Here is a 54415-nt window from a genome sequence, read left to right as displayed (position 1 = left end):
CTCCCGGTACTCCTCCCACCAGCCGCGCGTGCGGTCGGCGGTCATGTTGCACAGGGCCCTGATGACCCCCTGGTCCACGTAGGCGTAGTGGTCGGCCAGTGCCCGGACCCGGTCGGGGCTCACGCCGACCCGTCCGGCTTCCATGTTGCTGATCTGGTTCTGCTTCACGCCCAGGAGTGCACCGGCCTGCGTCGCGGTCAGACCGGCGCGTTCACGGAGCTTGCGCAGTTCGCTGCCGAGGCGGAGTTGACGACCTGTCGGGCGGGTTCTCACGTGTTGATTCGCCTCCCCGAACGCCTCGTCACCCACACGAGTGGAAGTTCACTCATTACTCGCCTTTCGGCTAATTCATTAGTCAAACCTGGCTACCGTGGGACTCAGGCCACCTGCCCGGAAGTACCCCGCTCGACGGAGCGGCCTCGTCACCGGGTCATGCGACACGCACATCCCCACTCTGCTCCGCGAACGGAGACTTCCATGACCCCCGCCACCGTATCGCCGCCCTGGGCGTACACCCTCCAACTTCCGCAGGATCCCCGTGGGCCCGGTATCGCGCGCGCGACGCTGCGCACCGTGCTCGTGGTCCACGGGATGGGGGATCTGGTCGAGACCGCCGAACTGCTGGCGAGCGAACTGGTCACCAACGCCTACCGGCATTCCACCGGGCCCTACTCGCTCCGCCTGCGCGGGGCGGGGAGGAACCGGGTCCGCGTCGGGGTGTGGGACAGCAACCCGGAGATCCCGGCACCGTTCCGCGGCGGGGAGACACGCGAGCCCGGCGCCTTGGAGGAACGGGGGCGCGGGCTGCGGCTCGTACGGCAGTGCGCGGACAACTGGGGTGCGTACCCGGTCCGGGGCGGGTTGCCGGGCCAGGGCGGCAAGGTCCTCTGGGTCGAGTGCACGGGGAAACCGGACTGCCGGTGGGGTGATCTGCCGGAGTGACGACGCCCCCGGGCGGGCGGCGGTGCGCGTCGGGACCCCCGCCTCGACCCGTGCCGGACGCTCCACCGGCTCATATGCGCAGTTCCGGAGGGAATCCGGTCCAGCGCAGTTCCTCCGGGAGGTGCCCCATGTCGTTGACCATGACCAGGGCGGCGGGCCTGCCGGGGGTGTACCGGATCACCGTCAGCGCGGCGTTGGAGTGGTTGAGCCCCAGCCAGCGCCAGGCGGGGGCGTCGAGGGCGTCGCACACCAGCCAGGCGGCCAGGAACGCGTGCGTGACGACGAGTTCGTGGCGCGGCTCGTCACCCGCCGCACACCCGGTGAACCTCGTCAGCGCGGCGCGGGCCAGCTCCGGGCCACGGGTGCGCTCCTCCTCCGGAACCTGTGCCACGAACGCGAGCAGGCGGTCCGCCGACTCCGCGGGAAGCTCCTCGCGTCGAGGGACGTACGGGACGTAGTCCCCGGCCGGCTCCGCGACCCGCAGAGGAACGTCACCCCGGAGCCGCTCGTGGACCAGCCGGGCCGTCTGCGCGGCGCGCGGCAGCGGGCCGTGGTGGACGGCGGCGAACGGCACGTCCCGGAGCCGTTCGCCCAGCAGCAGCGCCTGACGCCTGCCGTTCTCCGTCAGCTCGGTCTCGTCGGCGGACGCCTCGCCGTGCCGGGCGACATAGAGGTAACGGGTGGCAGCGCTGGTCATGGGTGCCCTTTCGGCCGGTCATGCGGACGCCGAGGGGGACGGCGTGAGCCCCGGGCCCGGTTCCGGGTCGCGCGTTCGGGTGATGTCGATATTGAGCGGTCCTTGCGGGGCCGGGGATCCGGTCGCACCGCGTCGGAGCGCTCGGCGTGTCGGGTACGCCGGGTTTGGCACAGTGCCGCTCCATGATCCGGAAGCGGGGAGCGGCATGGCTGCGGTGGAGAGTCTGAGCGAACTGGCGGGGCCGAGGGGTGAGGGCGAGCCCGGCGGTGTCCTGAAACACAGCGACGGGCCGTGGCTGCGAGCCGCCCGGGGAGCGGACGAACTCGTAAGCCATCTGGGGCCGGTGCACAGCGAACTGGCGACCGCGCACGAGGGGCTGACGGACGGCGCCGGCCAGTTGTCGGCCCTCGCGGAGCTGGCGGCGGTACGCGAGTCCTGGGAGCGCCGGATCCAGGCGGCGCGGGGCGAGTGCGGCAGCCTGGCGGGCAAGCTGCGATCCGTCGCGCAGGCCCAGGGCGCCACGAACGAGGCCGTCCGATCGTCCTTCGCACCGGAAGTGCCTCGCGGAGGTGAGGACCGGTGACACCGGCCCTGACCTGGGCCCGGTTACGGGACCTCAAGTGCGCCGAGATGGAGGGCGCCGCCGACGGATGGGGCAGGTCCAGCAACCGGGCCGACGCCGCGCGCGACCGCATCGAGCAGCAGCTACTGACCGGGCTCCGGGCCGCACAGGAGGGCGAGGCGGCCCGGGCGGCGGTCGCGCGGCTGCGACAGCTCGGGCGGAACTTCCGGTACGTCTACACCGAGTGCGGGCTCCTGCGTACGACGCTGAACTCCCTGGCCCACGAGATTAGACTGCAGCAGCGGGCCTTGTCCCAGGCGCTGGACGACGCGGCGGCACTGAAGTTCACCGTGCACGCGGACGGGTCCGTGACGTACCCGGCGGCAGGAGAGGGCCTGGTCGACGGCGGGCCCCTGCGGGGCGGCACGGCCACCTCGAACGGAGCCCCGGCGCTGACCCCGCCATCGGGACTCGCGGCCCCGAACCCCCATACGGCGAAGGCACAGGACATCGCTGACCGGGTGACGGGGGCGGTGCGGGCGGCGGCCGAGATCGACTGGCGGTACGCGGGGATCCTGCGCCGGCTGAAGGCGGAGGAAGGACTGAAGGTCCCCGACTCCACCTGGAAGGACGCCGCGGGCGACGCGGGCGCGGTCAGGGATGCGGCGGGCGCGTACCTTGCGGACACCATTCCGCACGATGCGACACCGGCCCAGCGGCGCGACTGGTGGGCGGGCCTGGCGCAGGAGCAGCGCGAGGAGTACCTCGCGGTGTACCCGGACCGGATCGGCAACCTGGACGGAATCCCGGCCCTGGTCCGGGACGCGGCCAACCGGGACAACCTGCAGCTGCTGATCGGCAAGCTGGAGGGCCGCGACGACGACCGGTCGGTCACGCAGCTGGCGGGGCTGCGGGAGATCGAGCGGCAGTTGGGGGCGGGGGGCAAGCCCGGAGAGCCGCCCATGTTTCTGCTCGGCGTCAGCGACGAGGGGAACGGGCGGGCCATTGTTTCGTTCGGCAATCCGGATACGGCAAAGAACGTTTCGACTTATGTGCCGGGTTTGAATACGTCCTTGGATAGGGGGTTTGCCGAAGGGGACCTCAAGCGTGCCAGAGACACGGCGATTGGATCGCAGTACCACGATCCTTCGAGTGCGGCGATTGCTTGGCTAGGTTATGACGCCCCTCAAGCCATCGACGGGCTGAGCAGCCTGGCGGTCGCAGGTGAGGGTAGAGCAGAGGAGGGTGGCAGGCGATTAGGGGAATTTACGGCCGGTCTGGCTGCGACGAACGAACACCGTGATCCTCACCTGACAGCGATTGGGCACTCTTACGGTTCGCGGACGGTCGGTGCGGCCACGCAGCAAGGTGGCGGACTTGAGGGGGTTGACGACATTGTCCTTGTCGGGAGCCCTGGGGTGGGAGTTGATCGCGCTGAGGATCTTGGAGTCGGGCCGGGGCATGTGTTTGTCGGTGCTGCGGACAATGACGTCGTGACCATGATGCCTTCGAAGCGCCAGGCAGTCGCTGGCATCGCTATAAGCCCACTCGGTCCGCTTGCCGTGTTGGCTGGGGACGCTGCCGACCAAGGGGATGATGACCTCTGGTTCGGTAGAGACCCGGCGAGTGAGTCCTTTGGGGCACGGCGATTCCGCGTTGACGATGGGCCAGGTTTCGTCGGATCCAGCGGGCCTTCCATCGGGGCTCATTCACAATACTTTGACCCGATTCGCGACCCTGCATCTGCGAACAATATTGCCCTGATTTCTGCTGGTCGTTCCGAACGGGTGAAACCTCAGGAGTATCGATGAATCGCATGTGGGTGGCCCTGGTTGCGACGCTTGTTGTTTCTGTGGGGGCCGCTGGGTGTTCGAATGCGCCCGTGTTGTTCGACGGAAGCGGGAAAGCTGAAATGAATATGCAGGAAGCCGCGGTTCGGGCCGACGAAATTCTTGACGATTTGTTTGTTCATATTGACCCGGAGGTTCGATGGACTCACGGGCCGACCACCACCGGAAGCTGTGACGTCACCCGGAGGCGCGCGGTCATGACCATCGTCTCTGCGGAGCGTCGAGGCAGCTTCCTCGGGGTCGTGGATCGTGCCTGGCGAGCGAGTGGCTACCGGATGAAGTCCATCAACAACGACCCCGAGGTTCCGGCGATCTTCGCCCAGACGAAAGACGGGTTCGGCGTCAGCCTGATTGTTGGAGGCGAAGGGCAGGTGTTCTTCGAGGTGGACACCCCCTGCGTGGAGGAGTCCGAGGTGGCCGAGTCCACCACCGAGGCGACCGCGCCCACCTATGAGGGGCAGGAGCACATCCCCCGCCCCAACATCCGCTCGGCCTTCTGGTCCGCCGGCGCCCCCTGACCCCCGATAGCCGCCCCTGACGCCCCCTCATGCCTCTTTCCACCCGTACACACCAGCGAATCACGACGTGAACCGCGCCCGAATGGGGGATGGTTGGGGGGTGCGGAAATACTGGGTGTTCCTCGGCGGTGGGATCGGGCTGGGCCTGTGCTTCATCGCCCTGCTCGTCGTCGGTACGTACTCCGCCGCCGCCGGGATCTCCGGGGCGAGTGGGGCCGTCGGGCTGGCCAAGGGGGCCGTGCCGGCGCGGTTCCAGCCGCTGGTCGAGCGGTGGGGCAATCTCTGTCCGGCCATCAACCCCGCCCTTCTGGCGGCCCAGTTGTACCAGGAGAGCGGCTGGAATCCCCGCGCGCAGAGCCCGGCCGCCGCGCAGGGCATCGCGCAGTTCATCCCCGGGACCTGGGCCACGCACGGCATTGACGGGGACAAGGACGGTGACCGGGACGTGTGGGACCCGGCCGACGCGATCCCGTCCGCCGCGTCGTACGACTGTGAGATCGCCGGGTACGTCAAGAAGGTGCCGGGGGATCCGACCGACAACATGCTCGCGGCGTACAACGCGGGTGCCTACCGGGTGATCCAGTCCGGCGGTGTGCCCGCGATCAGTGAGACGCAGAACTACGTCAAGATCATCCGTTCGTTGGAGAAGAGCTTCGCCCGGCCCGTCGGCCGGGTGCAGCCCTCGCAGCAGGCGGCCGGGGCGATCTACTTCGCGCAGAAGAAGCTCGGTACTCCGTATCTCTGGGGCGGGAACGGGACCGCGGACCAGGGCGGCCGGTTCGACTGTTCCGGGCTGACCCAGGCGGCGTACCGCACGGTCGACATCGAGTTGCCCCGGGTGGCGAACGACCAGTACAACGCGGGGCCGCACCCCTCGCGGGACGAGTTGCTGCCGGGCGACCTGGTGTTCTTCTCCGACGATCTGAACAACTCCAGGGCCATCCATCACGTGGGTCTCTATGTCGGTGGCGGCTACATGATCAACGCGCCGTACACGGGAGCCGTGATCCGGTTCGACAAGATCGACACCCCGGACTACTTCGGTGCGACCAGGGTCACGAAGGACGGCGCCGCGGCGCTCCCGACGGCGCTCCCCGGTAGCTGACGGTGAGTCGGCCATGGCTGGAACTCTCCGTGAAGCCTGGGCCCTGAGCTGCGACGATGAGTCACTCTTCGATAACGTCATGGTGATCATTCGGTGGAGAGCGGAACGTAGACGGTGATCAGACCGTTCCCTGGACTGGGACAGCATGTGCACTGACCATGCGTGGCTGTCCGGGGCGGCCGTGCGGCAGGGCATCATGGCGCCTCGCGGCACCGATTCCGCACCGACCACGGGGGTCCGACAAGGCGACGTACGCCGTTGTGCGCCGCAGCAGCAGACAAGGCAAGGGGCCGCAGCAGATGGCTGGACTCGCACTCGATGGGTCGAACCCCGACGTCAGCCTGCTCTACGACATCAATGGGCTGGCGAAGGCAGCTCCGACCTGGTTCGACCGGGTCATGGAGTTCGTCGGTGAGTACGGGATCATGCTGGGCATGGTCCTGGCGGTCCTGTGGTGCTGGTGGAGCGTGCGCCGACGCGGGACGACCGAGGATTCGGTGACGGCCGTCGCCGCGCTGGTGTGGGCGCCCCTGGCCGCCGGCATCGCCCTGCTCATCAACATCCCCATCCGGGGTTTCGTGGAGAGGCCGCGTCCGTTCCTCGATCATCGGGGGCTCGAGGTCCTGGTGGAGGGCAAGACGGACTTCTCCTTCGTCAGCGACCACGCGACGATGGCCATGGCGATCGCCGTGGGTCTCTTCGTGGCCAACCGTAAGTTCGGGCTCGCGGCCATCGCGCTGGCGCTCCTGGAGGGCTTCTGCCGCGTCTACATGGGGGTCCACTACCCGACCGACGTGATCGGTGGCTTCGCCCTCGGTACCGCGGTGGCCCTGCTGCTCGCGCCGCTCGCGATGATGCTGCTGACGCCCTTGGTGGGCGCTGTGGCCCGGGCCGGCGCGGTCGGCAGGCTCGTCCGCTCCGCCCGGCCGGCCCTGAGGGCCGGTGGGCCGGGTGAGTCCCGCGGGATTCCCGAGCCCCGTCCGGGCGCGGGCCGTGGCGGTGCGCCCGGCGAGAAGGACCTCGCCGCCTGAGGGCTGTCCCGGATCCTGCTGGGCTCGCCTGATCCACACGAAAGGCCCTGGCCCGGCGACGTGACCCGTCGACGTGAGGGGGTGCCCCGTGAGGGGGCACCCCCTCACGCATGTCCCGCCCCGCGCACATTTCGAAGATTGGCTGAGTCCGATCGTTCGGAGTGCCTGTCCGCACTCCTGGTGACGGGGCATCATGTGCGGGGATCCGGGGGTGGTGGGTGTGGCTGGGCGGCGGCCGTCACGGCAGGAAGTCAATCGGCGGCGCGGGCGGGCGGGGTTCGTCGGACGCCGGGGCGAGCTCGCCGTCTTCCGGGAGACGTTCGCCCGCGACCCCGAGGACGCCGACTTCCCGTTCCTGTTCCACGTGCGGGGCAACGGGGGCGTGGGCAAGTCGACCCTGGTGCGGCAGTGGGAGACCGCCGCGCGTGAGCAGGCATCCGTGGTGACGTCGTACGTGGACGACGAGGTGCACGACGCGATCGAGGCGATGGAGGCGGTCAGTGCGCGGCTGGGCCGGCAGGGCCACCCGCTGAAGAGGTTCGACCGGCAGCTGGCCACCTACCGCCAGCGCAGGTACCAGGCCGAGAGCGCGGCGCCCGGACCCCAGCCCCTGCCGGGTGGGCCGGACGCCGCCGGGGCGGCACCGGCCCTCTCGGCCTCGCCGTCCAGCACGGTCGCCGCGCACGTGGGGCTGGCCACGATCGGGCTGGTGCCCGGGGCGGGGCCGTTCGTGGGAGCCGTCGATCCGCAGCAGGTGGCGCTGGGGGCCGACAAGGTGCGGGCGATGCTGAACACGCGCCTGCGCAGCCATGACGACGTACACCTGGTGATGCATCCGCTCGCGGCCCTGGCCCCGGTGTTCCTCGACGACCTGGCCGAAGTCGCGGAGCGGTGCGAACGGGTGGTGCTCTTCTTCGACGTGTACGAACGGACCGGGCCGGTCCTCGACGCCTGGTTGCGGACGATCGCGTTCGGTGAGGAGTACGGCAGCCTGCCGGTCAACGTGCAGATCGTGCTGTCCGGGCAGCTCCGCCTGGACCAGCGGATCTGGGGGGACTGGCTGGGCCAGGTCACCGAGGTGTGCCTGGAGGTCTTCTCGGAGGACGAGGCCCGCACGCTGCTCGCCACCCACGGGGTGACGGACGGGCCGAGCGTCGAGCTGGTGCTCCGGCTCTCGGGCCGGCTGCCCCTGCTGGTCGACATGCTGGCCCGGAGCGAAGCCAGGGCGGGCGACGGTTTCGGGGACCCCTCGGAGACGGCGGTCGAGCGGTTCCTGAAGTGGGAACCCGACCCGCACCGCCGTGAAGCCGCCCTGGCCTGCGCGCTGCCCCTCCAGGTGGACGAGGACATCTACAGCGCGGTCGTCCCGGAGGCCGCGGTGGACGGCTATCCGTGGCTCCGCGCTCTGGCCTTCGTGTCGCCGCAGGCCGGCCGCTGCCGGTATCACGACGTCGTGCGTGCGGCGATGCTGCGGTTGCAGCGGACCCGGTCCCCCGAGCGGTGGCAGCGGGCGCACACGCGTCTGGCAGAGCTGTTCGAGCGCGGGCGGCTCGGCGCGGAGGCGGAACTGGGGGCGGACGCGGATGCCCGGTGGGGAGATGCCGTGTGGCGTGAGCACCGGCTGAACGAGACGTACCACCGGCTGTGTGCGCATCCCCGTGGTGCGTTGCCCGACGCTCTCCGGCAGACCGTCCACGCCGTCGGTCTCGACGTGGCCACGCACCGGCGCTGGGCGCAGACACTCGGCCGTGCCGGGCTCGACGCCGACTCGGCGGCCCTCACGGCGTGGGGCCGCCGCCTGGAGTCCGTGGCGGACGAGGAGGAGGCCGGGGTGCGTGCACTGTCACTCCTGCTGGGTGCTCCCGAACTCGACGCATCGGGGCGGGCGTTGGCCTACTCCGTCCGTGGCAGGGAGTACCGGGTCGCGGGTGATCACGAGAGTGCGCTGGCGGACTGCACGGCGGCGGTCGCCCTCGCGCCGGACACGGCACGTCCCCATGCCGGGCTGGGGGAGACGTACCGTGTCCTCGGCCGTCACGAGGAAGCCGTCGCCGCCTGCACGCGGGCGATCGAGCTCGACCCGGGTGACGCGTGGGCCATCGGCAGCCGGGGGGAGGCGTACCGGCTTCTGGGCCGGTACGACGAGGCGCTCGCCGACTTCTCCCGTGCGGTCACCATCGACCCGCTGTACGCGTGGGCCTTCGGGAGCCGGGCGCAGGCGTACGAGGCCCTGGGACGGCAGGACGATGCCCTGGCCGACTACGACCGTGCCCTCGACATCGACCCGGACTACGAGTGGGCCGTGGGGAGCCGGGCGCAGCTCCTTGAGGGGATGGGCCGTCCCGAGGAGGCGCTCGCCGACTACACCATGGCCATCGCGATCGATCCGCAGTACGCCTGGGCCGTGGGGAGCCGGGCGCGGCTCTTCGAGCGGATGGGCCGTCATGATGAGGCGCTTGCCGACTTCTCGCGTGCGGTGGAGATCGACCCGCTGTACGCCTGGGCCTTCGGCAGCCGGGCGCAGGCGTACGAGGCCGTCGGACGGTACGAGGAGGCCGTCTCCGACTACGGCCGTGCCCTCGGCATCGACCCCGGATTCCACTGGGCCCTCACCGGACGTGGCGAACTGTACGAGCGGATGGGCCGTCATGAGGATGCCGTCGCCGACTACGGCCGTGCCCTGGGGATCGAACCGTCGTCCGACTGGACCCTGGCCGCGCGGGGCCGTGCCCTTCTGAGCCTCGGGAGGGTCGAGGAGGCGCTCGCCGACTGTGCGCGGGCTGTGGAGATGGAGCCGGAGAACGGCTGGAACGAGTTGACGTACGCGCTTGCTCTGCTCGTCGGCGGTGGTGGGCGGCACGAGGACGCGGCGGCACGCCTCGACCGGGCGCGGCGCAGCTTCGGAGCTGCCGCCGAGCTCGCCGGCGGGGCGGGGGACGATGCCGCGGACGCGTACGAGGGTCTGCTCGTCGTGCACTGTGTCCTGCTCGACGGGGACGGGGCCGCCGTCCAGTGCGAGGCGCTGGCCGGTCTCGGACGCAAGGAGGGTGCGGTCCGGGAGACCCTCGACGCGCTGGCGTTCGTGCGGAGGGTGCTTCCCGCGGCGGGGGCCGCCGTCGAGCGCGCCGAGCACCGGCTGCGGGAAGCCCTGGGCCCGCGCTGACGGCCGGCGGGGCGTACGGCAGGTTGCGCTCCCGGGGCGCTTCTCCGGCACGGTCCGCGCGCCGGACGACCTCGCTACCGGCTCTCGGCCGCGGTGAGGTGTTCCGCGGCGTCGGTGCGGGCCCGGTCGCGGGAGCGCCTCGCGGGGCCGGTCCATCCACAGGCGCAGCGCGCCAGGCAGAACGAGCCGCGTTCGACCGTGGTCGTGGTGTGCGCCCCGTCGGGGCCCTGCGAGGGAATGCGTACGGGGGCTTGGACGAGGGGGTCCGAGGGGTCCTGATGCACGCGTCCACGGTACTGGGACGGCGCCCGGAGGGGCGGGGTGTGGGCCGATCGGCTTTCGGTGGGGCCCCTGCGGCGTGACGGTGCGCCCCGACTGTCGTTAGGCGAAGGGGGCGGGAACCGGGTCGGTGGACGTCGTTGGGGGTTGGCAGGCGATGGTGGTGCGGCAGCAGAGGTGCGGAGTCGGGGCACTGGCTGTGTGCGCCCTGGCCGTCGCCGGCGTGATGACGGTGGCCACCGGGTGCTCCGGCGACGGCGACGGCGGTGGCAGTGACGGTGAGGGTGCCGGGGAGCGGGCCGTGACCCGGGAGGGCGGTGCCGGGAGCCCGGCCGACGTGGTGCGGCGGGCGGCGGACGGGCTGGTCCGCGCGGGCAGCGCCGAGACCCGTACGTCGATGGAGACGGCGGCCGGTGGGACCAGGGTGACGATCCGGGGCGAGGGCGCGTACGACTTCCGCGGTCAGCTGGGGCGGATCAAGGTGGTCCTGCCGAAGGACGCGGCTGGGGCGGACGAGCACCGGCCGATCACGGAACTGCTGGCGCCCGGGGCGCTGTACATGAAGAACCGCGGCGCCGGGGTCCCGGACGACAAGTGGGTGCGGATCGACACGACGGCCCTGGAGGACGGCAACCTCGTCACCGGTGGTGTGACCGATCCGACGGCCGCGGCCGAGCTGCTGCGCGGCGCGGCGGACGTGACGTACGTGGGGCGCACCGAGCTGGCGGGGGTCCGGGTCAGGCACTACCGGGGGACGGCGGACATCGGGAGGGCGGCGCGGGCGGCCTCGCGGGATTCGCGCGGTGCGCTGACTGCCGCGGCGAAAGGGTTCAGCACGGACACGGTGCCGTTCGACGCCTATCTGGACGACGAGGGGCTGCTGCGGAAGGTGCGCCATCGCTTCACCTTCGCGACCGAGGGGCCCGCGGTGGCGGTGGTCTCGACGACGCTGCTGTACGGCTTCGGGGCGCCGGTCTCCGTGGAGCTGCCGCCGGACGCGGATCTCTACACGGGCCGGGTCCAGCAGGGGCGGAGTGGCCCGGAAGCGCCGTAGGGAGGGGGCCGAAATGGTCCGTCCGTGCCATGCGCGGTGCGTGCTCCGGTCCCTACGCTAGGCAGTCGGTGCGCCAGAGTCGGCGACGGCAGAGAGAGGTGACGCAGGTGGTGACGCTCAGCGCTCCGAACGCTCAGGACTGTGTGGCCCTCGCCGAGATCGAACTGTGCGGTGAGCTCATGATCGCGGCCGCGGACGCGCTGGAGGACCGGCTCAGTGCCGACCGGATCGACGAGGTGCTCAATGTCAGGACCGGTCATGGACCGGCCGAGCAGTCGCCGTCCATCCCCCGGCAGGGCCGCCACCGGGTATGACGTGCCCGGCCGTCCTCAGGTGCGCAGCAGGCGGGCGATCGCCTTGGTGGCCTCTTCGACCTTCGCGTCGATCTCGTCCCCGCCCTTGACGGCGGCGTCCGCGACGCAGTGGCGCAGGTGCTCCTCGAGGAGCTGGAGCGCGAAGGACTGCAGGGCCTTGGTGGAGGCCGACACCTGGGTGAGTATGTCGATGCAGTAGACGTCCTCGTCCACCATCCGCTGGAGTCCGCGGACCTGGCCCTCGATGCGGCGCAGGCGCTTGAGGTGCTCCTCCTTCTGGTGGTGGTACCCGTGAATACCGCGGTCGTGGTCGGTGACGACCGCTTCGGAACCGGCTGTGTCTGCGGCCTCGGTGGTGCTCATGGGGTCCTCCCGTTGTCCTCGTGCCCCGCGGGGTCCGTGCCGTTCTGTGCCGTCTGTATACCCCTGGTGGGTATATGGTAACGAATCCAGCCGAAACGTGACCGGGGGTCCGTGCTGATCACTGTGCCTGATGCGCGACACTGAAGAACGCCGGTTAGCCGTGGCCGGATGATGCGCCTAGCATCAGCCTGACCGAATCCAAAGCATCCCGAGGACCCCACGTGCGCTTTCGTCTGACCCCCAGGGAGACGAGCTTCTACGACATGTTTTCCGCCTCCGCGGACAACATCGTCACGGGCTCGAAACTCCTGATGGAACTGCTCGGGGCGGATTCTGCCTCCCGAGTCGAGATCGCGGAGCGTATGCGGGCAGCGGAGCACGCGGGGGACGACGCGACCCACGCGATCTTCCACCAGCTGAACTCCTCCTTCATCACGCCGTTCGACCGCGAGGACATCTACAACCTCGCGTCGTCGCTCGACGACATCATGGACTTCATGGAGGAGGCCGTCGACCTGGTCGTCCTGTACCAGATCGACGAGCTCCCGAAGGGTGTCGAGCAGCAGATCGAGGTCCTGGCCAGGGCGGCGGAACTCACTGCCGAGGCCATGCCGAGTCTGCGGACGATGGACAACCTCACCGAGTACTGGATCGAGGTCAACCGCCTGGAGAACCAGGCCGACCAGATCCACCGCAAGCTGCTGGCCCAGCTGTTCAACGGCAAGTACGACGCCATGGACGTGCTGAAGCTCAAGCAGATCGTGGATGTGCTGGAAGAGGCGGCTGACGCGTTCGAACACGTCGCCAACACGGTGGAGACCATCGCGGTCAAGGAGTCCTGAACCTCGTGGACACCTTTGCGCTGATCGTGACCATCGGTGTCGCGCTCGGCTTCACGTATACGAACGGCTTCCACGACTCGGCGAACGCCATCGCCACCTCGGTCTCCACCCGGGCGCTGACCCCGCGTGCGGCTCTGGCGATGGCGGCTGTGATGAACCTCGCAGGCGCCTTCCTGGGCCAGGGGGTCGCCAAGACCGTCAGTGAAGGCATCATCGCCACGCCCCACGGCCAGAAGGGGATGGGCATCCTCTTCTGCGCGCTGGTCGGCGCGATCATCTGGAACCTCGTCACCTGGTACTTCGGCCTGCCCTCCTCGTCCTCGCACGCCCTGTTCGGCGGCATGGTCGGGGCGGCGCTCGCCGGCGGGACCGACGTGATCTGGTCCGGGGTGCTGGACAAGATCGTCATCCCGATGTTCGTCTCCCCGGTCATCGGCCTCGTGGCCGGATACCTGGTGATGGTCGCCATCCTGTGGATGTTCCGGAAGGCCAACCCGCACAAGGCCAAGCGCGGTTTCCGCATAGCCCAGACCGTCTCGGCGGCCGGTATGGCGCTCGGGCACGGACTGCAGGACGCGCAGAAGACGATGGGCATCGTCGTGCTGGCCCTCGTCATCGCCGACGTCGAGGGCCCGAACGACGAGATCCCGATCTGGGTGAAGTTCGCCTGTGCGGCGATGCTCTCCCTCGGTACGTACGCGGGCGGCTGGCGCATCATGCGTACGCTGGGCCGCAAGATCATCGAGCTGGACCCGCCGCAGGGCTTCGCGGCTGAGACGACCGGCGCGTCGATCATGTTCGGTTCGGCCTTCATGTTCCACGCCCCCATCTCCACGACGCACGTGATCACCTCGGCGATCATGGGTGTCGGTGCGACGAAGCGTGTGAACGCGGTGCGCTGGGGCGTGGCCAAGAACATCATCCTGGGCTGGTTCATCACGATGCCGGCCGCCGCGCTGGTCGCCGCCGCGAGCTACGGGGTCGTCGTCCTGTGCTTCGGGTGACCGGCACGGCCGCCGCGGGGTGAGACCCCGCGGGACCACGCAGACATGAGAAGGGTCCGCCCCCGCTCTCCACAGGAGAGCGGGGGCGGACCCTTCGCCTTGTGGTGGCACCGCCATGCAGCACCCCAAGGCAGTCTGTGGTTATCCGAAGCGGCCGGAGATGTAGTCCTCGGTGGCCTGGACGGACGGGTTGGAGAAGATCCGCTCCGTGTCGTCGATCTCGATGAGGCGGCCGGGCTTGCCCACCGCCGAGAGGTTGAAGAACGCCGTACGGTCCGAGACGCGCGCCGCCTGCTGCATGTTGTGCGTCACGATGACGATCGTGAAGCGCTCCTTCAGCTCACCGATCAGGTCCTCGATGGCGAGCGTCGAGATCGGGTCGAGCGCCGAGCACGGCTCGTCCATGAGCAGCACGTCCGGCTCGACCGCGATGGCGCGGGCGATGCACAGGCGCTGCTGCTGACCGCCGGAGAGGCCGGAGCCCGGCTTGTTCAGGCGGTCCTTGACCTCGTTCCAGAGGTTGGCGCCCTTGAGGGACCGCTCGACGATCTCCGACAGCTGGCTCTTGCGGTACGAGCCGTTGAGCCGCAGGCCCGCCGCGACGTTGTCGAAGATCGACATGGTCGGGAAGGGGTTCGGGCGCTGGAAGACCATGCCGACCGTGCGGCGCACGGCGACGGGGTCGACGCCGGGACCGTACAGGTTCTCGTCGTCGAGCAGCACCTTGCCCTCGACGCGGCCACCGGGGGTGACCTCGTGCATGCGGTTCAGGGTGCGCAGGAACGTGGACTTGCCGCAGCCGGACGGGCCGATGAAGGCGGTCACGGAGCGGGGTTCCACGGTCATCGAGATGTCCTCGATGGCCTTGTGGGATCCGTAGTAGGCGGTGAGGCCGCCGATGTCGATGCGCTTGGCCATGTGAATCAGCTGCTTTCTGCGTGGCCTCAGCGGCCGGACTTCGGGGCCTTCCAGCGGGCGATGCCGCGGGCCACCAGATTGAGGATCATGACGAAGGCGATCAGGACCAGGGCTGCGGCCCAGGCGCGGTCGTAGGACGCGGCCTCGCCGACCCTGTACTGCTCGTAGATGTAGAACGGCAGTGAGGACTGGGCGCCTTCGAAGGGGTTCGTGTTGATCAGCTGGCTGCCGAAGACCAGCAGGATGATCGGTGCCGTCTCTCCCGCGATACGGGCGACTGCGAGCATGACGCCCGTGGTGATGCCGCCGATCGAGGTGGGCAGGACCACCTTCAGGATGGTGCGCCACTTGGGGATGCCCAGGGCGAGGGAGGCCTCGCGGAGCTCGTTCGGGACGAGCTTGAGCATCTCCTCCGTGGAGCGGACCACGACCGGGATCATCAGGATCGACAGGGCGAGCGCCCCCATCAGGCCCGACGGCTCGATGTCGGCGATCAGCATGATCGACAGGATGAAGAGGCCGGCCACGATGGACGGGATGCCGGTCATCACGTCGACGAAGAACGTGACGGCCTTGGCCAGCCCGCCCTTGCCGTACTCGACCAGGTAGACCGCGGTCAGCAGCCCGATCGGGACGGAGATCACCGTGGCGATGCCGACCTGCTCCAGGGTGCCGATCAGCGCGTGGTAGACGCCGCCGCTGTCCTCCGAGCCGAGGACGCCGGCCATGGAGTGGGTGAGGAAGTACAGGTCCAGGCGCTCGGAGCCGCGGCTGACGGTGGTCCAGAGCAGCGAGGCGAGCGGGACCATCGCGATGATGAAGCACACCCAGACGATGCTGGTGGCGAGGCGGTCCTTGGCCTGGCGCTGGTTCTCGACCACGGTCGTCGCGATGTACGAGATGGCCAGGAAGAGCAGGGCGGAGATCAGGCCCCACTGGACGCGGCTGTCCCAGCCCGCGGCGACGCTGATGCCGACGCCGAGCGCGACCGAGACGGCCGCGAAGCCGAGCGGGGCCCAGCGGGGGAGGCTGCGGCTGCTGAGGCTGCCCTTGTTCTGTGTCGGCGAGGTCCGCGGGCCGCTGCTCTGGACGTCGGTGGTGGTGGCGTGGCTCATGCGTTGGCCCCCGAATACTCCTTGCGGCGGGCGATGATGAGCCGGGCCGCGCCGTTGACCAGCAGGGTGAGGACGAACAGGACGAGACCCGAGGCGATCAGGGCGTCACGCCCGAACTCGTTGGCCTCGCCGAATTTGGCGGCGATGTTCTGCGCGAAGGTCCCGCCGCCGGGATTGAGCACGTGCAGCGAGATGAGGAAGCTCGGCGAGAGGACCGTGGCGACGGCAATCGTCTCGCCGAGCGCCCGGCCCAGGCCCAGCATCGAGGCGGAGATGATCCCGGAGCGGCCGAAGGGCAGGACCGTGAGGCGGATGACCTCCCAGCGGGTGGCTCCGAGAGCGAGTGCCGCCTCCTCGTTCATCTTCGGGACCTGGAGGAAGACCTCGCGGCTGACGCTGGTCACGATCGGCAGGATCATGATCGCGAGCAGGATGCCGACGGTGAAGAGTGAGCGGGGGACGCCGACCTCGGTCCTCTCGAAGAGGTAGGTCCAGCCGAAGAACTGGTCCAGCCAGAGGTTCAGGCCCTCCATGTGCGGTACGAGGACCAGCGCGCCCCAGATGCCGTAGACGATGCTGGGCACCGCGGCGAGCAGGTCGATGACGTAGGCGATGGGGGCGGCCAGCTTGCGCGGCGCGTAGTGCGAGATGAACAGGGCGATGCCGACAGCGATCGGAACCGCGATGACCATCGCGATGATCGAGCTGACGACCGTGCCGAAGAGGAGGACCGCGATGCCGAAGACCGGCGGGTCACCGGCGGGGTTCCAGTCGAAGGTGGTGAGGAAGTTGCCCTCGTCCTTCGAGATGGCGATGACGGCGCGGTAGCTGAGGAACAGGGCGATCGACGCCATGATCACGAGTAGCAGGATGCCTGAGCCCCGCGAGAGGCTCAGGAAGATCTTGTCGCCGGCTCGCCCCGTGGACTTGGGGCGGCCGCGCGTGGCCGGCGGAGCCGGCGGGAAGTCGAGCGGTGTCGTGGAAGCCATGGTCTTTCCGGTCTGTGTGGGGGAGCGGTTCGCTCCCCTGGCGGCGGTGCACCGGATGGAGATGGGTGGCGGGGCCGGTCCGGAGGGGTGCGCCGGACCGGCTCGCCGGTGTCTGCGTGTCGTTCGTGGAGCGGGTTACGAGAGGGCGGCGACCGTCTCGCGGACCTTGGCGTTGATCGCCTCGGGGATCGGGGCGTAGCCGGCGTCGACCAGAACCTTCTGGCCCGCCTCGGAGGAGGTGTAGGTCAGGAAGGACTTGACCGAGCCGAGGGTGTCGGCCTTGTTGCCGGTGTCGCAGACGACCTCGTAGGTCACCAGGACGATCGGGTAGGCGCCCTCGGCCTTGGTGGTGTAGTCGAGGTCGAGTGCCAGGTCCTTGCCGGTGCCCTTGATCTTGGCGGCGGCGATGGCCTTGGAGGCGTTCTCCGAGGTGGCCTTCACCGGGGCGGCGCCACCGGTGTTGATGTCGACGGTGGAGATCTGCTGCGAGGAGGCGTAGGACAGCTCGAAGTAGCCGATGGCGCCGTCGACCTGCTTGACCTGGGCGGCGACACCCGCGGAGCCCGACGCGGCCTGGCCACCGGAGGCGGGCCACTTCTTCTCGGCCTCGTACTTCCAGTCGCTCGAAGCCGCGGCGCCCAGGTACTTGCCGAGGTTCTGCGTGGTGCCGGAGTCATCGGAGCGGTGGAAGGGCTGGATGGCCGTGGCGGGCAGCTTGACGCCGCTGTTGAGCTTGGCGATCGCGGGGTCGTTCCACTTCTTGATCTTCGTGTCGAAGATCTTCGCGAGCGTGGGGGCGTCCAGCGTGAGGCTGTCGACACCCTCCAGGTGGAAGCCGATCGCGATCGGGCCGCCGACCATCGGGAGGTTGATGCCCTGGCCGGTCTTGCAGATCTTCTTCGACTCGGCGACCTCTTCGGGCTTCAGCGCCGAGTCGGAGCCGGCGAAGCTGACGGTGCCCTGGTTGAACGCGACGATGCCCTCACCGGAGGAGGACGCGCTGTAGTTGACCTCGGCACCGGAGCAGGCGGCCATGTAGTTCTTGACCCAGAGGTCCATCGCGTTCTTCTGGGCGCTGGACCCGGAGGCGCGCAGCTGGCCCTGGGCGCCGTCGCACTTGATGTCCGATGCGGCGGCGGTGGTCTGCTTGCCTCCGGTCGTGGTGGCGCTGGTGTTGTCGTCCGAACCGCACGCCGTGAGGACCAGGGCGCTGGAGACGGCGAGGGCACCGAGCGCGGTGGCACGAAGCCGGTTCTTGCGCTGAAGCTTCACTTTCGGGGTGTTCCTTCCAGGAGCCGCCGCGGCTGTGGAACGCGAGGCGGCGTGCGATGAGGAGTGGTGCGCCGGCTTGTCGCCGTGCACCGTGTACGTCCGAAATTAGGCAGAACAGGTGAAGCGCCCTACGGGGCAGAGTGAACGACAGGTGAACCGTGCGGGGCGGGCTGGTTCCGCGGCGCGGCGCGGGCGGCGGGGGGCGTCACGGCGTGCGTGGTGTCGGGCCCGGGCAGAGGCGGGGCGGGCGACTGAGCTGCGGGGACGCGCGGTCGGTGCCGGCGGGGGGACGGGCCCGACGCCAGGGACCCCTCCGCCCGGAGGCGAAGGGGTCCCTTGGGGGGCGGTGTCAGACGCCGTCGAAGTACAGGTCGGTCGAGGTGGCCGCGCCGGTGCTCGCGTTCCCGGCGAAGGACCAGCGGTAGGAACCGCCCTCGGTCGGCTTGACGGTGGTGGTCACCAGGCCGGCGTCGTTGGTGGTGAAGGTGTCGACCGTGGAGTACTTGGTGCCGCCCTCCTTGCGGAACTGCAGCTTCACGGGACGGTTGCCGTAGTCCTGGCTCGCGCCGGACTCCCAGTCGGCGCGGGTGAGGCTGCCGCGCAGCTTGTACTTTCCGGCCTTGGCCGTGGGGACGACTCCGGCCTGCAGCTTCGCCTCACGCTTGACCTGGACGGTCGAGTAGCTGGTGACGGTGCTGGAGCCGGCGTTGACCGCGACGTTCCAGTCGTCGGCCAGGTAGTTGCGCAGCACGTCTTCCTGCGGTTCGACGGGGACGGTGCCGTCGCAGGTGACGGTGGTGGCGTCCACGGGGTGGCAGTCGACGTTCTCCCAGTCGCCCAGCAGCGACCCGCCGGGCTGGGTCTTGGGGTGGGGCGAGGCGTGCCACAGGTCGACGTAGCCGATCAGGCCGTCCGTCCCCGTGGTGTCGCTGAAGGTGACGCTGAAGGGGATGCTCGTGGGTGAGTTCCCGATGACGACGGGCTGCCCGTCGTTGACGACGACGCGGTTGATCGTGGTGGTGCCGTGGTCGTCCGCGTGGGCCAGGGGGGCGACTGCGGCGGACAGGGCCAGGACGCCGGTGGCGGCGGCCAGAGTGGTGCGGAGGCGCATGTGTGTCCTTTGCGGGAGGTTCCGCCGGCGCGGCGGGCGGAACCGGATTTCATTGCATAAGAAATCATATTCCCGAATAGTTGCGCAGTCAATTAAATGTGGGGTGCCCCAGGCCCGGGCGGTGTGCCCGCGACGGCCGGGCGGTCGTGCGGCGGCCCGAGCCGGGGGGTGTCGGGCTCAGGGGCGCGCGTGCCGCGGCAGGGTGAGGATGTCGGCCCCGTCGTCGGTGATGGCGATGGTGTGCTCGGTGTGCGCCGTCCGGCAGCCCGTCGCGCTCCGGAGCGTCCATCCGTCGGCGTCGGTGACGAGTTCGGCCGTGTCCGCCATGACCCACGGCTCCAGCGCCAGCAGCAGTCCGGGGCGGAGGGTGTATCCGCGGCCCGCCCGGCCGGTGTTGGGGACGTGCGGGTCCTGGTGCATCGTCGATCCGATGCCGTGCCCTCCGAACTGGGTGTTGACCGGGTACCCGGCCTCGCCGAGGACCGTGCCGATCGCGTGGGAGATGTCACCGATGCGCGCCCCGGGCCCCGCGGCGGCGATTCCCGCGGCCAGTGCGCGTTCCGTGGCGCTGATCATCGCGACGCTCTCCGGGTCGCGCGTGCCGCCCACGACGAAGCTGATCGCGGCGTCCGCCGCGATCCCCCGCAGGGAGACGGCCAGGTCGAGCGTCAGCAGGTCGCCGTCGAGCAGTGTGTAGTCGTGCGGCCGCCCGTGGAGCACTGCGTCGTTGACGGCCGTGCAGATGTGGTGGCCGAACGGGCCGCGGCCGAAGGAGGGCGCGTAGTCGACGTAGCAGGACTGTGCCCCGGCCTCGTCGATCATGGCCTTCGTCCAGCGGTCGATGTCGAGGAGGTTCGTGCCGACCGTGCTGCGGCTCTTCAGTGTCTGCAGGATGTCGGCGACCAGGGCGCCCGTGTCTCCGGCCCTGGCCAGCAGGGTGGGGTTCAGGATCTCGATCATGGGGGCCCTTCGCGCGCGGTCCAATAACTATACCGGCCATACTATACCGGTATGAGAATTGGATTGCGCGCCCGGAGGCGCCGTGCGACGAGCCGGGCCCGCGTCCCCTCCCTTCAGGCAGCGGGCCGGAGCGACCCCACGCACGCGTCCAGCTGGACCCGGTCACCGGGCCGGGTCAGGAGGGCGCGGGCGGACTCGGGAGGGAGCCAGGCCAGCCGGTCCACCTCGTCGTTGGGTACGAAAGTGCCGCCGCCCGCCTCAGCCGCCCAGTAACTGACCTCTTTGGGGCGCCCGTTCGCCGTGTAGAGGGCCGTCGGCAGGACGGCGCCCGGGGCGCAGCGGTGGCCCGTCTCCTCCAGCACCTCCCGCAGGGCGCCCTCCAGCGCCGTCTCGCCGCGCTTGAGCTTGCCCTTGGGGAACGACCAGTCGTCGTAGCGCGGCCGGTGCACCAGGCAGATCTCCGTGCGGCCCTCCGGCGAGCGGCGCCACAGCACGCAGCCCGCCGCGAGCACGAGGCCGCTCACCGCGCGGTCACGGCCGCCGCACGGGGCCAGGCCTCACGGAACACCGCACGCGCGGCCGCCACCTCGTGCCGCTGGTCGGCGTGCAGCACACCCAGGGCGTACGCGGTCGCCGGGGCGATCCTCGGGGTGCGGGCCGCCTCCGCCGCGGCGGCTGCCGCCTCCGCCGCGTCCCGGTGCAGTTCGAGGGCGTGCCCCGGCCCGGTCAGCGCCGGATCGGGGGCGCCCCGCAGCACCTCGTGGGCGTACCGGTGCAGCCGGAGCAGCAGGCGGGCCTGGTGCCAGAGGGCGTCGTGGGTTTCGTTGTACGGCTCCACCGCCTCGTCGGGCGGCAGGGCGGCGACCGCGGCCAGCATCCGCTCCTCCGCCAGTCCGGCCGGGTCGTGGAGCACCCTGGCGGCCGGTCCGGCTGCGGCCGGCGCCAGGGGGACCTCCGAGGCGAGCAGGGCGACGCCGTCGGCGACCGCGTGGAAGCGGGAGGAGCCGATGGCCTGGAGCGCCGCCGAGTGGGCGCGGGTCCTGGCGAGGGTCAGCCGGCGTTCCAGGAGGGCGCCGGCTCGCGCGGCGCCGACGTCGAGCGCCGCCCGCTCCTTGGCGGCCTCGGTGGTGTCCGCGTCTCCCGCGGCCCTGGCGGCCGGCAGCGAGGTTCCGGAGAGCTGGTGCAGGGCGTCCAGCAGTCGCCCGAGGCGGGTGGCGTAGGCGTGTTCGCGGGCCAGGGTGCCGGAGAGCCAGGCCAGTTCCGCCCGGAGGTGGTCGGCCCAGACGGGTTCCAGTGCTCCCCGGAAGGTGTGCAGGGTGGCGCTCATGCGGCGGGCGGCGTGGCGTAGTGCGCGGGCCGCCTCGTCGGCGCCGTGCGTGCCCGCGTCCGCCGGGGCGCTGTGCTCGCGGTGCAGGCGCAGGCCCCGCAGGAATCCGGCTGCCTGTTCGCGGAGGTACGGCGCGAGGACCGCTCCGGCGGAGAGGGTCGTCGTCGGGTGGTCAGGGCGTCGCACGCCTACGCCTCCGGGCATCGATGAGCATCTCTTGTACGTGCCGCAACGGCTGGCCGTCCGCGTCCGTGGAGTGCCTGGTCCAGTTGCCGTCGGGGCCCAGGTGCCAGGAGGACGTGGTGTCGGACATGCCCGTTTCCAGGAGCCTGCTGAGCGCGGCGCGGTGCGCGGGGTCGGTGACGCGGACCAGGGCTTCGATCCGGCGGTCGAGGTTGCGGTGCATCATGTCGGCACTGCCGAACCAGACTTCGGGTTCCCCGCCGTTGCCGAAGGCGAAGAGCCGGGAGTGTTCGAGGAAGCGGCCCAGTATCGAGCGGACCCTGACGTTCTCGGAGAGACCGCTGACACCGGGGCGGATCGCGCAGATGCCGCGTACCCAGATGTCGACCGGCACCCCGGCCTGCCCGGCCCGGTAGCAGGCGTCGATGACCGCTTCGTCGACCATCGAGTTGACCTTGATGCGCACGTAGGCCGGCCGTCCCGCCCGGTGGTGCGTGACCTCTTTGTTGATCCGGGCGATCAGCCCGTCGCGCAGGGACTTCGGGGCCACCAGCAGCCGGCGGTAGGTCTCGCGGCGGGAGTAGCCGGAGAGCCGGTTGAAGAGGTCGGAGAGGTCGGCCCCGACCTGCGGGTCGGCGGTGAGGAGCCCGAGGTCCTCGTACAGCCGGGCCGTCTTGGGGTGGTAGTTGCCGGTGCCGACGTGGGAGTAGCGGCGCAGCGTGTCTCCCTCCTGACGGACCACCAGGGAGAGCTTGCAGTGCGTCTTGAGACCCACGAGGCCGTAGACGACGTGGCAGCCGGCCTCCTCCAGCTTGCGGGCCCACTTGATGTTGGCCTGCTCGTCGAAGCGTGCCTTGATCTCGACGAGGACGAGGACCTGCTTCCCGGACTCGGCGGCGTCGATGAGGGCGTCGACTATCGGCGAGTCGCCCGAGGTCCGGTAGAGGGTCTGCTTGATCGCGAGGACGTCCGGGTCACCCGCCGCCTGTTCCAGGAAGGCCTGGACGGAGGTGGAGAAGGAGTCGTACGGGTGGTGCAGCAGTACGTCGCGTTCGCGCAGGGCGGCGAAGATGTCGGGCGCGGAGGCGGACTCGACCTCGGCCAGGTCGCGATGGGTCCCGGCGATGAACTTGGGGTACTTCAGCTCGGGCCGGTCCAGCGAGGCGATCCCGAAGAGGCCGGTGAGGTCGAGCGGGCCGGGCAGCGGGTAGAGCTCGGTCTCGGAGATCTTCAGCTCGCGCACCAGCAGGTCCAGGACGTACGGGTCGATGGACTCCTCGACCTCCAGACGGACCGGCGGGCCGAAGCGGCGCCGCATGAGCTCCTTCTCCAGCGCCTGGAGGAGGTTCTCGGCGTCGTCCTCCTCGACCTCCAGGTCCTCGTTCCTGGTGACCCGGAACATGTGGTGGGCCAGGACCTCCATGCCCGGGAAGAGCTCCTCGAGGTGGGCCGCGATGATGTCCTCTATCGGGACGTAACGCTGCGGGGACGCTTCCAGGAAGCGCGTGAGCAGCGGCGGCACCTTGACGCGGGCGAAGTGGCGGTGCCCGCTCACGGGGTTGCGCACGACGACGGCGAGGTTGAGCGAGAGCCCCGAGATGTAGGGGAAGGGGTGGGCCGGGTCGACTGCCAGCGGGGTCAGCACGGGGAAGACCCGCTGCCGGAAGAAGGTGAACAGGCGGGCCTGCTCCTTCTCTGTCAGGTCGGGCCAGCGGACCAGCTGGATGCCCTCGTCGGACAGGGCGGGCGCGATGTCCTGCTGGTAGCAGGCGGCGTGCCGCGCCATGAGCTCGCGCGAGCGGGTCCAGATCAGGTCGAGCACCTCACGGGGCTGCAGCCCGGACGCGGACCGGGTCGCGACGCCGGTGGCGATACGGCGCTTGAGACCGGCCACCCGGACCATGAAGAACTCGTCCAGGTTCGACGCGAAGATCGCGAGGAAATTAGCCCGTTCGAGTAGGGGTGTGGCGGGGTCCTCGGCCAGTTCCAGGACGCGTTCGTTGAACGCGAGCCAACTGCGCTCCCGGTCCAGGAACCGGCCCTGCGGCAGCTCGTCGCCGTCCGCCTCGGGCTCGTAGGCGTCCGCGTCGTTGTCCAGATCGGGATCCAGGTCGGCGGCTGTGGACAGACCTGTGGGCACCCCGCCGGCGACGGCGTGGGGCCGGTGCGCGGCGAGGGAGCCCACCGACGGCTGGGCGGGCTGGACCGGGACCTCGGAGCTGGGCTGCTGGCTCATGGACCTATTCTTCCGCGCGTTCGGCTCCTCAGGCGCGTCGGAGGCGATAAAGATCGCGGAAGAAAGGGGGCCGGTCCGTGTCGCGGGGTCTTTCCCGTTGCGGGGGGTGGGCAGAGCTGGCTGCATCCCGTGAGGGTCGCAAGCCCTTCTGAATGGCCGGTAACGGCGACATGACGTACAGGAAGCGGTGTGGCTGCGGTGCCGCGCCGGTGACGGTGGGTGAACCCCCTGCCTGGGCTCCCCCTGGGGCCCGGACAGGGGGTTGCCCGCCCTCAGCCGGTGCGGCGGCGCAGGACGCGGAACGCGAGCGCGAGGGCCAGGGCGGCGAGGGCCAGCAGGAGGCCGGTCTCGACGAGCTGGAGCGGCCAGAAGTGGGAGGCGGGGTGGTAGTCGAAGAACGGGCCCGTGATGCCGTGGTCGGCGACACAGCGGGCTTCCTCGGCCTTGTTCATTTCCGGCCCCCAGCACGTGTCCACCGGGAGCCGTTGCCCGCCGGCCGTGACCTGGCCGACCTCCAGGACCCAGGGGTCACCGGCGGAGTGGAGGGTGCCGGTAAGGGTTCGCAGGGGCCACAGGCTGCTCCGGATGCTTCCGAGTGTCACGAGCACCGCACCGACGGCGAGTGCGCCGACCGCCATGGCGGGGACCGTGCGCCTGATCAGCAGCCCGGTGAGTGTGCCGGCCGTGAGGCCGAGCAGGACGTAGCCGACCGGTACGGCCCCCATCGTGGCGAAGACGGGGCCGTCGAACCACTCGTCCTCGTACTCGCCGCCGGTTCGCGCCCGTGCCCAGGTGAAGGCGGCGGACAGGACACAGACGCCGGCCGTCAGCAGCACGGCCGGGACCGCGAGTTTCGCGGCGAGCCACCGGGCCGGGGACACGGACTGGGACCAGGCCAGCCGGTAGGTCCCGGTCTCCAGCTCGCGGGCGATCAGGGGCCCGGCGGCGAAGATCCCCACGAGAAGGGGCAGCGCCAGCATGACCACTCCGGCGTAGACCTGGATTGCGTGCAGCATGTGCTGGTCGTCGAGGTAGCTCCGTGCGGTGCCGTCGCACCCCTGCAAGGTCTTCGCGGTCGAGCAGCCCGTGGCGGCGAACAGGTCCACGGAGCGGTCCGTCAGCAGGCGCGTGACGACCAGCACGACGACCACGAGAGCCATGAGTGCGGCGGCGGCCCACAACGTCCACCGGTGCTGCCGCACCACGACGCGCACCGGCCCCCGCAGCGAGGGGCGGGGCCGGGTAAGGGTGGTACTCATATCGCGGCCACCGCCTCGACGTTCTCGGCGCTCGGGGTGAGCAGGACCGGGGCGTCCGGGGAGCGGAGGTGGGCCAGCAGCAGCTCCTCCAGGGACGGCTCCGTCACGTCCCACGCGGTGCGGTCCACCGGGCCTTCCTTCCGTACGAGTGCGGTGAGCTGACGCCCGGTCGTGCGCGACTCGACGACCGTGTGCGGGGCGAGGTCGCGCGCCTGGCCGGTGAGCACGGCGTGCGCGGCGACGATGTCCTCGCTCTCGCCGCCGAGCCGGACCCGGCCGCCGTCGACGAGCAGGAGGTAGTCGCAGGCGCCCTCCAGTTCGGTGAGGATGTGCGACGACATCACGATGGTGGTGCCGTGTTCGGCGGCCTCCGCCATCAGGACGCCCATCAGCTGGTGGCGGGCGAGCGGGTCGAGGTCGGCCATCGGCTCGTCCAGCAGCATCAGTTCGGGACGCTTGCCGAGCGCCATGGCCAGGGCGAGCCGGGTGCGCTGGCCTCCGGAGAGCGCCCGGACCGTGGCGTCCTGGGGAAGGGAGCCGGCCACATGATCGGCGGCCGCCCGGTCCCAGGTCGCGGGGTTGAGCTCGGCTCCGGCCCACAGGGTGTCGCCCACGGTGAGCTGCGAATACAGGGGCTTGTCCTGAGCCACGTACGCGATGCGCGGACGAGCTTCGGCGGGGGTCGAGCCGAGCACCCGTACCGATCCCTCGGCAGGCCGGAGCAGGCCCGACGCGAGGGCGAGCAGGGTGGACTTCCCCGCACCGTTGGGCCCCACCAGGGCGCAGATCCGGCCGGCGGGCAGCCGGAACGAGCAGTCGCGCAGCGCCCACCCGCGCTTCCGCCCGTAGGTCATGCCGAGGCCGTCGGCCTCGATCGCGGCGCCTGTCATCAGTGCTGGTCCCCCTTGAACGTGCTGTCGAGTACGTCGGTGAAGAGTGCGCTCACGTCGTCCTTCTCCAGTCCCGCGGCGCGGGCCCTGCGGGTCCACTCCGCGAGTTCCGCGCGCAGCGGCGGGTCGGTGGTCGCCGCCGCGCTGCCGAGGGTGCGGCGGACGAAGGTGCCGAGGCCGCGGCGGCCTTCGACGAGGCCTTCGCGCTCCAGTTCGCGGTAGGCCTTGAGCACGGTGTTGGGATTGATGGCCGTGGCCTCGACGACCTCGCGGGCCGTGGGCAGCCGGTCGCCCGGCTCCAGCACACCGAGGCGGAGCGCCTGCTTGGTCTGCTGCACGATCTGGAGGTAGGTGGCGACGCCGCTGCGCCGGTCGATACGGAACTCGACCGCTGCGGACTCTGCCATGTTCACCACCCTTTCACTAAGGTAATAGTGAAAGGGTGGCGTAGGAAAGGGGCGGCGTCAAGTCACGCCGCCCCTCGGGGTGTTGCCGGACTCAGGACTCGGTGCGGTACATCAGGTCGACCTCGTGCGTGGCGAAGCCCATCCGCTCGTACACCGACAACGCGGCCGGGTTGTCCGCGTCGACGTAGAGCATCGCCGTCGGCAGGCCCTGTGCGGCCAGGTGGCGCAGGCCGATCGCGGTGAGCGCCTTGCCGAGGCCGCCGCCCTGGGCGTCCGGCCGGATGCCGACGACGTAGACCTCGCCGAGGTCGTCCTCGGCGTGCACCTTCGTCCAGTGGAAGCCGATGATCTCGCCGTCCCGCTCGGCCAGGAAGAAGCCCTTGGGGTCGAACCAGGCTTCGGCCTCGCGGTCGTCGAGGTCCCGCTGGGTGAGGGAGCCCTGTTCGGGGTGGTGGGCGAACGCGGCACTGTTCACGGCGAGCCAGGCGGCGTCGTCCTGGCCCGGCACGAAGGTGCGGATCGTGACGCCCGGCGGGAGCGCCGGCTCGGGGATGTCGAGGGATCCCAACGGGCGTCGAAGCTGACGCAGTTCGCGGAACAACGACAGGCCGAGGACCTGTGCGAGGTGCCGTGCGGCCGACTTGCCGCCGTGCGCCCAGACCCGCAGCCGCTTCCCGGTCGCGCCGAGGAGGGCGGCACCGAGGGCGCGGCCGTGCCCACGCCCCCGGTGGGAGGGATGCACGACCAGTTCGGCGGCGGGGGCCTCGACGGGATCGGTGTCCTCCAGCTGGGCGTATCCGGCCAACTCGCCGTCGACGGTGAGCAGGAAGTGCCGGACACCTTCGCGGTGCCCGCCCTTCAACTGCAGGCGACCCTGCTCGGAGACGGCCTGCCGCCCGTCGGTCGCGGCTGCCTCGCCGAGAAGGGCGAGGACGGTGTCGGCCTGCTCGGGGGTGAGCACGTCGAGGGTCTCGATCTCGCGTCCGGGGGCGGGGAGGGGTGCGTCAGTCGTCATGGGTACGAGCGTACGGGGACGGGACCGGCGTCCGGGGGCACGGCGGCGCACGGTCTCCCCGAGGGCCCCGTGACGTCTCTGCTCGCATATGTACGCCCTGCGGGTGATCGACCCCATTGCGCCCCCACGGCAACCAGTTCGTAACCCCTGACACCTGTCGCGCTACGCGCGTTGACTCTAGGCTGCGGCAGCAGGATTCCAGGCGTGTCACCGCCACTCACCACCCTCCCGCTGAACTCACAAGGGGAACGATGTCAGCGACTTCACAGAAGAACCGTGCCTCCCGGCGGGTGCTCTCCGCCGCGGCCGGGCTGGCCACGATGGGCGCACTCGTCGCCGCCGTGCCTGCCGGCGCCCAGGGCCACGGACACGGTCACGGCCACCACCAGCCCCGCACCGTCGACGTGCAGCTGCTCTCCTTCAACGACCTCCACGGCAACCTCGAGCCGCCCGCCGGTTCGGCCGGGACGGTCGCCGAGAAGCAGGCCGACGGCACGGTGAAGTCGGTTCCGGCCGGTGGCGTCGAGTACCTCGCGACCTCGCTGCGCACCGCGCGGAAGGGGCACCCGTACTCCGTCACCGCGGCAGGCGGCGACATGGTGGGCGCGAGCCCGCTGCTGTCGGGTCTCTTCCACGACGAGCCGACCATCGAGGCGCTCAACGGGCTCGACCTCGACGTGACGGCCGTGGGCAACCACGAGTTCGACGAGGGTGCCACCGAGCTGGGCCGCCTGCAGAACGGCGGCTGCCACCCCGTCGAGGGCTGCTACGAGAAGGGCAAGAAGTTCAAGGGTGCGGACTTCCCCTACCTCGCGGCCAACGTGACGAGCGAGAAGTCCGGCAGGCCGATCCTCAAGCCGTACACGGTCTGGAGGAAGAACGGCGTCAAGATCGGCTTCATCGGGGTGACCCTGGAGGGCACGCCGAACATCGTCACGGCGAACGGCGTCAAGGGCCTCGAGTTCCACGACGAGATCGAGACGGTCAACAAGTACGCCAAGGAGCTGGACCGGCAGGGCGTCAAGTCCATCGTCGCGCTGATCCACGAGGGCGGTTCCCCGGCCTCGACCTCGTACAACTACGACTGCGACAGCCCCGGTGCCGGTGACGGCATCTCGGGCCCGATCGTCGACATCGCCAAGGGCATCACGTCCAAGGTCGACGCCCTGGTCACCGGGCACACGCACCAGGCCTACGTCTGCACGGTGCCGGACCCCTCCGGCAAGCCGCGCATGGTCACGTCGGCGTCGTCGTTCGGCAAGCTCTACACGGACACGACGCTGACCTACGACCGCCGCACCAAGGACATCGTCCGTACGTCGGTGAAGTCCGTGAATTCGGTGAAGTCGGCGAACCACATCGTCAGCCGGGACCAGGCCAAGGCCACCGACATGACCGCGCTGATCGCCCGCTGGAACACGCTGGCCGCCCCGATCGCGAGCCGGCCCCAGGGCTTCATCTCCGCCGACATCAACGGCCGCGGCTCCACCGCTCCCGAGAAGCCGCTCGGCAACCTGATCGCAGACGCCCAGCTGGAGGGCCTGGCCCCGGCGGACAAGGGGGGCGCGGTCGTCGCGTTCATGAACCCGGGCGGCATCCGCTCGGACCTGGTGTACTCGGCGTCCGGCAGTGAGGGCGACGGAGTGGTGACGTACGGCGAGGCGTTCACCGTCCAGCCGTTCACCAACATGATGAACGTCGTCGACCTCACCGGAGTGCAGCTCGTCGCCGCCCTCCAGCAGCAGGTCAGCGGATCCAACGCGGCGTCCCCGAAGATCCTCCAGGTCTCGAAGGGCCTCACCTACACGCTGGACATGACGAAGGCGGGTGCCGACCGGGTGGTCACCTCCTCGATCCTGCTGAACGGTGTCGCGATCGACCCGGCGAAGACGTACCGCGTCGCGATGAACGAGTTCCTCGCGGGCGGCGGCGACGGCTTCGCCGCCCTCGGCCAGGGCACGAACAAGCTGGTCGGCCCGTCCGACCTGGACCTGTTCAACGCCTACCTGGCGGCGCACTCCACGGCCTCCGCGCCGCTGGCCCCGCCGGCCACGGACCGGATCACGGTCGTGCAGTAGCGCGCGGGACATGACGGGGCGGGGCGGTGGGCCGGTCGGGCCACTGCCCCGCTGCTGTCTTCCACGACGGCCGGGGCGAGGCCAGGCCCTGTTCCGTGCTTGATGAGTCCGCGTCATAATTCCGGAGCCATTCCCCCCACGGCCGCCGGAGGCATGCCACATGACCCCGTACACAGCCACGCGCCGGAGCATCCTCACCGGCTCGCTCGCCGTCACCGCAGGAATTCTGCTCGGGGGGACGCCGGCGTCTGCCGCCCCTGCCCGGGTCCTCGGCACGCAGGACTGGATGGCCGGGCTCGCGGACACCACCCCGTTGCAGCGACTCACGATCCCCGGGACGCACAACTCCGGGGCCCGGTTCGGAGGCCCCTGGACGGAATGCCAGAACACCACGGTCGCCGCGCAGCTCGACAGCGGCATCCGCTTCCTCGACATCCGCTGCCGGATCAGCGGCGACGCCTACGCGATCCATCACGGGGCCTCCTACCAGAACCTGAACTTCGACGACGTCCTCGGCGCCTGCCGGGCCTTCCTCGCGGCGCACCCTTCCGAGACCGTGCTGATGCGTGTCAAGCAGGAGTACTCGCAGGAGAGCGACGCCGCGTTCCGGCGGATCTTCGACATCTATCTCGACGGCAAGGGCTGGCGCCCGCTCCTGCGCCTCGACCCCACGCTCCCGGACCTCCGTGCGGCCCGGGGCAAGGTCGTCGTGCTCGCCGACAACGGCGGTCTGCCCGGGGTCCGGTACGCCGACCCCGCGCTCTTCGACATCCAGGACGACTACATGGCCGAGCCGTTCGGCAAGTACCCGAAGATCGAGGCGCAGTTCCGGAAGGCCGCGCAGCAGCCGGGGAAGCTCTTCATGAACTACGTGAGCACGGCCGCCCTCATGCCGCCGCGCTGGAACTCCGACCGTCTCAACCCGCAGGTCCACTCGTTCCTCGACGGTTCCGCCGCGGCGGGCTGGACCGGTCTCGGCATCGTCCCGCTGGACTATTCCGCCACCCGGCCGGGTCTGGTGGAGTCGCTGATCCGGCACAACCCGGTGGGCTGAGGCGCCGGTCCTGGCAGCTTGGGGATCAGGTGGTTCGTGCGGCCCGTTTGACGGCGTAGGCGCACAGCCGGGTTCCGTAGAGGTCCAGGGCGTCGTCGGGGTCCTGGTCGTAGTGGGTGGCCACCTCGTGCCACCGGTCCCATGCGTAGAGCCGGGCGTGGCGGCGGTCGTCGTCCGTACGCGCCGGGGTGTCGGCCCGGCGGGCGTTCAGCCACTGCTGCCACTCCTGGTGGGCGGCCGGGTCGGCCGTGAGCTCCTTGTCCGGGCGGCGTGGCGTCCCGGTCCGCCGGTCACGGGCGAGGGCGGCGGTGATGTACGCGGCAGGCCGTGCGGGGCTCCAGCCGACGGCCATGCCGATGAGTTCGGCCGCGATGTCGTGCGCCTCCAGGCCTCGGTCGATCAACGGGCGCAGCGCGAAAGCCAGTCGGCGGAGCCCTTCCCGCTGGGCCCAGCCGACGAGCGGCCGGACCTGCCGCGCGATCCTGATGTCGCGGGCCACCTGCCACGGGCTCCGGAGCGACGGGCCGCCGCCGCTCCTGGCTCTCCTGGTGCGTCGGTTCGCCCGCGAGGTGTAGTTCAACCCACCGTCAAGGTCAGCGGGAGGAACGTCGTGGTGGGGCCCAGGAGAATGGGGTGCACGCGGTGCGGGAAGGACCGTGCCCGGGTGCCGGCCGTCCGCGGGGTGTGACGTGGCGCGGACGGCGCCGGTCGCGCGCATCCGCCCCTCGTCCGTCACGCCGAGCACCCGGGCGCCGTAGCCGGTGCCGTCGAGCCGGTGACCCATCGCCGTGTCGTACGCGGCCGGGATCACTGCCGCGTAGATGGTCGCCGTAGCCGTGTACGCGCGACCCGGGAGCCGAAGGTTCTTCTTCGTGCCGTGGCGGTGCCACGCCAGCGCGCCGAGCTCCCGCAGGACCCGGACATGGCGTTTCACCGTCGCCGTCGACACTTCGCAACGGGCGGCGGTGCCTTCGAGGTCGTACAGGACGTATCCCCGTCGGTAGTCCATCCGCGCCGCGAGATCCCGGGCCACGGCGAGAGTGGTTCCACCCGCGCGCGGGTGAAGACCCGCGCCGACCAGCCAGGCCACGGCGGGTAGCCACGCGCGCGGCTGGGCGCGGCGGGCGGAGGTCGAGGCGGCCTCCTGCGCGGCGCGGGGGACGCGGGTCCATGCCGGATCAGGGCATGCCGGAGGAGCGCAGCGCGAAGCCGCGCCGGTGGTACGGCGCATCAGGGTCCGTCGAGGTGGGGCGGGCCGGTGACCGGGCCTGCCGGTGGATCACGGCGGGCGGTCGGGCCTGCACCGCCGTACGGGCACGGCAAACCGAGCGCTACGCGGCGACCCTCGCGTCAGCGGCGAGCGTGAACCACACGGCCTTGTGGCTGGGGGTGCAGCAACCACAGACGTCCGACCCCCACGCCAGGGCGAGCTCCTCCAGGAGCATCAGCCCCCGCCCGCACTCCTGCGCGGGACCGGTGCGGATCCGGCCTGGCGCGGGCGCGGCCCAGGGGGTGTCGTCGGCGACGGAGACCACCACCCGCTCCGGGCTGACCGTCACGTGCACGCGGATCAGTGAAGTACGACTGTGGCGATGGGCGTTGGCCACCACCTCGGTGACGCAGAGGCGGGCATCTTCGACGATTCCGCTGTGCGAGGTGCCGGTGAGCAGCGACGTGACGAAATGCCGGGCGATCCCGGCCGAGCGCGCGGTGTTGGGCAGGGAGAGCCGGTAGCTCTCGCCGTCCTGGCAGTGCGGTGATGCGGAGGGTGCGGTGGTGCTGGCGTCGGTCATGTCGATCTCCCCACGTGATGCGATCCGAACGGGCGCGCTGCTCGTTGACCGTGGTGATGGCCGCACGGGCACACCCCTCTCAAGGCGTGTCAGCGCGGCGGTACTTCAGGTCGATGGCTGCGGTGCGGTGATCGAGGCACCGCCCGTTGATTACCTCACGCGTTGGGTCGACGTGGGTAACGTGATAGGCAAAGTGAACCCTGTCGGGTGACGGGTCACACTGAGGCTCGATAGGAGGGGGAGTCCGATGGCATCGAGGAAGGCGCCCACTGCGCGCCAGCGCCGGTTGGGTACCGAACTGCGCAGACTCCGGGAGCGCACCGGGTTGTCGCTCACTGAGGCGGCAGCCGCGCTGGGCACGGACCGCACCACTGTCAGCAACACCGAAGCGGGACGATTCGGAGTGAGCGCCGTACGAGTGCGCACGTGGGCCGGCTATTACGAGTGCCCGGACACCGCGTACGTCGACGCCTTGGCCGACATGGCTGAAGAACGCGTGAACGGATGGTGGGAGGACTACAGGAATGATCTCGTCAGTGGGGCGCTCGATCTGGCGGAGCTTGAGCATCACGCCGTAGCGATCCGGTCGGTGCAGATCATGTATATGCCGGGGCTGTTGCAGAACGAGGAGTACGCCCGTGCCGTGTTCGCGGAGGTCGTACCCCCTCTGAGCCCGGAACGCCTCCGCCGTCAGCTGTCGCACCGGTTGCGACGCCGCGATGTGCTGGACAGGGAGGGGGCGCCTGCCTGTACGTTCCTCATCCACGAGGCCGCGCTGAGGATGACGTACGGCGGCCCCGGCGTGGCCGGCAAACAACTCGGACACCTACTTGCGGAGTCGGAGCGCGATAACGTCTCGGTTCGGGTGGTTCCCTTCGCGGCGGGTGGTTTCCCGGAGATCGGCAGTTCGACACAATATGTCTACGGTCCAGTTCCGCAGCTCGACACCGTACAGACGGACACGGCTACCGGGCCCGCGTTCATCGATGCCGAAACACGCCTCGTGAACTACCGGGCCGTGCTGGATCAGGTCGAGAGCCGGTCTCTCGACCCGAAGAACTCGCGGGACTTCATTCGCGGAATCACACAGAGCATGAGGGCATGAGGATCATGAATATCCAGTGGCGCAAGTCCTCGAAGTCATCGGGTGCCGAGGGCAACAACTGCCTCGAACTCGCTGAGTACGAAGGCGAGATACTGCTGCGCGAGAGCGACCGCCCGGACGTGGTCGTACGCACCACCCGCGCGAAGCTGCGGGCCTTCCTCGGCGGGGCCAAAGAGGGCGAGTTCGACGACCTGGCCTGAACCGGCGGGCATGCGCGTGCGGGAGCCCCGCTCACACCCCAGGCGGCGGCTGAGGCGCACCCGGCAGGCGGATCGTGGCGGTAGTGCCGCCACCGTCCGCCGGACGCAGGGCGATCTCGCCGCCCGCCTGCTGCACCGTGCGGGCCACGATGGACAGGCCGAGGCCGGAGCCGGGGAGCTGGCGGGCCGAGGGGGAGCGCCAGAAGCGTTCGAAGACGTGCGGCAGGTCCTCGGCGGGGATGCCGGGGCCGTGGTCCCGGACCGTCAGCTCCCCCCGGTGCAGGACCACCTCGATCGCGCCGCCGGACGGGCTGAACTTCACCGCGTTGTCCAGGACGTTGACCACGGCGCGCTCCAGGGCGGCGGGCTCGGCGCGGACGTACCAGGGGGCGAGGTCGGCCGTGATGGTCAGCTCGGGGCCGCGCAGCCGTGCGCGTTGCAGAGCGGTGCGGGTGATGTCGTGCAGTGCGACGACCTGGAGCGGGCCCGGCTGGGCGGCGTCGGGGCGGGAGAGCTCCTGGAGGTCGCCGATGAGGGCGGCCAGCTCCGTCATCTGCGCCTTGACCGAGGCCATCAGGGCCTTGCGGTCGTCGGGGGGGATGGCCCGGCCCGTCTCGTCGCTGCGGACGAGGAGTTCGATGTTCGTACGCAGGGAGGTGAGGGGGGTGCGCAGTTCGTGGCCCGCGTCCGCGATGAGCTGCGCCTGGCGGTCGCGGGAGGTGGCCAGGGAGCTGGTCATGGAGTTGAAGGACCGGGAGAGCCGGGCGATCTCGTCCTCTCCCTCGGCGGGGATCCGTACGGTCAGGTCCTCGGTCTCGGCCACGTGCGCGACGGCGTGCGCGAGGTCGTCGACCGGGCGCAGACCGGTGCGGGCGATCCACAGCCCGGCCGCGCCCGCGCCGACGACACCGATGCCGGAGACGAGGACCAGGACCCAGGCGAGGGTCGAGAGCGGGTCGTCGACCACGCTCATGGGACGGGCGACGGAGACGGCGAGTGTGGCGTCGGGTCCGGGGCGGCGGTCCAGTCGGATCTGGCGGGTGTAGACGCGCAGCTTCGTGCCGTCGGTGTCCTCCACGGTGTGCAGGACGCTCCCGCGCTCCCCGCCGGCGACGGCGAGGTCGAGGTCCGTCGTGGGGAACGCGCGGTTCTGCGGAGCCGGGCACGGATCACCGGTGGGCGCGATGATCTGGACCCGGAACGATCCGGGGTCGGGCTGCTGGCCGACGGCGGTGCCCGCGCAGGTGTTGAGCAGGTTCTGGACGTAGGTGCTGTCGACCGTGTTCGACGTGACGAGAGAATTGTCCAGCTGCTCTTGCAGCTGGTCCCGCGTCACGAACCAGCAGGACGCCGCGACCGCCGCGACCGCGACCGCTACCGCCGCCGCCACCAGCAGCGCGAGCCGGGAGCGCAGCGGGAGGGTGCGGAGCCGGCGGGGGAAGCCGGTCATCCGTCACCGCCGCCGGAGCGCAGGGCGTAGCCGACGCCGCGCACGGTGTGGACCAGGCGCGGTTCGCCGCCCGCCTCCGTCTTGCGGCGCAGGTACATCACGTACACGTCCAGGGAGTTGGAGCTGGGCTCGAAGTCGAAGCCCCATACGGCCTTGAGGATCTGCTCGCGCGTCAGCACCTGCCGGGGGTGGGCCAGGAACATCTCCAGCAGCGTGAACTCCGTGCGGGTCAGCTCGACCCGGCGGGTGCCGCGGGTGACCTCGCGGGTGTTCAGGTCCATGCGCAGATCGGCGAAGGACAGCACGTCGTCGTCGGGGAGCGGGCCGCCCGCCGCGACGGTGTACGAGCTGCGCCGCAGCAGGGCGCGGATGCGGGCGAACAGTTCGTCCAGCTCGAAGGGTTTGACGAGGTAGTCGTCGGCGCCCGCGTCGAGGCCGGTGACCCGGTCGCCGACGGTGTCGCGGGCGGTGAGCATCAGGATCGGCGTGGTCGATCCGGTCGCCCGGATGCGGCGGGCGGCGGTGAGGCCGTCCATGCGCGGCATCTGGATGTCCAGCACGATCAGGTCGGGGGCGTACGACTCCGACTTGGCCAGGGCGTCGTAACCGTCGACGGCGACCTCGGTGCCGTAGCCCTCGAAGGCGAGGCTGCGCTGCAGGGCCTCGCGCACGGCGGGCTCGTCGTCGACGATCAGGACGCGCTGCGGATCGTCTTCGGCGGGGCTCATCGCTGCTTCGTCCTCTTCCTGCCGTAGGGGGTCCGTGTGCGGGGTTCTCAGCCTCGCACGGCTGCCCGGCGGCGTCGCGCGGCCGGGCCGGTGGCGGCCGGGGCGGGGCATGCCGCCGCGGGGCCGGTGCCGGTGCGCATGGCGGTCTCCTCGTCAGGAGCCGCCGCCGGCCCGCAGGGTGTTCAGGTCGGACTTGAGGGTGTCGACCGGGATGGCGAAGCCGAGGCCCACGCTGCCGGCGGCCGAACTGCCCGTGGAGTCGGCCGAACTGGGCGAGAAAATGGCCGAGTTGATGCCGATGATCTCGCCGTTCATGTTGATGAGGGCGCCGCCGGAGTTGCCCGGGTTGAGCGAGGCGTCGGTCTGCAGGGCCTTGTACGTCGTCTTGGACGAGCCCGTGTCGCCGTTGAACTGCTGCCCGCCGAATTCGAACGGCCAGTTCCCGTCGCCCTGCTGTTGCTGCTGGTCCTGCCCGTCCTCCTTGGCGACCGTGACGTCGCGGTCGAGGGCCGAGACGATGCCGCTGGTGACCGTGCCGGTGAGGCCCTCGGGTGAGCCGATCGCGACGACCTGGTCGCCGACCTTCACGGAGGAGGAGTCCCCGAGGGTGGCCGTCTTCAGGCCGCTCGCGCTCCGGAGCTTGATGAGCGCGAGGTCCTTGCCGGCGTCGGTGCCGACGACGTCGGCGGTGTAGGTCTTGCCGGTGCTGAGCGAGACCTTGATCGCGGAGGCGCCGGAGACGACGTGGTTGTTGGTGACGATCTCGCCGCCCGAGGTGATGACGACTCCGGACCCGGTGGCCTGGCCCGCCGAGGAGGACGCGCGGATCTCAACGATGGCCGGCGACACGGCGGCGACCACTCCGGCGACGGTGCCCGCGCTGCTCTGCGAGACCGTGGTGCCGTTGACGACACTGCCGGAGCCCGAGGTGGCGGAGCTGTTGCCCGCGAACTCGCCGATGAGGGTGGCGGTGCCCCCGCCGATCACCGCGGCGGCTATTGCCACGGCGGCCAGCAGTGCGACGGGCCGCTTGACCCGGCGTTCGGACCGGGGGCCGTCCGCGCCGGGACCTGCCGGGGCGGGCTGGGGCGCCGGGGCCGGCCAGGCGTGAGCGGCCGGCATCTCGGCGGTCCGCCACTCGGGCTCGTGGGCCGGCGGCGGCGGGTAGGCCGCGTCGCCGCTGCCGTAGGAGCCGTTGCCGTTCGAGGGGTCCATCGGGTACTCGCCGCTCGGGCGGTGGCTGTCGCTCATGTCCACGAGAGTGCGCGGCGAACATGAGAGCAGCCTGAGTACGTCCTGAGAAGCCCGGCAGAACCGTGTATGCCCGATATAAGGGGGGCGGTCCCTACCGGGCGGTGACGGTCGGCTCCCCGCAGCCGCAGGAGCGGCGCACGACCAGCGCGGAAGGGAACTGCTTCAGGCGTTCACGGCGCGACCCCGATACGCGCAGCGAGTCGTCGAGGACCAGGTCAACGGCCGCCCGTGCCATCGCGGGACGGTCGGAGAAGACCGTCGTGAGCGGCGGATCGGTCAGTCCCGCTTCCTTCACGTCGTCGAAGCCCGCGACCGCCAGCTCCTCCGGCACGTCGATCCGCAGCTCGCGGGCGGCCCGCAGCACCCCGATGGCCTGGTCGTCCGTCGAGCAGAAGATCGCCGGGGGCCTGTCGGGCCCGGAGAGCAGCTTCAGGGCGACCTGGTAGGCGTCGTACCGGTTGTACGGGGCGTGGAAGAGGCGGCCCTCGGTCGGGAGCCCCGCCTCCTGCATGGCGCGGCGCCAGCCCTCGATGTGGTCGGCGACCGGGTCCCCGACCACCGGGGTCGACTCCGTGCCGCCGAGGCACGCCACATAGGTGTAGCCGTGCTCCAGGAGGTGGCGGGTGGCGAGCTGGGCGCCGCCGACATCGTCGGTGACAACCGCGACGTCGTCGATCGCCTCGGGGCGCTCGTGCAGCAGCACGACCCGCGCGTCCCACGCCTCTATCTCGGCCGCGGCCCGCTCGCTGGGCCCCTGGCTGACCAGGATCAGCCCGGAGACGCGCATGCCGAGGAAGGCCCGCAGATAGTGGACCTCGCGTTCGTCGCGGTAGTCGGAGTTGCCGACGAGGACCATCTTCCCGCGCTCGGCCGCGGCCTGTTCGACCGCGTGGGCCATCTCCGCGAAGAACGGCTGCCGGGCGTCCGGCACGATCATTCCTATGAGGTCGGTGCGCCGCGACGCCATGGCCTGGGCGACCCGGTCGGGCCGGTATCCGAGCTCCTTGATCGCGGCGAGCACCCGCTCGCGCGTGGCCGGGGCGACCGGCCTGGGTCCGTTGTTGATGACGTAGCTGACGACCGCTGTCGAGGTCCCCGCCAGTCTCGCCACATCGTCCCGCGTCACCTTGGCCACGCGCGGCAGTCTACGCGGATCGACCTAGCGCTCGGCAGGCCGGACCGGGGCTTCTTCCTCGATCCGGGGATCGGCGGAATGCTCCGAACGGGTGAGGGCCTGATCGGCCTGCCTCGAAGCCGTCCTGGCCTTGGCCTCCTCGGCCGCCCGCTCCACCTTCTCGGGGGTGACGAAGCGGTAGCCGACGTTGCGGACGGTGCCGATCAGCGACTCGTGCTCGGGGCCCAGCTTGGCGCGCAGCCGCCGCACGTGGACGTCGACCGTCCGCGTGCCGCCGAAGTAGTCGTAGCCCCAGACCTCCTGGAGCAGCTGGGCGCGGGTGAAGACCCGGCCCGGGTGCTGCGCCAGGTACTTGAGCAGTTCGAACTCCTTGAAGGTCAGGTCGAGGACCCGGCCCTTGAGCTTGGCGCTGTACGTGGCCTCGTCGACCGACAGGTCGCCGTTGCGGATCTCCATGGGGGAGTCGTCAGCGGTGATCTGCTGGCGGCCGGTGGCCAGCCGCAGCCGGGCCTCGACCTCGGCGGGTCCCGCGGTGTCCAGCAGGACGTCGTCGATGCCCCAGTCGGCGGTGACGGCCGCGAGGCCGCCCTCCGTCACGACGAGGATCAGCGGACAGCCGGGTCCGGTGGACCGCAGCAGCTGGCACAGCGAGCGGACCTGGGGGAGGTCGCGGCGGCCGTCGATGAGGATGACGTCGGCACCGGGGGTGTCGACGAGAGCGGGTCCCTCGGCGGGGGCGACCCGCACGCTGTGCAGCAGGAGGCCGAGGGCGGGGAGCACCTCCGTCGACGGTTGAAGGGCATTCGTCAGGAGCAGCAGTGAACTCATCGCCGCCCACCTGCCTGGGTCGTCGGTCGATCGTGCACGGTTCGCTCGCCCATTACGTCGGTCCTCCTCGTTCCCTGCGAGAGGGGCACTCCCGGGTCGGACCCGGGGGAGTATGCGGCACTGCTTCGTACTCCCGTACGTCCATCACCTGCGACGGCGTCATACGGTTTTTACCGTGCGGTCCCGCGCCCGGGGGCCGCTGAGCTTATGGAAACGCTGCCGTAACAACGCTCGTAAAGCACAAAAGGACCCGGGGGCTGCTTTGCCCGGATCCTCTTCGCAGCAGAATAGCCCACATGAGTTCTGTGTCCGAGGGCCGATTCCCGAGTTCCTCTGTTCCCTCGACCACGCGCGCCCCCCGGCGCACCACGTTGCTGACCGGTGACGGGGTGCGTATCGAGGCGGTGTACACCCCGTGTACGGCGGGTTCGCGGGGGAGCGGAGGCGGTGGCTCCGGGGGGACGGCGATCGTCCTCGCGCACGGTTTCACCGGCTCCGCCGACCGGCCGGCCGTGCTGCGCGCCGCCGGGGTGTTCGCCCAGCGTGCGGCCGTGATCACGTTCTCTTTTCGAGGTCACGGAAAGTCCGGCGGACGGTCCACGGTGGGCGACCGGGAAGTGCTCGATCTGGCCGCCGCGGTCGCCTGGGCGAGGTCGTTGGGGCACCGGCGCGTCGTTACGGTCGGCTTCTCGATGGGCGGCTCCGTGGTGCTTCGGCACGCCGCTCTGTATACGGCCCCGGAAACCGGTGAATTCGTCGCGGCGGAGGAGCGGGTGCCGGGGGCCGAACGGGTGGGCAGGCGCACCTCGGCGCACGATGGGCGTACGGGGGCGCACACGGACGTGGTGGTCGCCGTCAGCGCGCCGGCCCGCTGGTACTACCGGGGCACCGCCCCGATGCGCCGGGTGCACTGGGTCGTCACCCGCCCCGCGGGCCGGTTCGTCGGCCGCTACGGCTTCCGCACCCGCATCCACCGCGAGCACTGGAACCCCGTGCCGCTCTCGCCGGTGGAGGCCGTCCCGCTCATCACCGCGCCCCTCCTGATCGTGCACGGCGACCGGGACCCGTACTTCCCGGTCGACCACCCCCGGATGCTGGCCGGAGCCGCGGGCGACCGGGCGGAACTGTGGCTGGAGCACGGCATGGGACACGCCGAGAACGCCGCGGACGAGGACCTGCTCACCCGCATCGCCGACTGGACGGAGTCGGCGTGATGAATGATGGACAGCCGGAGCACGAGGAAAGGGGTGCCGCCATGGCAGCGGGGACGATCCGCTACTGGGCCGCGGCCAAGGCCGCTGCGGGAACCGCTGAGGAGCCGTACGCGGCGGACACGCTCGCCGAGGCGCTCGCCGGGGTGCGTGAGCGCCACCCCGGCGAATTGACGCGCGTACTGCTCCGGAGCTCGTTCCTCATCGACGGGACTCCTGTCGGGACGCGCGGGCATGAGACCGTACGGCTTGCCGAGGGCGGCACGGTCGAGGTGCTCCCGCCGTTCGCAGGAGGGTGAACCGCAGACCATGAGCGACAACGACCAGCAGTATCCGTACGACCCGTCGTACGGGCAGCAGCAGCCGTACGACCCGGGGTACGACCCGGCCCACGGGCAGCAGCCCGGGTACGCCGACCAGCAGCACCCGCAGGCTCCGGGGCAGCAGCCGTACGACCCCGGGTACGGGCAGCAGCCGTACGACCCGGGGTACGGGCAGCAGCCGTACGACCCGGGGTACGGGCAGCAGCAGTCCGCCTACGGACACCCGCAGCAGCCCGTGGCCTACCCGGAGCGGGGCGGTGCTCAGGGGCACGCCGACCAGGGTGCGACCCAGACCTGGCAGGGGCAGACCTGGGACACCCAGTACCAGCCCACGGTCCAGCCGCAGCCCCCGGTCCACGCCCAGGGGCACACCCCCGCCGCCCGTCCGCTGCCCCCCGAGGCTCCGTCGGCTCCGACGGCCGCCCCGGCTCCGGTACCCGACGACGGCCCCGGGTTCAGCGCGCCCACCACTCTGGGGAACGCCCGGATCACCGACGCGCAGCGGGCCCGCGCCGAAGGGCGTTCGCCGATCATCGCGCCGGGGATGCAGCCCGCCGCGATCACGGCCGGTCTCGGTCTGCTCCTCGCCCTGGGCGCGGCGATCGGCGCGTACGCGCTGCTCGTCCCCCTGGTCCTGCTCCAGGCCGTGACGGCGGCCGGCTGGTTCCGGCTCAACGGCATGTGGCCGGCCAGGCAGGGCATCGCGCTCGCCTTCGCGGGCGGGGTCGTCGCCGACGTCGCCCTGCTCGCGGCCGGCCGGGACAACGCACCCGCCGCCCTCCTCGGGACGCTGGGCGTCTGGGTGCTGCTCACCCTCGTCCTCCAGCTCCGCAGCCACGCCGGAGCCGACGAGCGGATGTACGGCCTGACGGCCACGGTCGCGTCCGCCGCTCTCGCGGTCCTGGCCGCCGGGCACCTGGCGGCAGTACCGGACGCGGTGACCGTGGGCGGGATCGCCGTCGCGGTCGCGGTGCTCGTCCGGGCACTTCCGCTGCCGGGTCCGCTCTCGGTCGTAGTGGCGCTGCTCGCCTCGGCGGGCGCAGGACTGGCCGGCGGAGCCCTCACGGACTTCGGGTCGTCCGCCGCGCTCCTCGGGTTCGCCGCCGGCGGCTGCGCGCTGATCGGACTGCGGGTCGCGAGCTACGACTATCCGTCCCGCTTCGTGCACATGACGGCGGGAGTGGCGCTGCCGCTCACGGCGGCGGCCCCCGCCGTGTATCTGATCGGCCGCGCCCTCGCCTGACCGGACGGACGTTTTCGGCCGTCTCCCGGCCGGCCCGCCCTCGGCGGGAACCGGCCGGGCACCCCGCTCGTCGATCACCTGGGGCGTGCCGCACCGCGGCAGTACGCTCACGTGCTGCAGAGGTCCGGTCGGTCCGAGTGGGAGAACAACAGGCATGCGTGCACTGCGAATACTGCTGATCATCGCCGTGGTCCTGGGCGGCGTCTTCGTCGCCGCGGACCGTGCCGCCGTGCACTTCGCGGAGTCCGAGGCGGCTGACCGGGTCGGCTTCGGCGGTGCCGAGGCGGGTTCGACCGATGTCTCGATCAAGGGTTTCCCCTTCCTGACCCAGGTGGCCGACTCCCAGCTCGACGAGGTCGACGTGAAGGTCAAGGACATCCGGGCCAGTGCGGCGGGCCGGGACATCCGGATCAGTGAGATCCGCGCCCGGCTGCGCGACGTGACCCTGGGCGCCGGCTACACGAGCGCCACGGCCGCCTGGGCGACCGGGACGGCCGTCCTGTCCTACGCGACCCTCACCGAGGCGGCCGACGAGGGCGTCACGGTCGCCTACGGCGGCGATGGCAAGGTCAAGGTCACGGGCAGTGTCCGGATCCCGCTGGTGGACCGCACGCTCACGCGCACGGTGCTGTCCACCGTCACCCTGGTCGACGGGGACACCGTCCGGGTGCGTGCGGACGAGGTACCGGGTGAGGGCATCCCCGGTCTGGAGGGTCTGGTCCGGAAGAGGACCGACTTCGAGCGCGGCATCGGCGGACTGCCGGACGGCCTGAAGCTGGAGAAGATCGAGGTCGCGCCGGGCGGTCTGGAGATCTCGATGAGCGGCGCCGACATCGCACTCGCCGGCTGACGGCCCCTGCGGGCCGTCCGCGCGGGTGGGAGCGGCGGGCCGGGGTAGGGGTCCGTGGAGGCGGCCGGACAACTGATCCGCATGATGAGACGGACGTGTCCGGTCCTCAGATAATCTGAGGACCGTGAAGGCCGGCGGAGCGTGCGGGGACAGGGTCGACCCCTTCCTCGTCTCACCCAACGGACGATCGCGTCTCATCATCCGACACGGCGGTGACATCTCCGCCCGTACCTCCCTACGATCGGACGTATGAAGCGACAGGCGGACCTCACGAAGCGGCGGGCAGTAGATCTGTGCCGCGTCGCCGCCATGCTCTGTCGCACCTTCTGAGCGGGACCCTCTCCCGTTTCCCCGGCCCTTCGACTTCGTCAGGGCCACACCCGTGCCGGCCGTACGCGCCCCGCCGCAGGCACTCCGCGTACCTCTCGCACACCGCACCACGCCGCCGCAGACTGCCCCGGAGGAGAAACGCATGAGCCGCGCAGACGTTCTGGTCGACGCCGACTGGGTCGAGGCCCACCTCGACGACCCGCAGGTCGCCATCGTCGAGGTCGACGAGGACACCTCGGCGTACGAGAAGAACCACATCAGGAACGCCATCCGGATCGACTGGACCCAGGACCTGCAGGACCCGGTCCGCCGTGACTTCATCGACCAGGCCGGCTTCGAGAAGCTCCTGTCGGAGAAGGGCATCGGGAACGACACCACGGTCGTCCTCTACGGCGGCAACAACAACTGGTTCGCCTCCTACGCGTTCTGGTACTTCAAGCTCTACGGCCACCAGGACGTCCGCCTGCTCGACGGCGGCCGCAAGAAGTGGGAGCTCGACTCCCGCGACCTGACCGACGCCGTCCCGGCGCGTCCGGCGGCCCAGTACAAGGCCAAGGCGCAGGACGAGTCGATCCGCGCCTATCGCGACGACGTCGTGAAGGCCATCGGCAGCCTGAACCTCGTCGACGTGCGCTCGCCCGACGAGTTCAGCGGCAAGCTGCTCGCCCCCGCGCACCTCCCGCAGGAGCAGTCGCAGCGCCCCGGCCACGTGCCGGGCGCCCGCAACATCCCGTGGTCGAAGAACGCCAACGACGACGGCACCTTCAAGTCGGACGACGAGCTCAAGGCCCTCTACGAGGACGAGCAGGTCGACCTGGCCAAGGACACCATCGCGTACTGCCGCATCGGTGAGCGCTCCGCGCTCACGTGGTTCGTCCTCCACGAACTGCTCGGCCAGGAGAACGTCAAGAACTACGACGGTTCGTGGACCGAGTACGGCTCCCTCGTGGGCGTGCCGATCGAGCTCGGCGCCAACAAGTAATTCCGCAGGACCCGATCAGCAGGACCCCGACCAGAAGGACTGAACACCATGTGTGGAGCACAGGCCGGCGGCCCCGACGCTTCGACGATCAAGCCGGGCGAGACGACCATCCAGGGCAGCGTGACCCGCGACGGCGAGCCGGTCACCGGCTACGTCCGGCTGCTGGACTCGACCGGTGAGTTCACCGCGGAGGTCCCGACCTCGGCGACCGGTCAGTTCCGCTTCTACGCGGCCGAGGGCACCTGGACGCTCCGCGCCCTGGTTCCGGGCGGCACCGCCGACCGTACGGTCGTGGCGCAGACCGGTGGCCTCGCCGAGGTCGCCATCGCCGTGTAGTCCGCGCACGCATCCGGCCGGAGGGCCGCACCCCAGGGGGTTGGACGCCACCTGGACAGGGGTGCGGCCCTTCGCGCCGTCCGCAGGCGTTTCCCGCGCCCCGGGTCCTACGCTGGAGTCATGTACGCACGGCGCAGGCGCGCCTATTTCCTGATGATGGGCGGCTGTCTCTTCCTCTTCGTGGCCGCCTGGGCCTTCGTGCGCCTGTGGTCGGTGCCCGCGGCCGTGGCGATGTGCGTGGTCGCCGCGGTCATCCCGCCCGCCGCGGCGGTGATCGCCAACCGCCGGGGGCCGGAGGACCGTTGGTGGGACGACCCCTCGGGCGACCCGAAGTCGGACGAGTGGTGGGACGAACTCGACGGCAGGAAGCGCCGCAGGTGACCGCCCGGGGCCGGCCGGGTCAGTAGACGAGCGCCTGTGTGCCGTCGGCCATGGCCTCCTGCACGAAGACCTGGGCCCCCGCGATCCGTACGCCGTCCAGGACGTCCTTCTCCGTGATGTCCCGGCGCGCCGCGCACTGGGTGCAGAGCGTGATCCGCCCGCCCGCCAGGATCGAGTCGACCAGGTCGGGCAGTGGCGCGGCGTGCGGGAGTTCGAACTCCGCGGCACGCCCCGGAAGGGCGAACCAGGCGGACTCGCCGGTCAGCCAGAGCGACACCTCGACCCCGCTGGCGACGGCGACGGCCGCCACGGTGAAGGCCTGCGAGCAGCGCTCGGGGGAGTCGGCGCCGGCAGTCACCTTGATCACGAGCTTCTTCGACATGTACCGAACTGTAATCCTCCGGCGTGCAACCTCTCCGGGGACCTGAGGGTCAGCTGTGTGCACAGGTAACGGAACTCGTGCCTCAGGTCTCATGGGGGGACCCTTTTGGAACAGAACGACACCATGGGCGACATGCCGGCCGTCCCGCCGGCCGTCGTGGTGCACCCGCGTCGTCGCGGACGTACGGCCCTGCTGATCACCGCGGCCGCCCTGCTCGGCGTCTCCGCCGGCACGGCTGTCGGCTACGGCATCCAGGCCGAGCGGCCGCCGACGCCGCTGCCCGCGCTGTCACAGGCGCAACTCGCCTACCCGGCGGAGGCACTTCCGGCGGACAAGGCCCCGGCGCCGCTGCCCGCCTCGCAGGACCGCCAGGTGCGGACGGACGGTGATCTGCGCGAGCTGGTGCTGAAGCGGCCGGCCGGCTGGAGCGACGACGAGGGCGCCGGCGCGCTGAACGACGGCTGGATGAGCGTGGACGGTTACGCGCGCGAGTTCAACGACGAGGACTCCCACTTCGAGTACCTCCTGGAGTCCGACATCCGCCGGATCGCGGGTGCCGCCTGGAAGAAGGGCGCGTACCGCGAGGCCAACGTGCGGCTCGTCCAGTTCCGTTCCGGCGCGATCGCCGAAGCGGCGTCGTACGCCGACGGCCAGCGCTCGTACATGCCCTGGAAGAAGGACGGGGCCGGCAACGAGGGCGATCCGGTCAAGGGCAGCGGCAGTGGCCGCTACTACCTGTATCCCGTCGACCGGAAGCCCGGTTACATGGCGTCCTACCGCGCCAGGGCGGTCATGCACCGCGGCGACATCATGGTCGAGGTCAACGTCTTCGACACCGAGCCGATCAGCAAGAAGGACATCCGGACGCTGGCCGAGCGACAGCTGGAGCTCCTGTGAACGACGTCATCCCGCCCGCCGCCGACGCGTCCGCGGCCCCCGAGGTGCCGGGGGCGCAGCCGCTCCCCGACGCCCCGGCGCGCCCGGGGAAGGCCCGCCGGATCCTGCTCACCGCGCTTCCGGCGGTCCTCGTGATCGGCGCCGTCGCCGGCGCTGCCGTGTACACGAAGATCACGGTCGACGGTGCGGACCGGTCCGTGGCGACCACGGTCTACGACGTGGCCGAGCACCGGCCCGGCAAGGACCCGGCCGACGGCACCGACCGTGGCAGGACCGACACCGAGCTCAGCAAGCTGCTGCTGCCCGTTCCCGCGGACTACCGGCTGGGCCCCGATGTCGAGGAGCTCGGCAACGACGGCGAGGTCAGCGGCAAGGAGGCCGCCGCCGCGATGAAGCAGTCCAACCGGGGGCTCGCCGGCAAGCAGCGCCGGGAGTTCGACAAGCGGGTGGACAAGCTCCGCGTGCAGGGCCTCGCCGCCCGTTCGTACGTGTCGGACACCAATGACCTGGTCGTGAACACGCAGATCGTGCGGATGAAGGACAAGAAGGCCGTCCGGGATCTCCACACCTTCCGGACGGAGCTGTTCGACGCCGTCGGCGTCTTCCGCGAAGGGCCGAGGATCAAGGGCCAGACGCGCAACGCCAGGTGCTTCCTGATGCCGAAGGACGCCAAGAGCGAGATCGAGAACATGCTCTGCTCGGCATACGACGGCGAGCTGGGCATCACCGTCTCGGCGGCCGGCGTCAAGCCCATCGACAAGGCGGCCGTCGCCGAGCTGCTGAAGGACCAGCTGGAGCACATCACGTCCCCGGGGGAGTACGTATGACCGAGAAGACGGCGGAACCGACCGCCGAGGCCGTCGCGGAGAGCCTCCCCCCGCTGCCCCCGCCCCCGCCCCCCGTGCCGCAGGACCCGCCGCGGCAGGAGGCCCCGCAGCAGGAACCCTCGCAGGGCGATCTCCCGCAGACCCCGCCGCGGCCGCCGCGCCGGGTGCTGCGGGCGGTCGCCCGGTGGACGGCGGCGGTGCTGGTCCTCGGCGGTCTCGGCGCCGGCACGGTCGCGGGCATCACCTCGATGTCGCGCACCGACGTGCCCGGACTGGCCACCGAGGACGACGGGCGCTGGGAGTACCCCCGGCTGACCCTGCCCGCCCTTCCGGCCGGCGCGCCCCGCCCGTTCGGCGACACCAACGCCGCGGAGGTCCACCACGCCGATCTGCGGCGCCTGCTGCTGCCGGCCCCGGCCGGAGCGAAGGTGGACGACAAGGCCGACGGCTGGGTCACCACCGCGCGGTACGTCTCCGAGTACCCGAAGGGCGACCGGGCCGCTCTCACCCAGCGGCTGAAGGACTCCGCGCTCCGGCACATAGCGGCCCGCGCCTGGACCATGCCGGACGGGACGTCCTCCCGCGTCTACCTGCTCCAGTTCAACTCGGTGGCGTTCTCCACCGAGTTCCAGGACCAGCTGTTCGGCAACGAGTCGTACCCCCAGCCGCTCGCCGGAATCACCGACGTCGCCAACGACGACGACTGGCCGGCGACAGGCGGCGTGGAGTACACCACGCCCCGCGTGTACAGCGAGGCGAAGCCGTACGGTGCGGAGCAGGTCCGGCACGCCTACGTGCTGGCCGGGGACACCGTCGCCCTCGTCGTCCACGCGCGGAAGGGCGCGGCGGGCACGGAAGCCGTTCCGTTCCACCAGACGCTGATTCTGCAGAACCAGCTGCTGGGCTGACCGCGCCCGGGGAAACCCCCGGCCGCCGTGCCGGGCCCCCACCCATTAGGCTGGGGGCCCGGACGCGTACTGCCGTCGTGTCGTTCGTTTCGAGGAGCTCCCGTGCTTGAGGCTTTCTTCTCCGCCCTGCTGGTCCTGGTCTGCGTCGGCGTTCTCGCCTTCGCGGCGGTGACCGTGAAGAAGCTGTACCAGGGCCAGCGCTGACCCTCGCCGAACTCCGTCCGTACACCCTCACAGATCGTCTGAGCCGCTCATGATCGAGATTCCGTCCGACCTCCACCCGGACCTCGTGCCGCTGGCCTTCCTCCTGGGGAACTGGGCGGGCGCGGGCGTGTCCGACTTCCCCGGTGCCGAGAAGTGCAACTTCGGGCAGGAGGTCACGTTCAGCCACGACGGCCGTGACTTCCTCGAGTACGTCTCGCACTCCTGGGTCCTGGACGCCGAGGGCAACCAGGTCAAGCCGCTGGAGACCGAGTCCGGCTACTGGCGCATCGACAAGGACCGCAACGTCGAGATCGTCATGGTCCGCGACCAGGGCGTCGTCGAGGTCTGGTACGGCGAGCTGGCGAAGCAGAAGCCGCAGATCGACGTGGTCACCGACGCGGTGGCCCGCACCGCGGCCTCCGGCCCGTACAGCGGCGGCAAGCGGCTCTACGGCTACGTGAACAGCGACCTGATGTGGGTCGGCGAGAAGTCCACCCCCGACGTGGAGATGCGGCCGTACATGTCCGCTCACCTGAAGAAGGTCGTCACCCCGGAGGAGGTCGCCGAGATGGCCAGGGGCCTCGGGGACCTGCCGGACGACGGCATCGCCTTCTTCAAGTAGCCGGTCCCGGGCCCCGTTCCGCAAGGATCCGTGGGCCCGTGCCCGCCCCGCCCTACACTGGGTCTGTGGTGAGCACCGACTGGAAGACGGATCTTCGGCAGCGCGGCTACCGGCTGACGCCTCAGCGACAGCTCGTCCTGGAGGCGGTCGACGAGCTGGAGCACGCGACCCCCGACGAGATCCTCGGTGAGGTGCGCCGGACGGCAGCCGGGGTGAACATCTCCACCGTCTACCGGACCCTGGAGCTCCTCGAGGAGCTGGGTCTGGTCAGCCACGCCCACCTCGGACACGGCGCCCCGACCTACCACCTGGCCGACCGCCATCACCACATCCACCTGGTCTGCCGGGACTGCTCGGACGTCATCGAGGCCGAGGTCGACGTCGTGGAGGACTTCACCGCCAAGCTGCGGAGCACGTTCGGTTTCGAGACCGACATGAAGCACTTCGCGATCTTCGGGCGCTGCGCCGCCTGCACGGCGAAGGCGGACCGGGACGGTTCCCCGCCGGACACCGGCGGCGAGCGGTAGTCCGGTCCGTACGAGTCGTACGCTGGTCGCATGAAGAGCCCCCTGCTGTCCCTGCCCGGCGCCGTCCCCGCCGAGGGGCGCGACGAAGGCGTCGCCGCGCACTACGGCGACCTGTTCCGTGAGCAACGCGCACTCGCCGACGGCAGCGGTTTCGTCGACCTCTCGCACCGCGGTGTCGTCACCGTCACGGGCGACGACCGCCTGGCCTGGCTGCACCTGCTGCTCACCCAGCACGTCAGCGACCTCGCGCCGAACCAGGCCACCGAGTCGCTGATCCTCTCCGCGAACGGGCACATCGAGCACGCCCTCTACCTGGTCGACGACGGCACGACGGTATGGATGCACGTCGAGCCGGGGACCCAGGGCGATCTGATCGCGTACCTGGAGTCGATGAAGTTCTTCTACCGCGTCGAGGTCGCCGACCGCACCGAGGACATCGCCGTCGTCCACCTGCCCGCCGGTTCCATCGCCGAGGCCCCGGACGGCGTCGCCGTGCGCGAGACGGCGCACGGCCGCGACCTGTTCCTCCCCCGGGCCGGCCTGGAGGCGTTCGCGGAGGCCCACGGCCCGGCCGTGGGCATCCTGGCGTACGAGGCGCTGCGCATCGAGGCGCACCGGCCGCGCGTGGGCTTCGAGACCGACCACCGGACCATCCCGCACGAGCTGGGCTGGATCGGCACCGCCGTGCACCTCCAGAAGGGCTGCTACCGGGGCCAGGAGACGGTCGCCCGCGTCCACAACCTGGGGAAGCCCCCGCGCCGCCTCGTCTTCCTGCACCTGGACGGCAGCGAGGTCCACCTGCCGGGGCACGGCACCCCGGTCCGGCTCGCCGCGGACGGCGAGGAGGGCCGGCAGCTCGGCTTCATCACGACGTCCGCCCGCCACCACGAGCTGGGCCCGATCGCCCTGGCGCTGGTGAAGCGGAACGTCGCCGTGGACGCGGAGCTGATCGCGGGTGACACCGCGGCGGCACAGGAGACGGTCGTCGAGCCGTAGAAGTCCTACGCATGGCCGTCCAGCCGGAGCGGCCGCCCGCTACACGTCGATCAGCACCGTGAACGGGCCGTGGTTCGTGAGCGAGACGCGCATGTCCGCCCCGAACCGGCCCGTCTCCACCCGGGCGCCGAGCGCGCGCAGCTGTGCCACGACCTCGTCGACCAGCGGTTCGGCGACCTCGCCGGGTGCGGCGGCGTTCCATGTGGGCCTGCGGCCCTTCCTGGCGTCCCCGTAGAGAGTGAACTGCGAAATGACCAAAAGCGGTGCATTCACGTCCGAGCAGGACTTCTCGCCCTCAAGAATCCGCAGGGTCCACAGCTTGCGGGCGAGCTGCGCCGCCTTCTCCTCGGTGTCCCCGTGAGTGACCCCCACCAGCACACACAGTCCCTCGCCGACGATCTCGCCGACCGTCCCGGACCCCGGAGCATCGTCCGCGCCGCCCGCCACGGCGACGCTCGCGCCGTCCACTCTCTGTATCACTGCACGCATACAGACCAACCTATCTTGGGCTGAACGGGTACAGAGCACCTGCATGAACACCGTGCGTAGTGGCACCATGCACGATGTCGGTGTGCCGACGCACCGGTCGAGGGGACGGAACATCATGACCACACATGGAACCGGGCCATCACCCGGTGCCGTACCAGTGACGTGCACGGCCGGCAGCCTCCGGCCACCGGTCCAGCGGAACGGTGCTCCGACCGGCCTGTCGCCCGTGACGCCTCCCGTGCGGCTGCCGGGCGCGGTGTCCGTGCCGGGGCAGACGGCGGGGGCGGGACTCGCCTCCGTACGCCCGCAGGCCGAATTCGGCGGGCTGCGGCTGCCGGATCTGCGCACGCTGCGCCGTGACGCCCAGCGCGACGAGGCGGACCTCAGTTACGTACGCCGTCTGGTCCAGGGCCGGATCGACATCCTGCGGGCCGAGCTGGCCCGCCGTTCCGGCCCCGAGTCGCCCGTCGTGGACCGGCTCTCGGAGATCCTCGCCGACACCCCGTCCCTCCACCGCTCCTCGGCCCGGCACGTCACCCTGACCACGCCGCGCAGCGACGAGTACCGGCAGCTGGCGGCGGACACGCTCGCGGAGGTCGGGCTGTCCGACCTCGACGCCCGTACGGACGAAGAGCTGCTCACCGCGATGGGACGGCTCGTCCGCTACGAGCGGCAGGTCTCCCGGCGGCGTCACCGCCTTCAGCGGACCGTGGACGATTGCAGCGCGGAGATCGCCCGCAGGTACCGTGACGGAGAAGCACAAGTAGAGGACCTGCTCGCCTGAAGCGACCCTTCCGGGGGCGGGTCACGCCCGCCCCCGGAAGGCCACCCGCCCCATGACCTCCTTCATATCCCCGTCACCGTCCTCGTCGTCCGCGCACCCGGTCCTCGCCGAAGTCGTGCGATCCGGTTTCACCGAGGGACACCACCGGGGATCGCTGGTCGTCCTGGCCGCGGACGGGAGCGTGGAGCTCGCGCTCGGCGATCCTGCCGCCCCGGTCTTCCCGCGCTCGTCGAACAAGCCCATGCAGGCCGCCGCGATCCTGCGCGCCGGGCTGGACCTCTCAGGCGAACGGCTGGCGCTGGCCGCCGCGAGCCACTCGGGGGAGGACTTCCACCTCGACCTGGTGCGCACGATGCTCGCCGAGCACGGGCTGAAGCCGGACGATCTGCAGACCCCGCCCGACCTTCCGCTGGACCCCGTCCAGGCGGAGACGTACCTGGCCGCGGGCGGCGTGCGGGAACCGCTCACCATGAACTGCTCCGGCAAGCACGCGGCGATGCTCGCGGTCTGCGTACGCAACGGCTGGGACACCGCCACCTACCTCGACCCGGCCCACCCGCTGCAACGCCTGGTCGGTGAGGTCGTCGCGGAGTCGGCGGGCGAGCCGGTGGCGGCGCTCGGCACGGACGGCTGCGGGGCCCCGCTCATGGCGATCGGCCTGGTCGGGCTGGCCCGGGCCTTCCGCACGTTCGTCCTGGCGGAGCCCGGCTCGGCGGAGCGCAGGGTCGCGGACGCGATGCGCGCACACCCGGAGTACGTCGCGGGCACCCGGCGCCCGGACACCTGGCTGATGCGGGAGGTGCCGGGCACGCTCTCCAAGATGGGAGCCGAGGCGGTGCAGGCGGTGGCGCTGCCCGACGGCAGGGCGCTGGCCTTCAAGATCGACGACGGTTCCACGCGGGCCCTCGGCCCGGTGCTGGCCCGCGCTCTCGGCCTCCTCGGCGTCGACGCACCCGTGGTGGCCCGCATCGGGAGCGCGCCGCTGATGGGCGGCGCGGCCGAGGTGGGGGAGGTCCGGGCGGCGTTCTGAGCGGCTCCCGCGCCCGCGGGGGACGGGAGCCCCCGGGAAAATGCGGGCGACACGGCGGACGGCTTCTGCCTAGCGTGGCGGGATGAGCCATGATCCGCGTACCGTGACCGCCGCCGAATACCCCGACTGGCTGCGCGCCGTGGGTACCGGATTCCTCCGGGCGCCGTCGCTGCCCGGGGAGGAAGAGGTGGCCTGGCGCCTGGCCCGGACCGATCTCGCGCGCACCCAGGGTGTGTTCGACGCGGGGCGCTGCGTGGCCACCTTCCGGTCGTTCGCGCAGGAACTGACCGTCGTCGGCGGCGCGGCGGTGCGCGCCGACGCGATCACGGCCGTCACGGTGACCCCCACGCACCGGCGGCGCGGGCTGCTCAGCCGGATGATGGCCGCGGACCTCGCGGCGGCGAAGGAGCGCGGCGACGTGGTCGCGTCACTGGTCGCCGCCGAGTACCCGATCTACGGGCGGTACGGATTCGGGCCGGCCGCCTGGGCCGCCGAATGGGAGATCGACGTCCCGAGGGCCGGTTTCGACCTGCGGCGGCGGGTCCCGTCCGAGGGGGACGGCGGCCGGATCGAACTGGTCGACGGCGCCGACGTGCGCACGCTGGGCCCCGAGCTCCACGCGCGGCTCGCGGCCGTGCAGCAGGGGGTGGTGTCCCGGGACGAGCGCTGGTGGCAGCGGAACACCGGCGTGGACGTGCCCGCGTTCGAGACGTGGACGGAGCCGTTCCACGCGGTCTACCGGTCCGCGGACGGAGAGCCCGACGGGCTGATGACGTATCGCGCCGACGACCGCTGGGGCGACGGGAAGCAACCGCTCAACAAGGCGACGGTGGCCGGCATGGTCGCCGCGACCCCGGCGGCGGAAAGGGCGCTCTGGGAGTTCGTCTGCTCCATCGACTGGGTCACCACGGTGCGCTCGGGCCACCGCGCCCCCGACGACCTGCTGCCCCTGTTCCTGCCCGACCCCCGGGCCGCCCGCCTCGTGACACTGGCCGACTTCCTGTGGCTGCGCGTCCTGGACGTCCCGCGCGCGCTGGAGGCGCGCACGTACGGCGGCGAGGGCGCCCTGGTCATGGAGGTGCGCGACGCCGCGGGCCTGGCGGGCGGCCGCTTCCTGCTGGAGGGCTCACCGTCCGGTGCCTCCTGCACCCCGACGACGAGGGAGGCCGACCTCACGCTGGACGTGGCGGAGCTGGGCACCCTCTACCTCGGCGACGAGTCCCCGGTGCGGCTGGCCGCGCTCGGGCGGCTGGACGAACACCGGGCCGGGGCGGCGCTCGCGGCGGACGCGTTGTTCCGGGCACCGCGACGGGCCTGGTGCCCGGACGTGTTCTGACCGGCCGCCGTCCGGCAGCGCTCCTTCAGAGGCGCGGGAAGCGGAACGCCCCGCCGCCGCTCCCCATCTGCAGCCAGAGGTGGTCAGGCTGCTCGACCAGGCGCAGGGCCACGGCGGCGCACCCCGGGCACCGGCCGGTCAGGCCCGGTTCCGGGCCGTAGACGCGGAGCTGCGCCAGCGAGCCCGTCAGCCCGCAGTCGGGGCAGCGCCGCCAGGCGGCGGTCGGGTCCGTCGTGAAGATCTCCGACAGCGGGCCCGCCAGGGCGTTGCCGTCGCGGTACGAGGGGGAGGGGGTGTTCATACGTGCCTCCGGATCGGGTGGTGACGCGGGGAACGGGCCGGGTGGGCCGCGGGCGGCGGTGGCATCACCCGAAGCGCTCGGTGCGGATGCGCCCGGGTGCGTGTCCGGCGTCGACGAGCAGCCCGGCGGCGTGCTCCACGAAGCCGGTCGGCCCGCACACGAAGCACAGGGTCTCGGCACCGGCTGCCGCTGGTGGCGGCAGGTCGTGGGCACCCACGCGGCCGGGCGGCCGGGACGAGCCGGGCGGAGCCTGGCGGGTGTGGACGAGGTGGACGGTGGTCCCCAGGCCCTGTGCGGCGCCGAGCTCCTCGCGGTACCAGACCTGGGCCGGGTCGCGGACCGAGTAGACCAGGTGCATGGGGGCCGTGGAGTGGTCCCGGTGGTCGCGGACCATCGCCATCAGAGGGGCGATACCGCAGCCGCCC

At 71.0% G+C, this 54415-nt stretch carries 60 protein-coding genes (2 of these 60 only partly in view); 32 read left to right on the top strand and 28 right to left on the bottom strand.

The genetic code is table 11. From position 1 onward, the window contains the following. On the bottom strand, positions 1-273 hold the start of the coding sequence (locus OG206_RS15310; RefSeq protein ID WP_327116335.1) for a helix-turn-helix domain-containing protein. It extends 573 nt beyond the left edge of the window; the window shows 273 of its 846 coding nt (coding positions 1-273); the start codon lies at positions 271-273; its stop codon lies off the left edge, out of view. A gap of 204 nt (positions 274-477) precedes the next feature. Here OG206_RS15310 and OG206_RS15305 point away from each other — a divergent pair, with 204 nt between their 5' ends. Continuing rightward, entirely contained in the window at positions 478-942 is a 465-nt protein-coding gene (locus tag OG206_RS15305) for an ATP-binding protein (protein WP_327116333.1), read from the top strand. A 70-nt stretch (positions 943-1012) separates the two neighbouring features. On the opposite strand, the gene OG206_RS15300 is transcribed toward OG206_RS15305, so the two are convergent. Next, the gene (locus tag OG206_RS15300; RefSeq protein WP_327116331.1) at positions 1013-1639 is read right to left on the bottom strand and encodes a histidine phosphatase family protein; all 627 of its coding nucleotides are present in this window, start codon (positions 1637-1639) and stop codon (positions 1013-1015) included. Between the two features lie 205 nt (positions 1640-1844). On the opposite strand from OG206_RS15300, the gene OG206_RS15295 reads away from it, so the two are divergent. The 6 genes from OG206_RS15295 to OG206_RS15270 all read left to right on the top strand — a co-directional run bounded on the left by OG206_RS15295 (position 1845) and on the right by OG206_RS15270 (position 9868). Next, positions 1845-2222 (top strand): hypothetical protein, encoded by a 378-nt coding sequence (locus tag OG206_RS15295; protein WP_327116329.1) that lies wholly within the window; start codon positions 1845-1847, stop codon positions 2220-2222. Positions 2223-2269: 47 nt separating this feature from the next. Further along, positions 2270-4012, top strand: coding sequence for an alpha/beta hydrolase (locus tag OG206_RS15290; protein ID WP_327122283.1), 1743 nt, complete (start codon positions 2270-2272; stop codon positions 4010-4012). Then, positions 4009-4569: a hypothetical protein gene (locus OG206_RS15285; RefSeq protein ID WP_327116327.1), complete on the top strand. Its 561-nt coding sequence runs from the start codon at positions 4009-4011 to the stop codon at positions 4567-4569. The genes OG206_RS15290 and OG206_RS15285 overlap by 4 nt, the downstream gene beginning before the upstream one ends. Positions 4570-4684: 115 nt before the next feature. Beyond that, complete coding sequence (locus tag OG206_RS15280; RefSeq protein WP_327122282.1) at positions 4685-5674, top strand: bifunctional lytic transglycosylase/C40 family peptidase; 990 nt, start codon at positions 4685-4687, stop codon at positions 5672-5674. Positions 5675-5973: 299 nt separating this feature from the next. Beyond that, positions 5974-6705 (top strand): phosphatase PAP2 family protein, encoded by a 732-nt coding sequence (locus tag OG206_RS15275; RefSeq protein ID WP_327116325.1) that lies wholly within the window; start codon positions 5974-5976, stop codon positions 6703-6705. A gap of 220 nt (positions 6706-6925) precedes the next feature. Continuing rightward, positions 6926-9868: a tetratricopeptide repeat protein gene (locus tag OG206_RS15270; RefSeq protein ID WP_327116323.1), complete on the top strand. Its 2943-nt coding sequence runs from the start codon at positions 6926-6928 to the stop codon at positions 9866-9868. Between the two features lie 74 nt (positions 9869-9942). Here OG206_RS15270 and OG206_RS15265 read toward each other — a convergent pair whose 3' ends face one another. Continuing rightward, positions 9943-10152 (bottom strand): hypothetical protein, encoded by a 210-nt coding sequence (locus tag OG206_RS15265; RefSeq protein WP_327122470.1) that lies wholly within the window; start codon positions 10150-10152, stop codon positions 9943-9945. A 152-nt stretch (positions 10153-10304) separates the two neighbouring features. Here OG206_RS15265 and OG206_RS15260 point away from each other — a divergent pair, with 152 nt between their 5' ends. Both OG206_RS15260 and OG206_RS15255 read left to right on the top strand, forming a co-directional pair. Then, a complete protein-coding gene (locus OG206_RS15260) occupies positions 10305-11201 on the top strand; it encodes a hypothetical protein (RefSeq protein WP_327122281.1) in 897 nt (298 codons plus the stop codon). Between the two features lie 98 nt (positions 11202-11299). Further along, a complete protein-coding gene (locus OG206_RS15255; RefSeq protein ID WP_327122280.1) occupies positions 11300-11515 on the top strand; it encodes a hypothetical protein in 216 nt (71 codons plus the stop codon). Between the two features lie 15 nt (positions 11516-11530). Here the strand turns inward: OG206_RS15255 and OG206_RS15250 are convergent, their stop codons facing one another. After that, positions 11531-11878, bottom strand: a complete 348-nt coding sequence (locus OG206_RS15250; RefSeq protein WP_327116321.1) for a metal-sensitive transcriptional regulator — start codon at positions 11876-11878, stop codon at positions 11531-11533. A 221-nt stretch (positions 11879-12099) separates the two neighbouring features. Here OG206_RS15250 and OG206_RS15245 point away from each other — a divergent pair, with 221 nt between their 5' ends. Then, positions 12100-12720: a DUF47 domain-containing protein gene (locus OG206_RS15245; RefSeq protein ID WP_104787723.1), complete on the top strand. Its 621-nt coding sequence runs from the start codon at positions 12100-12102 to the stop codon at positions 12718-12720. A gap of 5 nt (positions 12721-12725) precedes the next feature. After that, positions 12726-13724 carry an inorganic phosphate transporter gene (locus tag OG206_RS15240; protein WP_327116318.1) on the top strand — a complete coding sequence of 333 codons (999 nt, stop codon included), beginning with the start codon at positions 12726-12728 and terminating at the stop codon, positions 13722-13724. A 141-nt stretch (positions 13725-13865) separates the two neighbouring features. On the opposite strand, the gene pstB is transcribed toward OG206_RS15240, so the two are convergent. The 13 genes from pstB to mshD form a co-directional block, all read right to left on the bottom strand. Continuing rightward, positions 13866-14642, bottom strand: coding sequence for a phosphate ABC transporter ATP-binding protein PstB (pstB, locus tag OG206_RS15235; RefSeq protein ID WP_327116316.1), 777 nt, complete (start codon positions 14640-14642; stop codon positions 13866-13868). A 26-nt stretch (positions 14643-14668) separates the two neighbouring features. Beyond that, on the bottom strand, positions 14669-15757 hold the full coding sequence (gene pstA, locus OG206_RS15230) for a phosphate ABC transporter permease PstA (RefSeq protein WP_327116314.1): 1089 nt from the start codon (positions 15755-15757) through the stop codon (positions 14669-14671). Beyond that, complete coding sequence (gene pstC / locus OG206_RS15225) at positions 15754-16746, bottom strand: phosphate ABC transporter permease subunit PstC (protein WP_327116312.1); 993 nt, start codon at positions 16744-16746, stop codon at positions 15754-15756. Before pstC ends, pstA begins: the two co-directional genes overlap by 4 nt. Before the next feature lie 135 nt (positions 16747-16881). Beyond that, positions 16882-18018 carry a phosphate ABC transporter substrate-binding protein PstS gene (gene pstS / locus OG206_RS15220; RefSeq protein ID WP_327116310.1) on the bottom strand — a complete coding sequence of 379 codons (1137 nt, stop codon included), beginning with the start codon at positions 18016-18018 and terminating at the stop codon, positions 16882-16884. Between the two features lie 349 nt (positions 18019-18367). Further along, a complete protein-coding gene (locus OG206_RS15215; protein ID WP_327116308.1) occupies positions 18368-19129 on the bottom strand; it encodes a hypothetical protein in 762 nt (253 codons plus the stop codon). A gap of 177 nt (positions 19130-19306) precedes the next feature. Further along, positions 19307-20089: a type I methionyl aminopeptidase gene (map, locus tag OG206_RS15210; protein WP_327116306.1), complete on the bottom strand. Its 783-nt coding sequence runs from the start codon at positions 20087-20089 to the stop codon at positions 19307-19309. A gap of 113 nt (positions 20090-20202) precedes the next feature. After that, a complete protein-coding gene (locus OG206_RS15205; RefSeq protein WP_327116304.1) occupies positions 20203-20613 on the bottom strand; it encodes an NUDIX hydrolase in 411 nt (136 codons plus the stop codon). After that, positions 20610-21602 (bottom strand): CHAD domain-containing protein, encoded by a 993-nt coding sequence (locus OG206_RS15200; protein WP_327116302.1) that lies wholly within the window; start codon positions 21600-21602, stop codon positions 20610-20612. Before OG206_RS15200 ends, OG206_RS15205 begins: the two co-directional genes overlap by 4 nt. Next, complete coding sequence (locus OG206_RS15195; protein WP_327116300.1) at positions 21589-23835, bottom strand: RNA degradosome polyphosphate kinase; 2247 nt, start codon at positions 23833-23835, stop codon at positions 21589-21591. The genes OG206_RS15200 and OG206_RS15195 overlap by 14 nt, the downstream gene beginning before the upstream one ends. Before the next feature lie 272 nt (positions 23836-24107). Further along, the gene (locus OG206_RS15190; RefSeq protein ID WP_327116298.1) at positions 24108-25094 is read right to left on the bottom strand and encodes a hypothetical protein; all 987 of its coding nucleotides are present in this window, start codon (positions 25092-25094) and stop codon (positions 24108-24110) included. Further along, positions 25091-25984, bottom strand: a complete 894-nt coding sequence (locus tag OG206_RS15185) for an ABC transporter ATP-binding protein (protein WP_327116296.1) — start codon at positions 25982-25984, stop codon at positions 25091-25093. The genes OG206_RS15190 and OG206_RS15185 overlap by 4 nt, the downstream gene beginning before the upstream one ends. Beyond that, positions 25984-26391, bottom strand: coding sequence for a GntR family transcriptional regulator (locus OG206_RS15180; RefSeq protein WP_327116294.1), 408 nt, complete (start codon positions 26389-26391; stop codon positions 25984-25986). Before OG206_RS15180 ends, OG206_RS15185 begins: the two co-directional genes overlap by 1 nt. 91 nt (positions 26392-26482) lie before the next feature. Next, on the bottom strand, positions 26483-27406 hold the full coding sequence (mshD, locus tag OG206_RS15175; RefSeq protein ID WP_327116292.1) for a mycothiol synthase: 924 nt from the start codon (positions 27404-27406) through the stop codon (positions 26483-26485). A 251-nt stretch (positions 27407-27657) separates the two neighbouring features. Here mshD and OG206_RS15170 point away from each other — a divergent pair, with 251 nt between their 5' ends. Together OG206_RS15170 and OG206_RS15165 are read left to right on the top strand one after the other, a co-directional pair. Then, entirely contained in the window at positions 27658-29484 is a 1827-nt protein-coding gene (locus OG206_RS15170; protein ID WP_327116290.1) for a bifunctional metallophosphatase/5'-nucleotidase, read from the top strand. 160 nt (positions 29485-29644) lie between these two features. Next, complete coding sequence (locus tag OG206_RS15165; protein ID WP_327116288.1) at positions 29645-30538, top strand: phosphatidylinositol-specific phospholipase C; 894 nt, start codon at positions 29645-29647, stop codon at positions 30536-30538. Between the two features lie 25 nt (positions 30539-30563). On the opposite strand, the gene OG206_RS15160 is transcribed toward OG206_RS15165, so the two are convergent. Together OG206_RS15160 and OG206_RS15155 are read right to left on the bottom strand one after the other, a co-directional pair. Further along, positions 30564-31769, bottom strand: coding sequence for a cell wall protein (locus tag OG206_RS15160; RefSeq protein WP_327116286.1), 1206 nt, complete (start codon positions 31767-31769; stop codon positions 30564-30566). Between the two features lie 100 nt (positions 31770-31869). Then, the gene (locus OG206_RS15155) at positions 31870-32331 is read right to left on the bottom strand and encodes an ATP-binding protein (RefSeq protein WP_327116284.1); all 462 of its coding nucleotides are present in this window, start codon (positions 32329-32331) and stop codon (positions 31870-31872) included. A gap of 247 nt (positions 32332-32578) precedes the next feature. On the opposite strand from OG206_RS15155, the gene OG206_RS15150 reads away from it, so the two are divergent. Both OG206_RS15150 and OG206_RS15145 read left to right on the top strand, forming a co-directional pair. After that, on the top strand, positions 32579-33436 hold the full coding sequence (locus tag OG206_RS15150) for a helix-turn-helix domain-containing protein (protein WP_327116282.1): 858 nt from the start codon (positions 32579-32581) through the stop codon (positions 33434-33436). 5 nt (positions 33437-33441) lie between these two features. Then, on the top strand, positions 33442-33636 hold the full coding sequence (locus OG206_RS15145; protein ID WP_327122279.1) for a DUF397 domain-containing protein: 195 nt from the start codon (positions 33442-33444) through the stop codon (positions 33634-33636). Between the two features lie 31 nt (positions 33637-33667). Here OG206_RS15145 and OG206_RS15140 read toward each other — a convergent pair whose 3' ends face one another. The 5 genes from OG206_RS15140 to OG206_RS15120 all read right to left on the bottom strand — a co-directional run bounded on the left by OG206_RS15140 (position 33668) and on the right by OG206_RS15120 (position 39031). Next, positions 33668-35086, bottom strand: coding sequence for a sensor histidine kinase (locus OG206_RS15140; RefSeq protein WP_327116280.1), 1419 nt, complete (start codon positions 35084-35086; stop codon positions 33668-33670). Next, positions 35083-35814: a response regulator transcription factor gene (locus OG206_RS15135; RefSeq protein ID WP_327116278.1), complete on the bottom strand. Its 732-nt coding sequence runs from the start codon at positions 35812-35814 to the stop codon at positions 35083-35085. Before OG206_RS15135 ends, OG206_RS15140 begins: the two co-directional genes overlap by 4 nt. A gap of 153 nt (positions 35815-35967) precedes the next feature. Continuing rightward, positions 35968-37065: a S1C family serine protease gene (locus OG206_RS15130; protein WP_327116276.1), complete on the bottom strand. Its 1098-nt coding sequence runs from the start codon at positions 37063-37065 to the stop codon at positions 35968-35970. Positions 37066-37159: 94 nt separating this feature from the next. Further along, positions 37160-38203 (bottom strand): LacI family DNA-binding transcriptional regulator, encoded by a 1044-nt coding sequence (locus tag OG206_RS15125; RefSeq protein ID WP_327116274.1) that lies wholly within the window; start codon positions 38201-38203, stop codon positions 37160-37162. 24 nt (positions 38204-38227) lie between these two features. Beyond that, a complete protein-coding gene (locus OG206_RS15120) occupies positions 38228-39031 on the bottom strand; it encodes a winged helix-turn-helix transcriptional regulator (protein WP_327116272.1) in 804 nt (267 codons plus the stop codon). Between the two features lie 296 nt (positions 39032-39327). On the opposite strand from OG206_RS15120, the gene OG206_RS15115 reads away from it, so the two are divergent. The 8 genes from OG206_RS15115 to OG206_RS15085 all read left to right on the top strand — a co-directional run bounded on the left by OG206_RS15115 (position 39328) and on the right by OG206_RS15085 (position 44687). After that, positions 39328-40245, top strand: coding sequence for an alpha/beta hydrolase (locus OG206_RS15115; protein WP_327116270.1), 918 nt, complete (start codon positions 39328-39330; stop codon positions 40243-40245). Positions 40246-40286: 41 nt separating this feature from the next. Next, positions 40287-40541: a MoaD/ThiS family protein gene (locus OG206_RS15110; RefSeq protein WP_327122278.1), complete on the top strand. Its 255-nt coding sequence runs from the start codon at positions 40287-40289 to the stop codon at positions 40539-40541. Between the two features lie 10 nt (positions 40542-40551). Further along, positions 40552-41808 (top strand): hypothetical protein, encoded by a 1257-nt coding sequence (locus tag OG206_RS15105; RefSeq protein ID WP_327116268.1) that lies wholly within the window; start codon positions 40552-40554, stop codon positions 41806-41808. A gap of 154 nt (positions 41809-41962) precedes the next feature. After that, positions 41963-42658 (top strand): LmeA family phospholipid-binding protein, encoded by a 696-nt coding sequence (locus OG206_RS15100; RefSeq protein WP_327116266.1) that lies wholly within the window; start codon positions 41963-41965, stop codon positions 42656-42658. A gap of 249 nt (positions 42659-42907) precedes the next feature. Continuing rightward, the gene (locus tag OG206_RS32605; RefSeq protein ID WP_350310325.1) at positions 42908-42988 is read left to right on the top strand and encodes a putative leader peptide; all 81 of its coding nucleotides are present in this window, start codon (positions 42908-42910) and stop codon (positions 42986-42988) included. Between the two features lie 142 nt (positions 42989-43130). Then, on the top strand, positions 43131-43970 hold the full coding sequence (locus OG206_RS15095) for a sulfurtransferase (protein ID WP_327116264.1): 840 nt from the start codon (positions 43131-43133) through the stop codon (positions 43968-43970). 48 nt (positions 43971-44018) lie between these two features. Then, the gene (locus OG206_RS15090; RefSeq protein WP_014154938.1) at positions 44019-44306 is read left to right on the top strand and encodes a DUF1416 domain-containing protein; all 288 of its coding nucleotides are present in this window, start codon (positions 44019-44021) and stop codon (positions 44304-44306) included. 51 nt (positions 44307-44357) lie between these two features. Further along, positions 44358-44687, top strand: a complete 330-nt coding sequence (locus tag OG206_RS15085) for a DUF3099 domain-containing protein (RefSeq protein ID WP_327122277.1) — start codon at positions 44358-44360, stop codon at positions 44685-44687. A gap of 19 nt (positions 44688-44706) precedes the next feature. On the opposite strand, the gene OG206_RS15080 is transcribed toward OG206_RS15085, so the two are convergent. Beyond that, positions 44707-45069, bottom strand: a complete 363-nt coding sequence (locus tag OG206_RS15080; protein WP_327116260.1) for a DsrE family protein — start codon at positions 45067-45069, stop codon at positions 44707-44709. A 105-nt stretch (positions 45070-45174) separates the two neighbouring features. On the opposite strand from OG206_RS15080, the gene OG206_RS15075 reads away from it, so the two are divergent. The 6 genes from OG206_RS15075 (at position 45175) to ygfZ (ending at position 50050) form a co-directional block, all read left to right on the top strand. Then, positions 45175-45966, top strand: a complete 792-nt coding sequence (locus tag OG206_RS15075) for a hypothetical protein (protein ID WP_327116258.1) — start codon at positions 45175-45177, stop codon at positions 45964-45966. Next, entirely contained in the window at positions 45963-46793 is an 831-nt protein-coding gene (locus tag OG206_RS15070) for a hypothetical protein (RefSeq protein ID WP_327116256.1), read from the top strand. The genes OG206_RS15075 and OG206_RS15070 overlap by 4 nt, the downstream gene beginning before the upstream one ends. Next, positions 46790-47701, top strand: a complete 912-nt coding sequence (locus tag OG206_RS15065) for a hypothetical protein (RefSeq protein ID WP_327116254.1) — start codon at positions 46790-46792, stop codon at positions 47699-47701. The genes OG206_RS15070 and OG206_RS15065 overlap by 4 nt, the downstream gene beginning before the upstream one ends. A gap of 253 nt (positions 47702-47954) precedes the next feature. Beyond that, entirely contained in the window at positions 47955-48527 is a 573-nt protein-coding gene (locus OG206_RS15060; RefSeq protein WP_327116252.1) for an FABP family protein, read from the top strand. 65 nt (positions 48528-48592) lie between these two features. Next, complete coding sequence (locus tag OG206_RS15055; RefSeq protein WP_327116250.1) at positions 48593-49054, top strand: Fur family transcriptional regulator; 462 nt, start codon at positions 48593-48595, stop codon at positions 49052-49054. A 30-nt stretch (positions 49055-49084) separates the two neighbouring features. Beyond that, complete coding sequence (gene ygfZ, locus OG206_RS15050; RefSeq protein WP_327116248.1) at positions 49085-50050, top strand: CAF17-like 4Fe-4S cluster assembly/insertion protein YgfZ; 966 nt, start codon at positions 49085-49087, stop codon at positions 50048-50050. Between the two features lie 39 nt (positions 50051-50089). Here ygfZ and dtd read toward each other — a convergent pair whose 3' ends face one another. Next, a complete protein-coding gene (dtd, locus tag OG206_RS15045) occupies positions 50090-50539 on the bottom strand; it encodes a D-aminoacyl-tRNA deacylase (RefSeq protein ID WP_327116246.1) in 450 nt (149 codons plus the stop codon). A gap of 115 nt (positions 50540-50654) precedes the next feature. On the opposite strand from dtd, the gene OG206_RS15040 reads away from it, so the two are divergent. From OG206_RS15040 to OG206_RS15030, 3 genes are all read left to right on the top strand, one after another. Then, the gene (locus OG206_RS15040; RefSeq protein WP_327116244.1) at positions 50655-51323 is read left to right on the top strand and encodes an RsiG family protein; all 669 of its coding nucleotides are present in this window, start codon (positions 50655-50657) and stop codon (positions 51321-51323) included. A gap of 52 nt (positions 51324-51375) precedes the next feature. Next, a complete protein-coding gene (locus OG206_RS15035; RefSeq protein WP_327116242.1) occupies positions 51376-52353 on the top strand; it encodes an asparaginase in 978 nt (325 codons plus the stop codon). 82 nt (positions 52354-52435) lie between these two features. Then, the gene (locus tag OG206_RS15030) at positions 52436-53689 is read left to right on the top strand and encodes a GNAT family N-acetyltransferase (RefSeq protein WP_327116240.1); all 1254 of its coding nucleotides are present in this window, start codon (positions 52436-52438) and stop codon (positions 53687-53689) included. A 25-nt stretch (positions 53690-53714) separates the two neighbouring features. Here OG206_RS15030 and OG206_RS15025 read toward each other — a convergent pair whose 3' ends face one another. Then, positions 53715-53990, bottom strand: a complete 276-nt coding sequence (locus OG206_RS15025; RefSeq protein ID WP_327116238.1) for a DUF6510 family protein — start codon at positions 53988-53990, stop codon at positions 53715-53717. 64 nt (positions 53991-54054) lie between these two features. Continuing rightward, positions 54055-54415 carry the 3' portion of a ferredoxin reductase gene (locus tag OG206_RS15020; RefSeq protein ID WP_327116236.1) on the bottom strand. It continues 344 nt past the right edge of the window, so the window shows 361 of its 705 coding nt (coding positions 345-705); its start codon lies off the right edge, out of view; the stop codon is at positions 54055-54057.

The organism is Streptomyces sp. NBC_01341 (assembly GCF_035946055.1).
In the GTDB taxonomy this organism is placed as follows: Bacteria; Actinomycetota; Actinomycetes; order Streptomycetales; family Streptomycetaceae; genus Streptomyces.
Note: the sequence above shows the minus strand (reverse complement) of the source record. Positions and strands in the feature narration are given on the sequence as shown.

Excerpts from the sequence above, each read along its gene's own strand:
- OG206_RS15095 (WP_327116264.1), top strand. The coding sequence starts at position 43,131 with ATGAGCCGCGCAGACGTTCTGGTCGACGCCGACTGGGTCGAGGCCCAC.
- OG206_RS15080 (WP_327116260.1), bottom strand. The coding sequence starts at position 45,069 with ATGTCGAAGAAGCTCGTGATCAAGGTGACTGCCGGCGCCGACTCCCCC.
- OG206_RS15140 (WP_327116280.1), bottom strand. The coding sequence starts at position 35,086 with ATGACCGGCTTCCCCCGCCGGCTCCGCACCCTCCCGCTGCGCTCCCGG.
- OG206_RS15030 (WP_327116240.1), top strand. The coding sequence starts at position 52,436 with ATGAGCCATGATCCGCGTACCGTGACCGCCGCCGAATACCCCGACTGG.
- OG206_RS15165 (WP_327116288.1), top strand. The coding sequence starts at position 29,645 with ATGACCCCGTACACAGCCACGCGCCGGAGCATCCTCACCGGCTCGCTC.
- pstC (WP_327116312.1), bottom strand. The coding sequence starts at position 16,746 with ATGGCTTCCACGACACCGCTCGACTTCCCGCCGGCTCCGCCGGCCACG.
- OG206_RS15180 (WP_327116294.1), bottom strand. The coding sequence starts at position 26,391 with ATGGCAGAGTCCGCAGCGGTCGAGTTCCGTATCGACCGGCGCAGCGGC.
- OG206_RS15130 (WP_327116276.1), bottom strand. The coding sequence starts at position 37,065 with ATGAGCGACAGCCACCGCCCGAGCGGCGAGTACCCGATGGACCCCTCG.
- OG206_RS15155 (WP_327116284.1), bottom strand. The coding sequence starts at position 32,331 with ATGACCGACGCCAGCACCACCGCACCCTCCGCATCACCGCACTGCCAG.
- OG206_RS15185 (WP_327116296.1), bottom strand. The coding sequence starts at position 25,984 with ATGACAGGCGCCGCGATCGAGGCCGACGGCCTCGGCATGACCTACGGG.
- OG206_RS15160 (WP_327116286.1), bottom strand. The coding sequence starts at position 31,769 with ATGCGCCGTACCACCGGCGCGGCTTCGCGCTGCGCTCCTCCGGCATGC.
- OG206_RS15105 (WP_327116268.1), top strand. The coding sequence starts at position 40,552 with ATGAGCGACAACGACCAGCAGTATCCGTACGACCCGTCGTACGGGCAG.
- OG206_RS15260 (WP_327122281.1), top strand. The coding sequence starts at position 10,305 with ATGGTGGTGCGGCAGCAGAGGTGCGGAGTCGGGGCACTGGCTGTGTGC.
- OG206_RS15290 (WP_327122283.1), top strand. The coding sequence starts at position 2,270 with ATGGAGGGCGCCGCCGACGGATGGGGCAGGTCCAGCAACCGGGCCGAC.
- OG206_RS15115 (WP_327116270.1), top strand. The coding sequence starts at position 39,328 with ATGAGTTCTGTGTCCGAGGGCCGATTCCCGAGTTCCTCTGTTCCCTCG.
- OG206_RS15060 (WP_327116252.1), top strand. The coding sequence starts at position 47,955 with ATGATCGAGATTCCGTCCGACCTCCACCCGGACCTCGTGCCGCTGGCC.
- OG206_RS15120 (WP_327116272.1), bottom strand. The coding sequence starts at position 39,031 with ATGAGTTCACTGCTGCTCCTGACGAATGCCCTTCAACCGTCGACGGAG.
- OG206_RS15275 (WP_327116325.1), top strand. The coding sequence starts at position 5,974 with ATGGCTGGACTCGCACTCGATGGGTCGAACCCCGACGTCAGCCTGCTC.
- OG206_RS15305 (WP_327116333.1), top strand. The coding sequence starts at position 478 with ATGACCCCCGCCACCGTATCGCCGCCCTGGGCGTACACCCTCCAACTT.
- OG206_RS15250 (WP_327116321.1), bottom strand. The coding sequence starts at position 11,878 with ATGAGCACCACCGAGGCCGCAGACACAGCCGGTTCCGAAGCGGTCGTC.
- OG206_RS15295 (WP_327116329.1), top strand. The coding sequence starts at position 1,845 with ATGGCTGCGGTGGAGAGTCTGAGCGAACTGGCGGGGCCGAGGGGTGAG.
- mshD (WP_327116292.1), bottom strand. The coding sequence starts at position 27,406 with ATGACGACTGACGCACCCCTCCCCGCCCCCGGACGCGAGATCGAGACC.
- OG206_RS15135 (WP_327116278.1), bottom strand. The coding sequence starts at position 35,814 with ATGAGCCCCGCCGAAGACGATCCGCAGCGCGTCCTGATCGTCGACGAC.
- OG206_RS15190 (WP_327116298.1), bottom strand. The coding sequence starts at position 25,094 with ATGAGTACCACCCTTACCCGGCCCCGCCCCTCGCTGCGGGGGCCGGTG.
- dtd (WP_327116246.1), bottom strand. The coding sequence starts at position 50,539 with ATGCGTGCAGTGATACAGAGAGTGGACGGCGCGAGCGTCGCCGTGGCG.
- OG206_RS15150 (WP_327116282.1), top strand. The coding sequence starts at position 32,579 with ATGGCATCGAGGAAGGCGCCCACTGCGCGCCAGCGCCGGTTGGGTACC.
- map (WP_327116306.1), bottom strand. The coding sequence starts at position 20,089 with ATGATCGAGATCCTGAACCCCACCCTGCTGGCCAGGGCCGGAGACACG.
- OG206_RS15040 (WP_327116244.1), top strand. The coding sequence starts at position 50,655 with ATGACCACACATGGAACCGGGCCATCACCCGGTGCCGTACCAGTGACG.
- OG206_RS15100 (WP_327116266.1), top strand. The coding sequence starts at position 41,963 with ATGCGTGCACTGCGAATACTGCTGATCATCGCCGTGGTCCTGGGCGGC.
- OG206_RS15110 (WP_327122278.1), top strand. The coding sequence starts at position 40,287 with ATGGCAGCGGGGACGATCCGCTACTGGGCCGCGGCCAAGGCCGCTGCG.
- OG206_RS15090 (WP_014154938.1), top strand. The coding sequence starts at position 44,019 with ATGTGTGGAGCACAGGCCGGCGGCCCCGACGCTTCGACGATCAAGCCG.
- OG206_RS15145 (WP_327122279.1), top strand. The coding sequence starts at position 33,442 with ATGAATATCCAGTGGCGCAAGTCCTCGAAGTCATCGGGTGCCGAGGGC.
- OG206_RS15300 (WP_327116331.1), bottom strand. The coding sequence starts at position 1,639 with ATGACCAGCGCTGCCACCCGTTACCTCTATGTCGCCCGGCACGGCGAG.
- ygfZ (WP_327116248.1), top strand. The coding sequence starts at position 49,085 with ATGAAGAGCCCCCTGCTGTCCCTGCCCGGCGCCGTCCCCGCCGAGGGG.
- OG206_RS15065 (WP_327116254.1), top strand. The coding sequence starts at position 46,790 with ATGACCGAGAAGACGGCGGAACCGACCGCCGAGGCCGTCGCGGAGAGC.
- OG206_RS15215 (WP_327116308.1), bottom strand. The coding sequence starts at position 19,129 with ATGCGCCTCCGCACCACTCTGGCCGCCGCCACCGGCGTCCTGGCCCTG.
- OG206_RS15195 (WP_327116300.1), bottom strand. The coding sequence starts at position 23,835 with ATGAGCCAGCAGCCCAGCTCCGAGGTCCCGGTCCAGCCCGCCCAGCCG.
- OG206_RS32605 (WP_350310325.1), top strand. The coding sequence starts at position 42,908 with ATGAAGCGACAGGCGGACCTCACGAAGCGGCGGGCAGTAGATCTGTGC.
- OG206_RS15170 (WP_327116290.1), top strand. The coding sequence starts at position 27,658 with ATGTCAGCGACTTCACAGAAGAACCGTGCCTCCCGGCGGGTGCTCTCC.
- pstB (WP_327116316.1), bottom strand. The coding sequence starts at position 14,642 with ATGGCCAAGCGCATCGACATCGGCGGCCTCACCGCCTACTACGGATCC.
- OG206_RS15025 (WP_327116238.1), bottom strand. The coding sequence starts at position 53,990 with ATGAACACCCCCTCCCCCTCGTACCGCGACGGCAACGCCCTGGCGGGC.
- OG206_RS15285 (WP_327116327.1), top strand. The coding sequence starts at position 4,009 with ATGAATCGCATGTGGGTGGCCCTGGTTGCGACGCTTGTTGTTTCTGTG.
- OG206_RS15035 (WP_327116242.1), top strand. The coding sequence starts at position 51,376 with ATGACCTCCTTCATATCCCCGTCACCGTCCTCGTCGTCCGCGCACCCG.
- pstA (WP_327116314.1), bottom strand. The coding sequence starts at position 15,757 with ATGAGCCACGCCACCACCACCGACGTCCAGAGCAGCGGCCCGCGGACC.